Here is a 51,972-nt window from a genome sequence, read left to right as displayed (position 1 = left end):
ACGCAGACCGCGCACCGGCGTTTCGAACGTCTGCTTGGCGATCCTCCTGCCAGTCAGAGCATCGTATTTCGCCACACCCTCCGTCCCCGCGAAGACATAAACGAAGCGCCCGTTGGGGGAGAAGACGAAGTTGTGCGATCCTTTGTCCAGCGGGAAAGTGCGCAGCAGCCGACGGCTACCGGCGTCATAAACGAGCATCGTATCGCCACCGGCTTCTGCGTTGACGAACAACTCGTCAGTGGAAGGGCGCAGTTTGACGCCGTGTGGCGCCCGCAAGGCTGAGGGTAACCTGTAGCGTCCCGTCTCCCGGGCTGACGCTAAGTCTATCCGGCTGACATGGTCACCCGGCGTTCCGATGCGGCTATCATAGTCCGTGATCCCAAACTGCGAAACGTAAGCAGTTCGACCATCCGGGCTCACCTCTACTTCGTGCGGCCAGGAACCAACCTCGACCCGCGCCAAAAGCTGCCCGTCCGGCTTCACGATGGCCAGTCCCGTCCCTTGCTCTTCAGCGGAGAGGATGCAGAAGTTCGTTGGCGATACCGCCGCAAACGCCGCAGCGATCAAGGACACCAGCATGTCAGGGTCTCCCAAGCGCGAAACCAGATCATAACTAACACGGCCGCCACGCCTGCCCAACCGATGCCTGTAGTGGCAGGAATGGGTCGGAAACTGCAGCTAGTTCAGAGCGGCGGGAATGGAAGGAAAGCGGACATCAGGTTTCGACGTCCGGCGCGGCGGTCGGCGAGTACCGCGCGATAAAGAACAGGACGGTGCCGGCGGAGAGGAACGCAGCAATAAGAGTCCACTGTTCACGGCTCGACTGGAAAGCTGCCCAGATGCAAAGGGAGAGGGCGACCCCGGCGGCGGCCCCAAGCCGCAGCGTAAATGCCTCAAGTCCTGCCAGGATGCGCAGGCGGGGGAGGGCGCCGATTGACGCGATATACCCGAGAAGCCGGGCGAGCGTGGCGCTGATCGCCAAAGCGACGAAAGTGCCGGTGAGCGCGAACAGGAGCGCTCCCAATCCGAAGAAGACGATCGAGTTCGCCGGCGTCCGCCAACGTGAAACGTGCCCGAACCACTGGGGGATGAGGCGGTCTTCGGACAAGGCAGCCGTAATCCGGCTAGCGACGGTGTGACCCGCTACGGAGTTGCCTAGCACCGACACGATGACGGTCGCCCCGATGAGGAGCGCGCCGACGTCTCCCGCATAATGGCCGGCGAGGGCAGCAAGTGGAGTCTCGGAGCCCGTGCCAGCTACCGGTGAATTGGAGTAAGCAAATTGTAGCCCGAAATAGACCATGCCGACGATTGCTAGGCTAATGAGGAGGGCACGCGGAACCGACCTTATCGGATTCTTCGTTTCACCCGCCGCGATGGTCGCATTTTCACAGCCTATGAAAGCATAGAGCGCCGCTAACGCCACGCCTTGGACAGCTGTGAATTGAGGCAAGGCGACCGGCTCCATCGAGGGGTTCGCGACCAGCACCAGGCCAGCGAGCAACACAAGCGGTGCAAGTTTGAACAGCGTCAGGGCGCCTAAGACCGACACGGCGCGCTTCATTCCAACCACATTCAGCACGGTCACTACGCCGATGATGACGACGATCGCGCACGACCGCGCCAAGCCTACGCCGAGAACAGGCCAAAAGGCAGCGGCGTAGGAAACCAAGACTGTAACGTTCGCCGCGTGCGCGACCATCCGTCCGAAATAGAAGAGCCAGCCGACTTGAAACCCAGGGAAACGACCGAAGGCATCTGTAACGAACCGCTGCGGACCGCCCGAACGGTCGGTCAATCTGGCTAGACTAGCAAAGCAGAAAAACACGCTGGCCATCAACATAGCGCCCAAGAGCATTAGCCAGGGAGCGAACGTCCCGACTGCCCGGTGGAGAACTTCTGGCAAAGCAAAAATGCCAGATCCGATCAGACCATTAACTACTAGGAAGACCACCCCGACCGTTCCAACGTCGCGGCGATATTCCTGGGAATGTTCAGTGATACGTCGCGCCTGCGATGCCACGCCCCCCCCCGAGCAGCCTCATCAGCGGCATACCAGAAGCTTCTTTGAATGTCCGCAATGGGTCGAAAGCGGACATCAGCGCGCAGCCCAGTCGAATGACCGAAGGAACTCCTCTGGTGTCGTCACCGAGGAGAATGAAATTGTCTGACAAAGTAGAGTCCAATGACCACTTCGGCGTGCCCGAGCAGCTCATCATCGACCTCATCAAGGGCAACGCCCGAGCCGGTCTGATGCAAGATGGGTGCTACGTTCCAACTAGACACGAAGTCGCGACGCAGAAACCGTTCTGGCTCACATTGATACTGTTGGGCTGGTGGTGGGAAAGCCCGGCGGAGTTGGTCCCGACCGATGAGCAAGTTGCTGAGGTTATCGCAATCCTCCGAAGTCGGCCCGATGCTGGCAGCTGGACCATTCAACAGCTCATTGCGCAAGCGCCGCCGCCGGGGCGCAGCAATTCCTGATCTGCCGCTCTAGATTGGCACGATAACAGGTATCGTATGACACCGTTCAGTGCGTGCCCCCGCACGTGACCTACCCGTCCGCAATTCCTCTTTGCACCCGTTCAGCCCGCAACCGGCTTAACCCAGAAGCAGACCTTCGTTCAGCATCGGATAAAGTCGGTACTTGGTGGAAAGCGGAACGACTGCTTTTGGGTGAGCACTGCCGGAGAGCCGACGCTCGTGGCTTCGGAGCAGGTGCTGGCTTGCCGCGCCTGTCTGTTACGCTGCGGATCGCTCGTCAGGCGGCTACCCAGATTGCCGCATGGAGCCATCAATCATCTTGAAGGCGCTCGACCAACAGGTCCACCAAGGCTCGGAGTCGGGGCAGCCGCTTGAGATCCCTGTGGAAGCCAAGCCAGTTGTCGCGGCTCGGGGATCCGAGCCGAGATCCACCACTTCGATCCCGGCCGTCGCTTCGCCAAGCGCTTTGGGGAGGACAGCGAGCCCCGCGCCAAGCGCACATAGCTGCGCCTGCATGTCGCGACTATTGCTGCGCATGGCGACATGCGCGTTCGGCAGGATCCGCGTCAGCCAGGAGACGTCCGGCATTCCTCCAAAGGCGGTGTCCATCACGATCAATGGGCAGCCTTGGCCATCGCCCGGGACTGGCGCCCACTGCCCGCGCCTTGCGTAGACAGCATAGGGCACGGTGATCAGCCTTCGCGCGATCACTTCCGGCTCGTCGAAGGCGGCGATGCGGATGACGAGGTCGGCCTCGCGGCGGGCGAGGCTGTAGATCCGGGCGTCGGTGAGCGTCTCCACGATCACGGCGGGGTGAAGATGCGCGAATTCCGCCAGGATCGGCGCCACCATGATCCGTCCGAACCAGTCTGAGCAGGTCAGGCGCAGCATACCTTCGAGCGCTCCGCTCCGGCCCGTGAGTTCGCGCGCCAAGGCCAGCGCTTCCGCCTCCATGCCCTCGGCATGACGGAGCAGGATCTCCCCTTCGTCGGTCAGAACATGTCCTGCCGCGGAGCGCTGGAACAGCGTCGCGCCGACCGCGTCCTCCAGCGCCCGCAAGCGCCGCCCCATCGTCGGCTGCGACTGCTTCAGCCGACGGCCGGCACCGCCGAGGGTTCCCTCCCGCGCGATCGCGAGAAAGACCCTCAGATCACTCCATTCGATCGGTGGGTCAGACACCATCGATCCATTCAAAAGTGAATGGACTCGGTGCGACTTTCGCGAGTTCATGTCAAACCAGAATGGGCCCATCTCCTGTCCCATCAGGAGTTCAAGCCATGCTGACAACATCGATGATCGCCGCCGTAGTCGAGGAGGAGAATGGCCCCTTCATGCTGCGCGAGCGGGCCCGCCCCGAGCCTGCGCCAGGTCAGGTCCTCGTCCGGATCGAGGCGAGCGGGACGAACCCCTTGGACACGAAGATCAGGTCAGGACAGGCCCCTCACGCGCGGCAACCCCTGCCGGCGACCCTCGGCATGGACCTGGCCGGAACCGTCGTCGCCCTTGGGGCCGGCATCGACCGCTTCCAGGTCGGCGACACCGTCTACGGCTTCGCCGGAGGCGTCGGCGGGCTGCAGGGATCGCACGCGCAATATGGTGCCTTCGATGCGCGGCTGCTCGCCAGGAAGCCCGCGTCGCTGTCGATGCAGGCAGCCTCGGTGCTTCCGCTGGTGGTGATCACTGCGTGGGAGGGCTTGGTCGACCGCGCGCAGGTGAAGGCGGGGCAGACCGTGCTTATCCAGGGCGGCGCGGGGGCGTCGGGCAGGTCGCCGTGCAGATCGCCCTCGCTCGCGGAGCGAAGGTCTTTGCGACCGACTTCGGCGACGACCTCGATTACGTCCGCGCAATGGGCGCGGTCGCCATCGACGCGAAGAGGGACGTCGCGAGCTATGTCGCAGAGCACACCGACGGGCAGGGCTTCGACCTCGTCTATGACACGGTCGGCGGTCCCGTGCTGGATGCCTCGTTCGAGGCCGTCCGCCGCTTCGGGCATGTCGTGAGCTGCCTCGGCTGGGGGACGCACAAGCTCGCGCCCCTGTCGTTCAAGCAGGCCACCTACTCGGGCGTCTTCACTCTGCAACCGCTCATCGCGGACGAGGGCCGGGAACATTTCGGCGACATCCTCGACGAAGCGCGAAAGCTCGTTGAGACGGGCAAGCTTTCGCCTCGCCTCGATCCCCGAGCCTTCGCGCTCGAAGACCTCGGGCTCGCCTACGACGCCGTGCTCGGCACCAACGGCGCCCCCGGCAGCGGGGAAAGATTGCCATCAAGATTTGGTGAAGGTCGACGCCGGCCGATCAGGCGCGGCCTTCGTCGAGTGACGCGTGAGAATAGCCGGGTTCCCATCCGCTTGCCGGCACCCGTCTGGCGGCCACAGGAGAAACATCATGAGCAAGAAGTTCGGAGCAACCTCCACGACTGACGATGTCCTCGCGGGCAGGGACCTTGCCGGTAAGCGGGTCCTGGTGACGGGCGTGTCGGCCGGCCTCGGCCTCGAGACCGCCCGCGCCCTCGTCGCCCATGGAGCCGAAGTCGTCGGCACAGCGCGAGACATGACCAAGGCGCGCAACGCTCTCACCCGGATCGGCATGAGCGACTCCGCCCTCGAGCTTGTCGAGCTCGATCTTGCCGACTTGGCGGATGTGCGGCGGGCCGCGGAGGCACTGCGCAGCGATGGCAAGCCGCTCGACCTGGTCATTGCCAACGCTGGGGTCATGGCGACGCCCTTCGGTCTCACGGCCGACGGCTTCGAGACCCAGTTCGGGACCAACCACCTCGGTCACTTCGCCTTCGTGAACGGCATCGCACCTCTCATGCGTCGCGGTTCGCGCCTAGTGGTGCTCGCGTCCTCAGGCCATCGCTTTTCCACCGTCAGCCTCGACGATCCGAACTTCGAACGCAGCGCCTATGAGCCGTTCCTCGCCTACGGCCGCTCGAAGACCGCCAACATTCTCTTCGCGGTCGAGTTCGATCGCCGGTACCGCTCGCTCGGCCTGCGCGCGACAGCGGTTCACCCAGGCGGAATCCGGACCGAGCTTTCGCGCCACATGGGCAGTGACCGCCTTCAGCAGCTCATGGACGGCATCAATGCCGATCTCGCCCGGGAGGGAAAGCCTGCGTACGAGTGGAAAACGCCCCGGGAGGGCGCTGCCACGACGCTTTGGGCCGGACTTGTCGCCGAGGCCGATCAAGTTGGCGGACGATATTGCGAGGACTGCCAGGTCTCCCCGGTAATCACCGACGAGATCATTGGTTTCGGAAGCCCGGGCGTCCGGCCTTACGCGCTTGATCCGGACCTCGCGCGGGCCCTCTGGGCCAAGAGCGAGGAGATGGTCGGCGAGGTCTTCGACCTCAGGACCGCCCGCCCGACCAACGGGATCGAGCCCCTCGCAACGGCGTGAGAGATCGCCGCGGAATTCGCACCTTCAGCACCCGCTGACGCGCGCCGCAGCCGGGGCAGCTCCTTATCCGGCGCCAGACGGAGACCTTCCATGACCACGATCACCATGCGGGACGGCACCGAGCTCTTCTACAAGGACTGGGGGTCCAAGGATGCCCCGGTCATCGTCTTCCATCACGGCTGGCCGCTCAGCGCCGACGAGTGGGACAACCAGATGATGTTTTTCCTGGGACGGGGTTTCCGGGTGATTGCCCACGACCGGCGCGGACACGGTCGCTCCACCCAGACCGATACGGGCAACGACATGGACACCTACGCGGCTGATGTGATCGAGCTCGCGCGTGCGCTTGATCTCAAGCGCGCGATCCATATCGGCCATTCGACGGGCGGCGGCGAAGTGGCGCGCTACGTGGCACGGGCAGAACCGGGCCGCGTTGCGATGGCCGTGCTGATCAACGCCATCACCCCCGTCATGATCCGCAAGGACAGCAATCCGGGCGGCCTGCCGATCGAAGTGTTCGACGGATACCGCAAAGCCGTGTCGGCCAATCGCGCACAGACGTATCTCGAGATCGCATCCGGGCCATTCTACGGCTTCAACCGCCCCGACGCGAAGCCGAGCGAGGGCGCCATTCGCAACTGGTGGCGACAGGGCATGATGGGAGGGATCAAAGCACATCACGATTGCATTCGGGTCTTCTCCGAAACGGACCTTACGGAGGACCTGAGGGCAATCGACGTTCCTGTTCTGGTCATGCATAGCGAGGACGATCAGGTCGTCCCCTACACCGCTTCGGCCCTCTTGCGGTCAAGCTCCTGAAGGATAGCACACTCAAGACCTACAATGGCCTGCCGCATGGGATGCCGACGAGCCATCCCGACATCATCAACGCGGATATTCTCGCCTTCATCGAAGGCGATTCCGCCTAGAACAGGCTCGTTGCGAGGCCAGCCAGCCAGGTAATCTAAAAACTCCCTTACGACACAGGAGACTTACGTGATCACAGCTGAAGACGCTGTCTTGGTCGAGGAAACCGGCGCCGGCCGATTTCAGGTTCGCGCCAGTTCGGGCGATCATCAGATGATAATCGACGAGCCTTTGCAATTCGGTGGCCTGGGCTCTGGCCCGAACCCCTTCGACCTTCTCTGCGCGGCGCTTGGCTCGTGCACATTGATCACCATGCGCTTCTATGCCGAAAAAAAGGGCTGGTGCCTCGGACCGTTCAGTGTTCGCATCAGTCACCGCAAGGGGTCTGCCGAAGCACGCGATCGCTTCGAGCGCGTGCTTCAGCTCGGGTCGGTGACGCCGGAGCAAGCTGAGCGGCTGCTGGCAATAGCCAACAAATGTCCTGTGCATCTCCTGCTCGAGCGCGGATCTGACGTAGTGACGTCGCTTGCAGTCTCGAGCCTTCCCGACGGGCGCACGGAGGGTCTGCACCCGCAGGTTGTCGATCAGCTTTGTAGGGAAGCCCTTAACTCATCATGCTGCTCTTGGTCGAAGCAGACATCCCAGCCGACTTACTGCCGCGTCGCGGTGCCTCCCCCGGCTACGTTCCACCACCAGCCCTGGACGATGCAGCCGTTGCTGCCAGCTTCGCTGGTCACTTCCTTGAAGCGGGTGGTTGTGGAGGTTCCGGCGCCTAGTGTCGCGCTCTTGCGAGCGGCGTCACAATCAGGCGCCCAGAAGCCGCGGTACACTGCGTTCGGCACGCCCACAGGTTTGGCCACTTGCTTCTGGTATTCGAGTTGCTGGTTACGGACCGTCCGGGCATGCGCCTCCAACTGACGCTGATAATCCGCCGCCGCTTGCTCTGCCGCCGCCTTCTGCTCCTGCTTCTTGCGTGCAACTTCCTCTTGCGCCCGCTTGTATTCCTCGACCTGCTTCTCTTGTGCGACCAACTGCTTCTCGTATTCGGCTTGCGCAATCGCAAATTCAGAATCTGCCTGAGCATTAGTCTTCTTCGGCTTGGCCAACTGGCCATGCGGAACTGAGGCGCTGTTCGTCGTCTTGAGCGCCGACCCTCGGCTCCGAGAGGTGGCACTTGAACTTGCCTGACCCGGATCCGGCGGGAAATTCGTGAGGAACGTTACTGACTTCCCGCTTTGCGCTAGGTTGCCAAGATATTCCGAGCGCATTCGCTCAGCCTCTTCCCTCGTCTCAAATCCGTCGCACCGTGAATCCCAAGGGGTCTTACCTACGCGGTCTTCGACAAATCTTTCATAACGAAGGTGAACGGAGACGTATTCGGTGTTCTCCGGCAATTCTATGACTTCAGTGAAGTAATAAGCTGACCCGACGGCCGCGTGACAATACCCGACCAAACCAGCAGCTTGTGCCGATCCACTCCAGGTGAGCAGACCCGCGGCGACACCCAACCATTTAATACGCAATACACCCCCCTGAACGCTACCTAGGACGATGATCCTACACTGCGGACTAATGTCCGCAATGGGTCGAAAGCCGCCGCTACCTCAGGGGCAGGAATGATGACTTTCGTTGACGAAAGTAAGGGGCCGAGCCGTGAGCCACCGCCCCTTAAATCATTGGTCGTATCATCCGATGCGTTTGAAATAGGTGGTCACCATCCGCGGCGTGACATTGCCTGCCCAAATGATGGTTTCCTTCATCGATTTCCGATTCTCTTCGATCGTGTAGACTCGGGTCGAAACAGGATCGCCGTTTTTGGTGAACGTCAGCACCAGAGTGTTCGGCGCCGGCTGGCGCATCGAAACTTTGTCGGCGAAGGTCATGTTGCCGGTGACCGGCACGGGGGTGCCATCTGCCGGCCCGGTTGCTTCGGCGTGCTGGCGGGAGCCGTCAGCGGCTACAATTTCGCTCTGACCTGTCCATTGATCCGCTGAGAGACGAAAATCGAGCGTAACGCTGCGTGGCCGCTCGTCGGCGGGTATACGCGAGACATCCAACGACCACTTCCCGACCAGCGGCAGCTGGTCCGGCGCGTTTGCCTGGGCGATCTCCGAGCGTTGCTCATTTTGCGGAGAATTGGCGACGGCCATCGCGATTGCGGCGATGGCTATTGGTACTACGATCATGATCAATCCTTTCGACGTTGTCCGACTGCGGTCGTCGGGCTGCGCCGGATCGTCGGTCGACGTACGTGAGCGGGATAGATCAGTATTTTTGTCCCAGATTTTCTGGTCATCCACGATGCGGGCGAGTTCACGGCTGCTACCGACTCCCGTTTTCCGCCGAGCGTCGCGCAGACGCTCGTTTATCGAAGCTTCTGATTGACCCAAGCGAGCGGCAATCGACTTCCCTGTATGGCCCATCGCCAGCAAGTGCAGGACTTCCAATTCTTTGTCGGAAAGGGAGGCGATTGCGCTGGGTGGCACATGCGAAGCGGGCATGGTTCGGGATCACCACACGCACGATCCGGCGTCTACCCAAATTTCTTGGCTTGCGCCGCGGCGCCCCAACTCCCCAGACGATCTAGCGGCTAGTGGCTAGTGGCAGCTTTGGGTCGAAAGCAGAATCGCGGGTCGAGGGGCGCGCAAGTTCCCTTGCACGCCCGCTCATTATTGATGTCGAATTCAAGCTGTGGTCCGGCTGCCTGCCTGATCAGTTCTCGACATTAGTAGGCCCAGGACAAGCGCGACTAGAAGAAGCGCTGGAACATCGCCAAAAAGGTGCCCACCCTGCATCGGCGTGCGCATCGCCTCGTACGCCATCACGCCTGCGTGGACGACGCTTGACCACACCGTGAACCAGATAAGCGACGCATTCGCGGCCGGATCTCTCGCCGCTCGCATGAGGAACACGCCAAGCGTCGCGTATATTCCCACAATCATCAGGAAATAGTCGTTCGTAGCGGGGCTGCCTTCGTGCCACGCCCACCCACTGGGCCAAACCATCGCCAATGGATAGACGAGGCAAAAGATCGCCCCGAATGCGATCAAAGCCCAAGACAAGAGTCGTTGATTGGCCATTGCAGATTTCCCCCTCGATGCGAACTTTGAAACGCTCGCGCAACGACGCTAGCACTACTTGGCGCAAAACGGCGAATGTCTGCTTTGGGTCGAAAGCGGACGCTGCTGCCTCGCAGACAATTTATCTGCGTCGGCGTAAGACCGCGATCAGGACAATGCCAACCAGCGAGAGGACAGCGCCGCGTGTAACCCAGGGGCGCTGATCGATCATGAAGCTGGAGGCGGGCCAGTTCACTAGCCCAGTGCCTTGCCCGATCCAGAGCAATCCCATGAGCACTGCGAAAATTCCGAGGACGAGGAGGACGGCTTTCATTGACATCTTATTCAGCAATCCGATGAGCGTCCGCAATGGGTCGAAAGCGGACCCTCGGCTCGTGCCCCGGAACGGCAGGAAAGCCGGCGTTAAGCCGCGATCCGGCTTCGGGCTGATCGCTTATTTCGATACATGTCCTGGTCAGCCGCCTCGAGCAGTTCGCTTGAGCGGGTGGAGCCGTCGGTTGCAAAGGCGATGCCAATACTGGCCGAGGGTTTCAACACCTCGCCCCTAAATTCGACGACGCGGCCGATCTGCTCCCAAAGTTGCAATGCAATACCTCTGGCCGTGAATTCGTGCGCGTCGTTGCCCCTGAGGATCAGAGCGAACTCGTCACCACCCAGTCGTGCACAATCATTAATGGCAGGGGCCACCGATCTGATCCGGCGGCCAACTTCGCCCAGAAGCGCATCGCCAGCTGCGTGCCCGAGCGTATCGTTGACCTTTTTGAAGTGATCGAGATCGATCAGCAAGACAGCGCAAGCTATCCCTGCGCGACGGTCCGCTAGGGCTTCCGACAGTCTCTCATCGAACAATCGGCGATTTGGAAGACTGGTCAGAGGGTCGAGATACGCCACACGCTCCACTGTCGATCTTGTGCGGCGCTCGCTCAGCGCGAAGCGACCGCCGAAACATGCAAGCGCCGCGAGCAATAGTGAGAAGATCCCGCTCAGTGTCAAAAGCTCTTCGAGCTCGAGTCTCTGGGTCCGGTTGTCGCTGGGGCCAGATGCGGCGACCAGGTCGAACTCCGCGCCGATCACCAGCGAACTCAAGAATCCAAGGAAGACGACGGCGAGAATGAGCCCGCGAACGCCGGCAATAGTATTGAACATGAAAGGGTCCTGTGAGGTGAGCCCGAGGGCGATAGACGCGAGGAGTTGGGGACCGGTGAACCTAGACTCCAAATCGGAGGAAACCCCCGAAATGCTGAACCGAGAAACTGACCGGTTTGGGTGGAAAACTGCCATTAGCTGATCGTGCCGACCCAAGCCTCTAGTCCCTCCAGATTTTCGAACGGATTGTCGTAAGTCGGGTCTTGGTCCTTAGTCTCCGCGGCTGTTGCCTTGGCCCGTGCAACAGCATCATCCACGTCAAAGGCGGGCATGATAAACGTGCCAGCGTCCTCGCCGTCGCGAGTCAGCCGCACTCGGTGCATTTTCATGCCAGGTTCGAACATCGCAGCCCCTCATGAGAGTGTGCCTGTCACGTCCAAAGTTGGCAATGGGTGGAAAGCGGACGCTTGTTAACTCGCATCCCATTCATGAACCGCAACCTTCGAGCAGTTTCGTAGCGCCAGCGGATCTTGTTTTGCTAAGCTTTGCGCTTCCTCGAGACTACCAGCGTGGAGGACGTACGCCCCTCCGCTTCTGTCAGTGAACGGCCCGGCTTGCTCCAGAAGAGACCGATCGCGCAGATCGTCCAAGAACCGGTAATGCGCGGGAATGATCTGCGGATCGAACTCAGGCAATCGCATCGTCAGTACTAGGTATTTCATCGCATGCTGGTAGCAGTGCGCCTCATGTCTGCAATGGTGGAAAACGGACTTGAGAAGGCGGCCGGCGTTTACTCGGCGTTCGGTACCTTATGCCGAGCCATATGCGGTAAGAAATCCATCTTGCCCACGCCCAACCCCGCATTGCGCAGCAGCGCGTATGCCATTGTCACGTGGAAATAGAAGTTCGGCATGATCCAGTCTTGGATGTCATCTTCCGACGACATCAAAAAGCGGACGCCGTTCGGCAATGTCAGATCGACGACAGCATCTGGTTCCGCCCATTCCGTGGGGTCGACCTGATCGACCTTCGAGCGAACCGCGGCAATCCGTTCGCGAACCTCCCGAGCGACTGGTATGGGACCTCTTCGAGCGGAACTGTTTTTCCAGCGACTTGATTAAGTGCCAACAGCACCTGATTGAGTGCGACGCGAAACTGCAACTCCAGGGGAAACATGTCCTCGGTAAGTTTCTGCGCGAGCACATCATGCGCCATCCCCGCTTCTTCGGCCTTGCCGACTAGGTGATCCAGAGTGCCGAGCATGTTGGCGAAGACTATCCGAGCTGAATGGGCGTAAGACATCGCAGACCTTTGGCAGGGAGTTTCAGCTCGGGCAAAACTTACGGCAGCTGACGTCCGGATTGGGTGGAAAGCAGACCTTCGATGCTTAAGATGCGGAAATGAGCACGCTTCCAAGAGTCGAACGGTACCTTTAGCCCTGCTCGATGCGAGCAGGCAGCGTCAGGTCTAACGCCATGAATAACGTGCCTGCCGGTGTAGGTCTGTAATAGGCATTAACTCGTCGGAACCCTAAGCGACGGTACAGATTTGCTGCTGTTTCCATCGTTGGCAGCGTGTCCAGAACCAGCTCTGAATAGCCGCGGGATCGCGCCACTGTGATAATCGCTTCAGTAAGCGTTTTGCCAAGTCCCAACGAACGCGCTTCGGGGACGACGTAAAGCCGCTTCATCTCGCATCGGTTGGTGTAATCCAGCGGCCGCATTCCAATGCATCCCACGGGGCGATCACGATCGTCCCAAGCGACCAGCAACTCCCCTCGGGTGGCACATATTTTCCTGGCAGGTTCGCCAGCTCGCTGCTGAAGTCCTGATAATGAAGATCAGTCGGCAAGGCTGCCGCATAGCCTGCAAAGAGCTCGGTTGCTGCTTCAATCTCTTCCCTTGTTCGCGCTGGACTAATCCGAAACGGCGGGTTCACTGACAGCCCTTCGTTCTCTGTCCCCGTCTGGGCGCGGGCGGGCCGGTGTCTTCGATCGTTCGAAAACAGAAAGCCGAACTTCCGCATCAGACGAGAACTCCATTCTACTTACAGAGCAGCTTGGGAACCCATGCGGACATCCCGTCTGTCCATGGCTGATCCGTTGGGTGGATCACCAAGATCAGCGAGCGACTCACTGCCTGCCCGCTACTTTGGAGCTGCATTGGCGTGTCTTGTGGAATCACGAGCCATTCATCACCGACCATTCTACGCGCCCCTTGCGGCGTTTCAACGCAAGCCGAGCCCACCAGTTGGAAGATTGCCTTTGGACCGGAAGGCGCATGAGGGGAGATCATGGCGGGAGTCGAAGTAGTTGCTTCCATCAGCCGGGCGGTCAGATCCGGCCCGCCGGATACAGTTAGAGGTCCGACGGTGCCGAGATGTTCGCCCGTGGTGGGCCTCCAGCTCGGGTTGTCGTTGATCGTCTGGAGCAAGACTAGATTACCAATGGTGACCGTGACGCTACCTTGCAGCGTTCTTGCGGCCTCGGCGCCTTCAACATCAGAGAAGCGGTCGATGTGCCAATAAACCTGACTTGGCATGGGCCCCAGATTGATCGAGGTATCCCAGTAGCAACCGTCTGCCCGCACTCGGTTACGCGCGGGTTCCTCGCATTGGCCAAGTTGGTCGACCGATTTGTCCGCAAACCTGAAAGAGCGCTTGCTGCGAAGGCTGGGAGGCGCATCCGGCGACAACTGCGGCAAGAATGAAAGCGCTCCGGGTCGGCATTACAACAGTCTCCGGAGGCCCCAATAACCGCGAATGAACGAGGCGGCTAATAGTCGTGATTGCCGGACGGGGACGCGCTTCTGCCTTCAACGACCAAACGTTGGCGGCACCCTGCCAGCGATGGTGAGCGCGCGCTCGAAGTTGGTATCGCACTGGTATCGCAAACCGCCATATTCGGCCCAATTTGGGCAATTTCCAGCTTCAGAAAACCACAGTTTTGCGCCATTCTCTCACGGGAGCCACGCAATCGCACTGCAGAGGTCAGGGGTTCGATTCCCCTCAGCTCCGCCAGCCTAAGCATCTGGATTCTCTTAAACTTTCTGATGGCGCCAGCCACGGACCGCGTTACATGTGCCGGTCCGGGACTGCCTGGCAGCGCATGCTTCGCCCATCGTGCAAAGGAAGCTATGCTGGCATTCCGAGGGGAAGGGTTTCAGCGGCCTGATGAAGATCGCGGGTATCGAGTTGCCGAAAGACATGGCGGAGGCCGCGGAGGCCTGCCGCCCTCATTTCGTCGCAGGCGCAATTTTCAGCCTGTTCATCAACCTACTGTTCCTCGCGCCCGCCATCTACATGCTGCAGGTCTATGACCGGGTCGTCGCGACCGGCGGCAAGATGACCTTGCTCTTCATCACCATTGCGCTCGCGATCGGGCTCATGGCACTCGCCGCGCTCGACGCGATCCGGAATCGGCTGCTGGTCCGGGCAAGCATGCGCCTCGACACCTTGCTCGCGCCGAAGATCCTGAAGCGAATGATGGCGCGCAATTCCAGCGCGGCCGTTCAGGCGATGCGGGATTTCGACACGATCCGCCAGGCGATCGGAAGCCCGGTCGCGGGCGCACTGTTTGACGTGCCGTGGTTCCCGCTCTTCCTGCTGGTCGCCTTCCTGCTGCATTTCTGGATCGGCGTGCTCGCGACGATTGCGTCGATCGTGCTGTTCTTCGTCGCCTGGCGCAACCAGCGGGCCACCGCCGAGACGATGCAGGTTGCGACGCAGGCCATGGCCTCGTCCCAGGCCGCCGCGCAGACCGTCGCTCTCAACAACGACACGGTCCGGGCGCTCGGAATGGTCGGATCGATGGTCCATCGGCAGCTAGAACAGCGGGCCTTCGGGCTTACGCGACTTGCCGACGCCCAGTTCACCGGCGGCCGCTATTCGGCGACGAGCCGTTTCCTTCGGCTGTTCGTTCAGTCGGCGGCGCTTGGCCTTGGCGCACTGCTCGCGATCGCCGGCTATATTTCTTCGGGCGCGATCGTCGCTGCGTCGATCCTGCTGAGCCGCGCCCTCCAGCCGGTCGAGGCGGTGATCAGCGGATGGCCGACATTGACCAGCGCGCACGCGGCCCTGAGGCGGCTTGCGGATGTGATGGCGGGTGTGCCCGCGGAGCGAATCTACACGCGGCTTCCGGAACCCGCCGGACGGGTGGAGATCGACCAGGTCGGACTGCGTGGCCCGGACGGTCGGCCGATCCTTTTCGGAGTCTCGTTCGATGTTTCGCCCGGCGAGATGCTTGGAATCATCGGACCGAGCGGCGCCGGAAAGACGACGCTTGCGAAGATACTCGCGGGGGCGATTCCCGCCGAAGCTGGAACCGTGCGTCTCGACGGTGCCCAATATGCCGATTGGGAGCCGGACGCCCTTGCCCGGCATATCGGATATCTGCCGCAGGAACCGAGCCTGTTCGAAGGCACGATCAAGCAGAACATTTCCCGCTTCGCCGACGGCTCGGATGGCGAGGACGTCGATACGTTGGCGGTCGCGGCTGCAAAATCGGCCGGTGTCCACGATCTGATCCTGAAGCTTCCCAAGGGCTATGACACGCCGCTCGGCCCACTCGGCAATGGCCTGTCTTCGGGGCAGGCCCAGCGCGTGGCGCTGGCGCGGGCGCTCTATGGTAATCCGGTGCTGCTGATATTCGATGAGCCCAATGCCTTTCTCGATTCCGACGGCGAGGCCGCGCTTCTGCGATCGCTTGCCGGAGCGTTGAACCGCGGTGCGGCGGTCGTGATGATCGCGCATCGCCGGTCGATCCTGGCGGGTGCGAAGCGGCTGCTGGTCCTCGAAGGCGGGCGGCCCAAGCTTCTCGGTCCGTCGCAGGAAGTCGCCGCGCGCCTGTCGCAAGTCGGTGAAGGCGGCGCGTCATGAACCTGCCGGCAAGGCTCATCGCCCCGATCGTGGAGGCCTACCAGCCCGACCTTCCGGCCGACGATCCGCGCCGTGACATCCGGATCGGTGCAGCGATCGTCATCTTCTTCTTCGTCATCCTGCTCGGCTGGGCAGCTTTCGCCCCGCTCGATGCCGCAGTTCCCGCACAGGGTGTGATCGCCATTTCGGGCAATCGCCAGACGGTCCAGCACCGCGAGGGCGGCGTCGTCACCGCGATCAACATCCGGGAAGGCCAGCGAGTGAACGCGGGCGACGTCCTCATCGAAATGGCCGCGCCGGACCTCAAAGCGCAGGAACGGGCGCTGACCAGCGACTATCTGACCAATCTCGCTCAGCGCGCGCGCCTGATGGCCGAGCGTGCGGGCAGCGAAATTTCGCCCCGCCGGTCGAGTTCGCCGGCCTGTCTCCCGAAGACCAGGTGCTCGCGGCTCAGGCGCTCGCCCTGCAACGTGCCCAGCTAAACGCGCGGCTCGCGTCGATCTCCGCGCAGCAGTCCGTCCTTGGACAACGGTCGCTCCAGCTCGGCGAGCAGCAAGGCGGCTATTCGGAGCAGATCGCCTCGCTTCGCGAGCAGCAGCGGCTGCTTGCCGACGAGCTCGCCGGAATGCGCGAGATTGAGAAGAAGGGATTCGCGTCGGTCAACCGCATCCGTGCGCTGGAACGTGCGCTTGCCGATCTCAAGGGCCGCGAGGCGGCGATGCGCTCGGAAATCGCGCGCGCTGGCGAAGGCAAAGGCGAAACGCGAATGCAGTCCGTGTCGATTGAGACCAACGCGCTCGAGCAGGTTGCGACCGAGCTTCGCGACACGCAGGCGCGGCTTTCCGACGTTTTTCCAAAATTGATCGCAGTTCGAGAGCAGCTTCAGCGCGCCCGCGTCCGAGCGCCTGTCTCGGGGCAGGTCGTCGGCCTTTCCGTGTTCACGATTGGCGGCGTGGTCGCCCCGGGCCAGACCCTGATGGAAATCGTTCCTGATCGTCGTACGCTCGTCATTCAGGCGCAGGTCGCTCCGAACGATGCGGATGATGTCTACCAGGGCCAGGAAGCGCAGGTTCGTTTCGTCAGCGTGCACGACCGGACCCTTCCGCTGCTGACCGGGAAGGTGCGGACGATATCCGCCGATAGCTTCACGGATGAGAAGAGTGGTCGCTCTTTCTTCCGCGCCGAGATCGAGGTGACGCCCGAGCAGCTGCGAAAGGTCGGAGGGACGCTTGGCCACGGCCAGCTTCGGCCCGGCCTTCCCGTCGAAGTGCTGCTTAACGTCCGCAAGCGAACTGCGCTTCAGTACATCCTCGAACCGCTTACCCGGAACCTGTGGGGCTCCCTGCGAGAGCAATAATAGCCGCTTCGCGGGTGAGATTTGCACGCGCGGCTGGACGCTCATCGCGCTCTGGGGCAAAGGGGCGCCACCCACTTCGAACAGCACAGGCAGTCATGAAAGCGCGCGTCTTCGTCACCCTGAAGCCCGGAGTTCTCGACCCGCAGGGCAAGGCTATCCATCACGCGCTGGAAGGCCTCGGCTTTTCCGGCGTGCAGGACGTCCGAGCCGGCAAGCTGATCGAGCTCGAGCTGGCGGACGGCACCTCCGATATCGCCATCGAGGATATGTGCCGCAAGCTCCTGGCCAACACGGTCATCGAGAATTTCCGGATCGAGCGTTTGGAGACCGCGGCTTGAGAAGCGCGGTCATCGTCTTTCCCGGCTCCAATTGCGACCGCGACCTCGCCGTCGCGATCGAGCAGGTGACGGGCCGCGCTCCCGCGATGGTCTGGCACCGCGAAAGCGAGCTTCCGGACGGTACCGACTTCATCGCCCTTCCCGGCGGCTTCTCCTACGGCGACTATCTGCGGTCAGGCGCGATGGCCGCGCGCTCGCCGATCATGCGGGCGGTGTCCGACGCGGCCAGCCGCGGCGTTCCGGTGCTCGGCATCTGCAACGGCTTCCAGGTCCTGACGGAAACCGGACTCCTGCCCGGCGCGCTGATGCGCAACGCCGGCCTCAATTTCGTCTGCCGTCCCGTCGGGTTAAAGGTCGAGAACAGCCAAAGCCTGTTCACCTCGCAATATGATGCAGGCGAGAACATCATCATCCCGGTCGCCCACCACGACGGCAACTTCCAGGCCGATGCGTCGACGCTCGATCGGCTCGAGGGCGAGGGCCGCGTGGCCTTCCGCTACACCGAGCAGGTCAACGGCTCGTCGCGGAACATCGCGGGCATCCTCAACGATGCCGGTAACGTGCTCGGAATGATGCCGCACCCGGAACGCGCGCTCGAGCCTGCGCACGGCAACACCGACGGCAGGCGCCTGTTCGAAGGCCTGTTGGAGACGGTCGCGGCCTAATTGCGCCGTGTTACGGGAATTTGATGGCAGCCCGCCTCGCCAGGCGGAAGCATGCACAGGAACAGCCGGTCGGGCCCAGCCTGATCGACCACGATCATCCGCCGCTCGAGCGTTTCGGGACTGGTAAACACGACGACCGTTGCCGCGCGGCCCGGCTGGGCGGCGAGAAGCGCGCCTGAAACCCCAACGACGGAAACCAACGCCACACGCATTGCTTGCCCCTTTTCCCCGTCTCCGCATTGGCCGCCGCGATTGAACGCGAAATGAATGCGAAAAACTGGCGCGCCCGGTAGGATTCGAACCTACGACCTCAAGCTTAGAAGGCTCGTGCTCTATCCAACTGAGCTACGGGCGCGCGATGCGACAGTCCCTACCTGCATTGCCGCGTTTGAAAAACTACTAGTGCGAACCGTCGCGTTGCGCTTAGCTGCCGACGAACCAGCGGGGGAGCTCGAATGACGAAGAAATTGATGGCCGGCGCAGCAGTTCTCGCTGCCTTGCTCCCCGCCGCATCACAGGCGCAGGAGCAGCCGTCGACCGAGCTCGTCCTATATCCGAAGGGCCATTACAAAGGCGCAGGTTATTCGATCGCCGGCGCGTCACAATCGATGCGCGTCTTCACCGTTCGCAGCGTGAAGATCCCGGAAGGCATGGCGTGGGAGCTGTGCAGCGGCAATACCTTCACCGGCTGCACGGAATTCTCCGCGTCCGACCCGGCGATGATCATGAATGTTCGCTCGGTCCGCCCGGTCGCCGCCAAGATCACCACCGTCGGCGCAGCGGTCGGCACCGTCGTCACCGGTCCCAATCCCTCTCTCCACGGTCTTGCAAGCGAATATTTCGTCGCCCCCGCCGTCACCAATGGCGGCGCCCGCGTCGAAGTCACGCCAGGCACGTCCGAAGCCATGTCGCAGAAGGCGCGCGACTTCTGCCGAAGCCACGGCTGGCGGCAGTCGGTCTATGCGCGGCTCCAGACGATCGAGGGCAGATCGTTCCTTGCCGACGTCCTCTGCGCCGACGAATAGACGGCGCTCGATTCCAACCTTTAGTCCCAGGAGTATCCGATGTCCCTGTTGATTGCGTTGCTTGTTGCCGCCAGTCCCGCCGCCGCTCCGGAAGCAGTGGAAAAGAAGCCCGCCTCAAGTGCGAATGGATCCACGAGGTCGGCACCTCCCGCCCGCGCCGCGTCTGCGAGAAGCGCGTCGAGCCGAAGCCGGCCGAGCAGGCGAAGGAGGAACCGCAGCAGCAACTGCCAAAGTCGGAGCCGCTTAAGACGGAGTAGAGCAGATCGCTCTTCCCGCACTCTTTGTTAAATTTTTGTTAGGAGCGACTCGACGCTCTGTGTTTCCCCCGTGTCGACGTCGCTCGTCCGTCAATCAGGGGGAAGTTCATGAAGACCATGGTTCTGGCCGCGCTCGGCGCGGCTTCGATTGCGTTCGCGTCCGCACCGGCGACCGCGAAGCAGTACGTCGATTACACTCCGCAGAAGGGCTATTGGGACGTCAACGCGGTCGAGGTCGATCCCAACCACGTCGACGATTACCTCACCGGCCTCAGCAAGTCGCTCATCCCGACCTACGAGACGCTGAAGAAGCGCGGCCTGATCGACGATTACAAGTTCATGGTTCGCAGCGGCTACGTGAAGGGCTCGCCGAACGTCCTGCTGATGACCCACTCGAAATCCTATGGCGTGCTCGACGCGGACCAGGCCCGCGACCAGGCGATCGACAAGGAGATCGAGGCACTCTTCACCAAGGAGCAGAACGACGCCGCCATCGCGGGCTACGAGAAGTACCGCACCTTCATCGACAACGCACAGTGGACCGACATCGTCATGAAGAAGTGACGCGTTGAGTGGGAGCGAGCGGCCGGCAGGTCGCTCGCCTGCCCCGCCCTTCGCGTTCTACGGCGGGCCACGCGCTGCTTCCCGATGCTGCGAATTCGCTCAACTGCGCTCGGCTACTCCTTCATTTCCGATTCTTCCGCGCCGCATAGCGGGCATCACGTGCGGCCTTCGCCTCGGCCTCGGTCGGGGGAGCGGAGGCAGCCGCTTTGGCTGCATCGTCCGCCGCTTTCGCTTCTGCTTCGGCCTTCTTCGTGGCCGCCTTCTCGGCCTTGGCCTCTTCCCGCCGCTGGCCGGCCGCCTTGCGCTCGGCGGCCAGCTTCTCGTCGACTGGCGGCCTGGAACGAAATTGCTCCAGCGCCTTCTGCTTCGCCTGCGCGGACTGGCCGGCGCGGTCCTGGTATGTGCTGTTGTAGGTCATGATTGAAATGGTCTCCTGATCGGGCAGCATGCCTTTTCGCCGCGCAGGGCGGTGGGGTTCAGTGTCGACAACGCCGGACAGGCCTGGTCGGGCCGATCCGCCGGCCCGTCACGAAACGGGGCGCGGTCGCCCGCGCCCCCCTTACATGCTTCAATCGAAACGTACGAAGTCTATTCGCCGGCGCCCGTCGGGTTGCAATTCGCCCCCGGGAAACCGCCCCGCTGGCCCTCGCGGGCTGCGGGATCGCTGGGGTTGGGAAGGAAGCCCATGCTCATGAACGAACCGTAGGACTGGGTGTGGCCGCCCGGATCGACCTGAACCAGCGATCCGCCAGGCCCGATCGGAAGCCACAGGCCGTCAGGCGTGTCGTTGAGACCGGAAAAGGCACATGCCGAATTGCCGTTGATCGGCAGGTCCTTGCCACTACCGGTGATCTCGCCGGCGTACGCGGGAGTAGCCGCCAGCATGGCAGCCGTCATCGCTCCGAGAACTGCGCTCTTCATCATCACGAATTCCTTTGTGCGGAGTCTGCGACAGCTGAGTTGGTCGCAAAGGCTCAGGCGGCCGCCACCTTAACATATTTTAATCTCGCCGTCCTATAAATCGGCGTGAGTTGACCGGTGGGGTGCGGTTACTCTTCCCCCATCCGGAGCGCGGCGATGAAAGCCTCCTGCGGGATCGAGACATTGCCATATTCCCGCATTTTGGCTTTGCCCTTCTTTTGCTTCTCGAGCAGCTTGCGTTTGCGGGTCGCGTCGCCGCCGTAGCATTTTGCGGTGACGTCCTTGCGCATGGCGCTGATCGTTTCGCGGGCGATGACCTTGCCGCCGATCGCGGCCTGGATCGGGATCTTGAACAGATGGCGCGGGATGAGCTCCTTCAACCGCTCGCACATGCCGCGGCCACGCTGTTCGGCAGTGCCGCGGTGGGTGATCATGCTCAGCGCGTCGACCGGCTCCTCGTTGACCAGGATGCTCATCTTGACGAGGTCGCCCTCGCGGTGGCCGATCTGCTCGTAATCGAAACTGGCGTAGCCGCGGCTGATCGACTTCAACCGGTCGTAGAAGTCGAACACTACTTCGTTCAGCGGAAGCTCGTATTTGATCTGGGCACGCTGGTGGGCGCCGCTACCGACATAGGTCAGCCCCTTCTGGATACCGCGGCGGTCCTGACACAATTTGAGGATCGCCCCGAGATATTCGTCGGGGTGTAGATGGTCGCCTCGATCCAGGGCTCCTCGATGCTCTCGATGCGGTTGGGGTCGGGCATGTCGGCCGGGTTGTGCAGTTCGATCGTCTGCGCCGCCTCGTTCTTCGAATGGGTGAGATGCATCTTGTACACCACGCTGGGCGCGGTGGTGATGAGGTCCAGGTCATATTCGCGGGTCAGCCGCTCCTGGATAATTTCGAGGTGGAGGAGGCCGAGGAAGCCGCAGCGGAAGCCGAAGCCGAGCGCCGCGCTGCTTTCGGTTTCGAAGCTGAACGACGCGTCGTTGAGGCGCAGCTTGTAAAGGCTGTCGCGGAGCTTTTCGAAGTCCGCGGCGTCGACCGGAAACAGGCCGCAGAAAACGACCGGCTGCACTTCCTTGAATCCCGGCAGCGCCTGCGCGGTGGGGCGCTTGGCGTCCGTGATCGTGTCGCCGACGCGGGTTTCGGCGACTTCCTTGATCTGCGCGGTGATGAAGCCGATCTCGCCCGCGGCCAGCTCCTGCAGCTGCTCGATCTTCGGGCGCATGCAGCCGACGCGGTCGACCAAATGAGTCGTGCCGGCGGCCATGAACTTGATCTGCTGGCCCTTCTTGAGGACGCCGTCCATCACGCGGACGAGAATGACGACGCCAAGGTAAGGGTCGTACCAGCTGTCGACGAGCATCGCCTTCAGCGGCGCGTCGCGGTCGCCCTTGGGAGGGGGGATCTTGTCGATGATCGCCTGCAGCACCTCGTCGATCCCGATGCCGCTCTTCGCCGACGCCAAGACGGCCTCGGAGGCATCTAGCCCAATGATCTCCTCAATCTCCTGCCGCACGCCCTCCGGGTCGGCGGCAGGAAGGTCGATCTTGTTGATGACGGGAACTATTTCATGATCGTGTTCAATGCTTTGGTAGACGTTAGCTAACGTCTGGGCCTCGACGCCCTGGGCGGCGTCCACGACCAGGAGCGCGCCTTCGCAGGCGGCAAGCGACCGCGACACTTCGTATGCGAAGTCGACGTGGCCGGGGGTGTCCATCAGGTTGAGCTCGTAGCCGTTCCATTCGAGACGCACGGTCTGCGCCTTGATGGTGATCCCGCGCTCCTGCTCGATTTCCATGTTGTCGAGGATCTGGCCGTGCGTCATCTCGCGCTCGGTCAGCCCGCCGGTCCGCTGGATCAGCCGATCGGCGAGCGTGCTCTTCCCGTGATCAATGTGCGCAATGATCGAGAAATTCCGGATCTTCGTGATGTCTTTCATTTGGGTGGGGCCGCTAGCAGGGGATTGAAGCGAGCGCGAGAGCGTTGGATAAGCGCCGCTCACAAGGGGCTTGTCGATGAAGCGATTCAGCATCCTGGTTGCAGGTATGTGTGCGGCTACATGCGGTGCGGCGGTTTATGCCGCGGCGCCCGCGAAGGGCCCGCCCCCGCCTCCGCCGATTGCCAATTATTATATGGATGCGGCCACCGTCGGCGGCTTCGGCGGCATGATGGGCGGCGAGGGCCGGCCGAGCATGGCGCAGATGATGGGCATGATGTCGGGCAATGCGCCTGCATATTCGCACACGCTCGAACTGAGACTTGCGTCACGGACCAAGGCGCCTGCGGCGCCGGAGGCGAACCACTTGATCCCGCCGGGACTGCAGATGGGGCCGAGCCTTCCGCTGATCGCTCCGGCCAGTCCGAAGCCCGCAACGCAGACCTATCCCTATCAGCAGCCGAAGGGCCGGATGGTCATCTACTGGGGTTGCGGCGAGCATGTCGGCGCTGGACAGCCGACCGTCATCGACTTCGCCAAGGTTGCCGCGGGACAAATGCCGCCGGGGATGGCGAACATGGCCAATTATGCGCGCATGGCGAACATCCCGCACAGCGCCCCAGGCTATGGTGAATGGCCGAACAAGCAGGACCGGCGGCCGTTGCCGGTGAACGGCTCGCTTGTTGGAGCGCACAAGGTGGAGGGCAATTACTCACCACCGATCGCCTTCACGCTCGGTCAGGACTTCATGCCGGCATTGAACCTGCGGGAGCTAGGCTCGCTTCCGTCGGGCGCGGCCCAGCTCGGCTGGACTCCGGCCGCGAGCGCGACCGGCTATGCGCTCGCGATGTTCGGCTCGGCCCAGAATGGCGACGTGCTGATGTGGAGTTCGTCGAAGAGCGCGGCGATGGCCACGATGCTGGACTATATCTCGCCGTCCGAAGTGAAGCGCCTGATCGGCACAGGCCACGTCCTCAGCCCGCAGACGACGCAGTGCACGCTTCCGTCGGAAGTCGTCAAGGCGTCCCCCGCCGGGATGATCATGATGATCGGCTATGGACCCCAGGCCTATTTCGCCGAGGCTCCCAAGGCACCGAAATGGACGGCCACGGCCCGCTTCAAGACGGTTTCGTCGATCATGCTGGGAATGCCGCAGATGGGCGGCCAAGACGGCGCGGCGTCGGGGCAGCCGCAGCCCAAGAAAAAGAAGAAGTTCGGCATCGGCGACGTGCTGAAGGGCGCCATTCCGGGCCAGTAATATCCGTTCATCGACCTAGGCCGCCCGTCCGTCGAAGCGCCTTGCGCTCGCGAGGCGGCCCCGTACAGCTGTCGGCCCAAGTCCGAGGGGAGCCAAGAGTCTCATGAACAACAACAATCGTCTCGCCGTCCTGCTTGCGGGCGTGTCGTTGCTCGCAGCCTGCGCGACCGCACCGCGCACCGCCGAGATGCTGCCGCCGGCAGCGACCGAGGCGGTTGCACCGCTCGCTCCCGCGGAGCCCGCTCCTCTTTCGAGCCTGGTCAGCGAAGTCCAGCTCCCGCACGAATCCTTCAAGCTCGACAACGGCCTGACGGTGCTGGTGCACGAGGACCACAAGGCGCCCGTCGTCGCGTTCGGGGTCTGGTACAACGTCGGGTCGAAGGACGAGCCGAAGGGCAATACCGGCTTCGCCCATCTGTTCGAGCATTTGATGTTCTACGGATCGGACAACGTCCGCGAAGGCATCCTGCCGTTCCTTCAGAAGATCGGCGCCTCAGACGCCAACGGCACAACCTGGTTCGACCGCACGAACTATTACGAGACGGTGCCCAAGCCGAACCTCGAGCGGGCGCTGTTCATGGAATCCGACCGCATGGGCTATCTGCTCGCGGCGATCGACCAGAAGCGGCTCGATACGCAGCGCGGCGTCGTCCAGAATGAGAAGCGCGAAGGCGACAACCAACCGAAGGGCCTGGTCGAGTATGAGCAACTCGGGAACCTGTTCCCGAGGGGCATCCCTACCATCACTCCACCATCGGCTCGATGGCCGACCTCGACGGCGCAAGCCTTGCCGACGTGAAGCGCTGGTTCATCGACAAGTACGGTCCGAACAACGCAATCGTCTCGCTGTCGGGCGACATCACTGTCACCGAGGCCAAGACGCTGATGCAAAAATATTTCGGCGCCATCCCGCGCGGCCCGGTCAACAATCCGGCGGCGGCCGACGTGCCGACCCTGGCCGCACCGAAGACGATCGTGATGAAGGACCGGGTGCCGGCCGTAGAGCTGCAGCGCCATTGGGCGGTTCCGGGACTCCAGTCTCCGCAGCTCGAAGCGCTTGATCTCGGCGCGTCCGTTCTCGGCGGGCTCGCCAGCTCGCGGCTCGACCGGATCCTGGTCCGTGAAGAGAAGATCGCGACCTCGGTGTCGGCGAACATGCAGCCGTTCCATCGCATCGGCCTCATGGAAATCGATGCGACGGTGAAGCCGGGCGTCGACCCGGCGCTAGTCGACAAGAGGCTCGACGAGATCATCGCGGATTATCTCGCCAATGGCCCGACCGAGGACGAGCTTCGCCGCGCCGCGACGAAGATCGTGGGCTCATATATTCGCGGCATCGAGAATGTCTCGACCCAGAACGAGGCGCTTGCGGAAGGTCTTCTCTACAACGGCGACAGCAACTTCTACGCGCGCAACCTCCAGCGCTATGCGTCGGTCACGCCCGCAGAAGTGAAGGCGGCGATGCAGCAATGGCTCGGTCGGCCCGTGCTGAAGATCAACATCGAGCCCGGTGAGCGCCCCCCTATGTCGAGGCAACGGGGAAGAAGCCCAAGAAAGGCGCCGACATCAAGGTCGCTTCGGTCAAGCGCGACATGCCGCCGCAAGGCGCGTCGGAGCCGCTCGACTTCCCGGACGTGACGCACGTCACTTTGTCGAATGGAATCAAGCTGGCCTACGCGCAGCGCACCGCGGCGCCGCTGACGCAGATCGCACTGGCCTTCGACGCCGGCTACTCGGCCGATGCGCCCGGTCGCCGCGGCCTCCAGAACATGGTCGTCCAGATGCTCGACGAGGGCACACCGACGCGCTCGGCCCAGCAGATTGCCGAGGAGAAGGAGCGTCTCGGCGCGATCCTCGGCGCCGCCGGGAGTGCGGACCGGACGACCGTGACCTTGTCAGCGTTGAGCGCCAATCTGACGCCAAGCCTCGCACTGATGTCGGACATCGTGCGCAATCCCGCATTCGATCCGGCCGAGGTCGAGCGTGTCCGAACCCAGCTTGTGACCGCGGTTCGGCAGGCCAAGTCGAACCCGAACAACATGGCCCAGCGTGAATATATGCGGCAGATTTTCGGCGCGTCGCACCCATACGGAACGACTCCGATCGGCGACGAAGAAGCCATCAAGGTCTTCAGCCGCGACGACCTCCTCGCCTTCCAGGAGCAGTGGCTTCGACCCGACAAGGCGGAGTTCTTCGTCGTTTCCGATCGCCCGCTGGCGGAAGTGCAGGCAGCGCTCGAGAACGTGTTCGGGAGCTGGAAGGCTCCAGCGACGGCCGCCGGCGTGAAGGCATTCGGCCCTGTTCCGGCACGCGCGAAGTCACCGCGCATCGTCTTCGTCAACCGGCCGGGCTCGCCGCAGTCGGTGATCTTCGGTGGTGAGATGACCCCGCTCGATCCGCGTTCCGATCTGACTCCTAGCCTGGCGGGAAGCGATGTCTTCGGCTCCGGAACCTTCTCGCGGATTTGGAACGAGCTTCGCGAGACCAAGGGCTGGGCCTACTCGCCGTACAGCATCCCGGTGATGCGCCAGAACGCGGTTCCGTACCTGATCCAGGCATCGGTCCAGGCCGATCGTACCGGCGATTCCATCGCGACGATAACGGGCCTCCTGCAGGAGCTGCTCGGCCCGAAAAAGGTCAGGCCTGAAGAGCTTGCGATCTCGGTCGCGAGCGCCACCGGCGAGCTTCCCGGCCAGTTCCAGACCAGCGATGCCGTCCTCGCGGGGATGACGTCGAACGCGCTCTACGGCCGTCCCGACAATTATTACGAGACGCTGGCCGACAAGTATCGCGCGCTGACCCCGGCGACGGTGGATCAGGCGCTGGCCAACATGCTCGACCCGAATGCGCTCGTGTTCGTGGTCGTCGGTGATGCGGGAACGGTGAAGCCGCAGCTGGCAAAGCTCGGTCTGCCGGTCGAGGAGGTTCAGCCAAGATAAGCCTGTAGCACCGAGCATAAGGGAGCCATCGCATCGCGATGCTTCCTTACGCGAGAGATGCGGAAGGCCGGCCAGTCTGCGCCAAGCGACAGGGGTCTGACGTCACGGGATTTACTCCCGTGGCGGCTGCGCCGCTGATGTCCGGAATCGGCGGAAAGCGGACGTTCGGGAAATCCCCTATTTGAGAATGACTCGCTCGCATGAGACTACTGGCCCGGACGATAAGGGGCGCGCACGGGGGAGCCGTTGAACTTAACAGCCCTGTCAGGAAGAACAGGAGGAGCCGTGGAAAATGATGCAATCGAGATACTCGACTCCCACCGCATTATGGCCGTCTCGACCCTGCGGCAGGACGGGTGGCCTCAGACTACGATTGTCGGATATGCGAATGAGGGGCTGACCCTCTATTTTCTAATCTTTCGATCGAGCCAGAAGCTGGCCAACATTCGCAACGACCGGCGTGTGTCCTTTGCGATCGGCGGAGACGCCAGCGATCTTCGCCACGCGACCGCTGTCTATGCAGCGGCTCATGCAGTGGAAATCACCGATGCTAAGGAGCGCGCCCACGGCTGGGAAGTGCTAGTTTCGCGGCACCCTAACCTCGAGGATTTCAATCTGCCGGACAGGAGCAGGGCCGCCATGATCAAGGCTGAATGCAAGCATATGTCGGTCGTCGACTATCGGAAGGGCTTGGGCACATAGTGGAAATTTCGGTCGGCAATGACGAGACGGCTAAAACTGTCGAGACTCGAACTGAAGAATGGGGCGCGACTGCTGTAAAGCCCGGACTGCTCGGCGGAAAAAAGGGCCGCGGCTAGCGCCACGCAGATCCGGCGGATGTCCGCTTTGGGTCGAGAGCGGACATTAGCAGCGAGTGATGTTCCGCCACCTAGGCAATCTGCGCGACATTCGCCAGCGCGCAAGGTGCCGCATGATCGGCCGAGCCGTCGGAGTTAGCCGACTAGACCGACCAGGCACGTGGCGATAAGGCGTTCAGCGGCCGGGGGTCGAGAGGTTTCAATGGCCAGCGTACCAGACGTTTCGACCGAACCCGGGCTCGACCTTGGCGATTTCTTCGAGAACGGCACGATCGGGTTGCACTTGGTCGGTCCCGACGGAACGATTCTGAAAGCCAACAAGGCAGATTACGAGCCGCTCGGCTACAGCGCCGAGGAATATATTGGCCAGCCGATCATGCGCTTTCATGCCGATGACGACACGATCAGCGACATCCTAGCTCGTTTGTCCGCTGGCGAGAAGCTGGACAAATATCCCGCGCGGCTGCGTGCGAAGGACGGTTCGATCCGCCATGTCCTGATCTCATCGAGCGTTTGCTTCCGCGACGGTGAGTTCGTGAACACTCGCTGCTTCACGGTCGACGTCACCGAAAAGGTCCGGACCGAGAAGGCGCTTCGCGAAGCGCAGGAGCGGCTGGCGGCGACCTACGACAATGTCCTCGCCGGAATCGCCGAATGCGATGCGGAGGGTCGCTTCCTGCGTGTCAACGACGCCTTCGAGACGATCAGCGGCTATCCCAAGGCCAATCTACTTTCGAAGACATTGTTCGACATCACGCATCCCGACGACGTTGCTGATGAGCGCTCGCAGTTCGCGCGCCAGGTGTCGGGGGAAATCGACCATTATTCGACAACCAAGCGGTACATCCGGCAGGATGGCCGGGTCATCTGGGTTGAGGTGACCAGCTCAACCGTCGGCAATGACGACGGCTCGTTCGGCTACGGCGTGCGGATGGTCCAGGACATCACCGAGCGCAAACTCGCCGACGAGCAGAAAAAGCTTTTGCTGGCCGAGCTCAACCACCGGGTCAAGAATACGCTCGCGACCGTCCAGGCGCTGGCCGCGCACACCGCCCGGAACGCGACTTCTCCTGAGGATTTCCGCAAGCGCTTCGAGCCGCGGCTGCTCGCACTCAGCGCTGCGCACGACCGGCTGACACGCAACGACTGGCGCGGCGCGAACCTTGCCGACATCGTCGCCGGCGAGTTGACCGCCCACGACGTGCCCGGGGCAATCTCGTGCGAGGGGCCGGACATCATCCTGCCGCCGCGCGTCAGCCTGTCGCTCAGCATGGCGCTTCACGAGCTTTCGACCAATGCGCTGAAATACGGCGCGCTGTCCGTCCCGAGCGGCAAGGTCCATGTCGAATGGCGCGTCGCGCGCGATCCGTCCTCACCGTACCCGACCGGTGTCGAGCTACGCTGGAGCGAGAGCGGCGGCCCCAGGGCCACGGCGCCGGACGGCGAGGGTTTGGCAGCCGCCTGCTGCGCGTCACCGCCGCCGAGCTGAAGGGAAAACTCGACACCGACTGGGCCGCAGACGGCCTCCAATGGCGCCTGTCGTTCCCGCTCCAATCCGGTGATTTCGATTTGGGCGAGAAACAAGCGACGGCATGGATTTGATCGGCAAGCGCGTGCTGGTCGTAGAGGACGAGGCGATCCTTGCGATGTCCGTCGAGGACATGATCCACGAGCTTGGCTGCGTTGTCGTCGGCCCGGCTCTTTCGGCGGCTGACGGCGAGCAGCTGGCGCGGACGCAGGCGCTCGATGCCGCGGTGCTCGACATCAACATGGGCGAAAGCTCGAGCTTTGCGATCGCCACCGCATTGCACGAGCGGGCGATCCCGTTTGGCTTCGCGACCGGCTACGGTCGCACCGGCGTACCGGCGGAATTCGCCAGCGTGCCGGTGCTTGCTAAGCCCTATACCGGCGAGGCCCTGGGCGAGATGCTAAGGCGACTGTTCGCGGTCGGCCGCGCATGAGCCGGGAACCGATTCCTAAGTGCTCTCGTCGAGAACGAAGTGCGCCAGGCAACGCAAGCGGACCTAAGCCGCGAATATCTAAATAGGTCAAAAAGCGGCTCTCTTCGACCATGTCACTCAGAATCTCACAACTGCGCTGATCGTTCGTTGCTTTCGCCAAGCGGCGGCGATGCTCCGCCTTCGTCGGCGTGATCCTTTAGTGAGATCGGAGCGGTGCGCCTGCTGTCCAATCAGGCAGCACGAAGACGATCATTTCGATGATTATCGAATTGTAGTTGACTAATTGCTCCGCGCCTGTCATTTCGAGTTTTATCGAAAGGACAGGCTATGCGCTTGATCGCTGATATCTTTGCTCGATTGCTCGCGGTTCTGACCGAGCCTCCTCCCGCGCCTTGCTGCGCTGCCGCTATCCGCTGGTCGAACTTCCGCTAATGAAGAGCGACAATGCCGTAGGGCGCTTGCCGCCCTCGCTCAGGAAAATCGGCTCAAGTTGTTCCGCCTGCTCGTTCAAGCAGGAGACAAGGGCCTCGCGGCTGGCGCGATTGCCGACGCGCTCGGCGTTCCCAACAGTTCGCTGTCTTTCCACCTCGCGCAGCTGCGCAACGCAGGCCTGATTCTGCAAGAACGGCAACACCGGTCTCTCATCTATCGTGCCAACTATCCCGCAATGAATGCGCTCGTCGCTTACCTCATGGAAAATTGCTGTACCGGAATCGACTGCGGCTCCGAGACGGCCTGCGAAACGCCCGCTCAAGAAAGGAAATCCGCATGAAGCGTCTGCACGTCCACGTCGGTGTCGAAGACCTCAGTCACTCGATCCGCTTCTATTCCACTCTCTTTGGCGCGGAGCCGACCGTCACCAAGCCCGACTATGCAAAGTGGATGCTTGACGATCCGCGTGTGAACTTCGCGATCTCGCAAGGTAATCATGCTCGCAAGGGTATCGAGCACCTCGGCATCCAGGTCGATAATGCTGCCGAACTTTCGGAGGTCTATGGGCGCTTGAAGGAGGCCGATCGTCCCGTGCTCGAGGAGGGTCAGACGACTTGCTGCTACGCAAAGTCTGAGAAGAGCTGGATATCCGACCCGGACGGAATCATCTGGGAGGCGTTCTTCACGAACGGCAAAGCTACGTCTTACGGCGATAGCCCTGCGCTCGATACGCTGGCCAGCAGCGACTCCCAATGCTGTGCGCCGAGAGTGGCATGACAAGGACCTACAACGTCCTGTTTCTTTGCGCGGGGAACTCGGCTCGATCGATTTTTGCCGAAGCGATTTTGAACAAGGATGGCGCAGGGCGTTTCCGAGCCTACTCGGCCGAGCCAAGTCTGCAGACACCGCTTCGCGAGATTGGCCGAAGCGCCGACCAGAACGCCGGCTGACATGCCGCCTCTTGGCAGCAGGCTGGGCGCAGAAGGCGTCGGCTCGTTCTTCCTGTTCGCCTGCGTGATCGGCTCGGGCATCATGGCTGAGAATCTGTCAGGCGGGAACTACGCCGTTGCTCTACTTGGCAACTCCATCGCGACCGGTGCGATCCTCTTTGTTCTAATCACGATGCTTGGGCCAATCTCCGGAGCGCATATGAATCCGGCGGTCAGTCTCGTTGCGGCCTCGCGCCGCGAATTGCCGTGGACGGATGCCGCAGCCTACATCGCCGCCCAGCTATCGTTCGGAATATCCGGCGTTTGGGCGGCGCATCTAATGTTTGACCTTCCGGCGCTCCAGCTTTCCGGAAAAGCTCGAACCGGACCGGGTCAATGGACCGGCGAAGTAATCGCAACGTTCGGACTGGTCCTGACCATCCTGGGAACTGTGAAACACCGTCGCGAATGGGTGCCCGTCTCCGTCGCGCTGTACATCACGGCTGCCTATTGGTTCACTTCTTCCACCAGCTTCGCCAATCCGGCCATCACCATTGCGCGAAGCTTGTCGGACACGTTCGCCGGCATTTCTCCGCATGATGTTCCGCTCTTCATCGTCGCCCAGTTGACGGGCGCAGCACTCGCTTCACTTGCAGCCAGATGGCTATTCCCGACCGAAGCCTGATATCCGTTTCAGGTGGAAAGCGGACGTCAGTTCTCCCGCGCATCTCGCGAGATAGCGAATGTCGGCCGCGCCGGCAGTTTTGTAATGTTTGTGGCAGTGCGGTCTAAAATTCTGCCCCTGCAGTAACTACCTGTAGAGTTGCGCAGCGAAAGCCGCCTCCCCTCCCAATGAGGAGAAGAAAATGACGAGCCGCCCCGAAGAGCCGATGCGCCCTTTTAGCCCATTTCGGTCGGCCGCTGAGGAATCGGATATGAAAAGGGAAGCGCAACGCCGGGACGACGAAGGCGGCCATATGAGCTGCACCGGCGGCAGGATTGTGCGTAATGTGGGCGCGCGCATGCCCTATACGGTTGTCCTCACTCTGCCAGGCGGCGAGACAAGACAGCGTGATTTCCCGACGATGCAGGAGGCCGAAGCCTTCGTCCGGCGCAATACGCCTCTGCCGGCTTCCAGATCGACACTGCACGACCACGGCGAGGAAGGTGCGTGATGTGGGGATCCACCATGGATGAAGAAACCGCACATGTTATCCTAGACGCGCAGGCCGACATCATCGCGTTGCGTGCGGCAATGAAAATGCTGCTGCGCCAGACGTATGGAATTGGCGATCAGGCACTGGGCGTAATTCGCGAAGAGGCATTGGCTGGCGTTGAGAATGGTCTCGATGGTGACGAACCGGACGAGCGTGAGCGATATTTCCAAGAAGCCCTGCGCGAAGCGATGACAGATCTTCTGACACCGATGAGGGCCTGACGACTGCCCTTTTTGGAAGCGAGTGCAGATAAGCGACAGCGGACTTGCACATCGGCAGCAGCCTGATTTGATGCAGAGGCTTCCAGGGATACTTTGAGAGTGACGGGGTCCTAGCGGATAGTGCGCTTTCAGACCGTTTCTGGTGACCTCATCACGGACGCCCGCGCGGCCGCCTGGCGACCTCGAGCTCCAAATCGACGACGAGGCGTCTCAGCTCGTCAGAGGGCAAGGCGGCACAGGATGCGAGCTGGTTTTGGGCGTGCTTAATGAGGTCAGACCAGAACTTCACCGTATCGGTGTGCACCGGACGATCACGCAAACGATTTGCGCTGCGAATGGCCGAAATCAAATTGCCTTCGGTGCTACCGTGCAACTGCATCCTAGCTCCTAACTCCTTGCGACGAAGCCCCAACCGGGACCATGCCGCTCGCGCGCTGCATTGTCCTTCATCAGGTTCTTCGTCAGCTTTCGCCGCATCGTGTCGGCCCCCTCGACGCTCATGCATACGAGCCTCGTTCCCCCGCAGGGAAGCGACTTGATCGCCGAAATCCCGACCTTGGCTTCAAGACACTGAGCTACCACGAACCCTTCGCTCACATTGAGGTACATCGCCCGGCTCATTCGGCCGCCCCGCGCTTCGCCGCAGCGATTGCGTCATGGGCATTCGTGTAGCGATATCCGCCCCATTCGTAGGACGTGAGTGGAACGGCGGTTATGCCATATTGCGCAAGAAGATCGGATTGAACTTTATTGGCCGGACTTGCTGCTACTGCTTGAGGCTCTTTGCCCATGCGCGGGAAGGCTGGCTTCTCGGGTTCGCTGGCAGATCGTTCGGGAAACGCAGGCATTCTCTTCTCCATTCGAAACAGTTCCGAAGCTCTAGTCATCCAAAGCTCCCATGCCCGGCGCCGCGCGTGGCCTCATGCGAGGCCACAACTGGTCCTGGCGGGCCAGGGCTGCTCGCAGGCGTCCCGGCGCATCATCTCCGTCATCCGGGTCCGTTCGAGCTTCCCGCTCCAGCCTAAAGGCATCGACCTCGAATTGGCTTGCCACCGTCAGAAGCGCAGCCGAGCCGAGTTCGGTCCGGGAATTCCTCGCGAGCCGGCGGCAGCACGTCGCCTGTTCGCGCAACTGGTCCGCTGCCTCGTCGGGTGAGGGCATCGCGATCACCAGGCGCGGGCCCGGACGCTGTTCTTCGCGACGGCGATGAGCGCGGTGTAGGCATCGGCCATCGACTGATGCGCGCGGCGCGACTTGTCGCATGCCGCATTGTCAGCGTGAAATAATGAGACCTGTTGTCGTGTATAGAGATAATTGAGATCCATCTTTCACTCCCAAAACGTAAGCGGGAGCGCAGTCGGTCTCTCAGTCGCGCAAGCCTACCGTACAAAAATCGGCGCGATACGCATTTGTAACATAGTTCGGCTCTCAAGCCTAATAGACAGAATGATTTTCCGCTCGACTTACAATTCTAACCCAGACCTGCTACATATTTTTAGCTACCAGTCGCAATCTGACGGTTTTTGGCGCTTTGCGGCTCCTTTTTCCTTCTCTCGCAGCTCTTAGCAGACGGCGCCGACGTCCGGCGCCCTATGGAAGGAAATCGATATGCCAATTGGCACCGTAAAATTTTTCAACGCATCCAAGGGTTATGGATTCATCCAGCCTGAAGGCGGCGGCAGCGACGCGTTCGTTCACATCAGCGCGGTTGAGCGTTCGGGCCTGACCGGCCTCAACGAAAACCAGCGCGTCTCCTACGATCTTGAACAGGATCGCCGCGGCAAGATGAGCGCCATCAATCTGAAGTCGCCTGAAGAGGCCAAGCCTGAACAGGCCCAGGCCGCGGACCAGGGTGACGCCGGCGAGGCCGAGCCAGAGACCGCTCAGCAGGATCCAAGCCAGCAGGACCTCGAAGAGTCCAAGGCCTGAATCGGGCGCGCTGGATGCCGAAACTGAAATCGGTATCCCGCAGCCCTCTAGAAAGCGGCCTGGCAGCCAATCTGCCGGGCCGCTTTTTACTTTGAAAGAAGAGATCAAATTGGAAGAAGAGGTCAAAGTCGTGCGGAAGTTGAGGGAAAAGCTGACGGACGAGGGTCGACGGGAGCGCGAGAAGCAGGACGCCCGGAAGGCCGCAGAGGGCGAAGACAGGCTGGACGCGATGATCCGGCGAAGCATCGAGCTCCACGGTCCCTGATCGATCGCCTGTTTCCACAAAGCCTCCTTCAATTTGAAAGCTCCGTCATGGCTTCCGCTCACAGCAACATTCACCGGCTTCGCCCGCGGCTGCGGCTGGTGATCGACAATGCCGATCGCAGGCCTTCGCTCGAGGGCCGGGAAGGGCGCCCCGGCCATGACGATCCCACTCCTCATCCGGTCGGAGTTTAGGCCTTGGCGAAAGAAGAGCTGCTGACGATCGAGGGCATCATCGACGAGGTCCTGCCCGACGGCCGGTTCGGAGTGACGCTGGACAACGAGGTCCGGATCATCGCCTACACGGCCGGAAAGATGCGGCGCTACCGCATCCGGTCCATCGTCGGCGACCGCGTCCATGTCGAAATGACGCCCTACGACTTGTCCAAGGGCAGGATCGTCTTCCGGGAAAAGATCGCCGGCCAATCCGGCGCCCCCCGCCGCCGCCACTTCCGCCGATAAATAGAATATTCGGCATACCAAGGCTGCAGTCGGGCTCGCGATCCGCACTGCGTCGGAAGCAAGCATAGCGGTCGGGACGCGCCATTTCGTTAACCTGATCAGGACATAACCTCGACCGGCCCCGCTAGGCGGTGGCAATTCCATCCGCAAAGCGAAGGCTGAGGCGGGACTACCCGCAGGAGCCTTCATGCACCCTTATCGTCTCTTTGCTCATGACGGCCTGGGCAACTTCAACCTTATCCAGGAATTCAGCGCGCAGAACGATGAGGCCGCCGGGAAGTTCGTGGCCCGCTGGAGCGCCCGCCCGCTGGAGCTCTGGCAATCCTCTCGCAAAGTGAGGTGCTGGCCGACGCAAGACCTAAATAGTGTAGGCATAGAAACTTAAGTAATTTAAGTTCGTTAGTATCGGATCGCGGGCTTCTTGTGTGAGCAGTCTGCGCCTGAGAGACCTCGCGTGCTCCCGCTCGAAAGGGGGACGCGATGCTTAACTCCATGACGATCCTCATCTTTGACGGGAGCGGCTATTCAGGTCTGGACCTGTCTGAGGCTATCGAAGAGTCGGACGGCCGTGTGGCGGGTCCGGTAGCGACGCTTTCCGAAGCCCTCACCATCCTGGATTCCGTCGACGTTGGCGGCGCAATCGTCGATTGCGAGCTTCCAGGCGCGTCCGAAGTCGTCTTGCTCCTCGCCGAGCGCGACGTTCCGCTTGTCATTCAAACGAGCGTCGCGCTGCCGCAGTCACTGGGAGACCTGGGCGAAAGGGCGAGTGTACTGACGCGGCCCGTCGATCCACGGACTCTCCTCGAGACCTTGCTGATCGAGGTCGCCAGATCGGAGCTGCGAGCCTCGAATATGTTAGGGAAGGTCTAGACTGAGGGTCGATTCGATCCTGACGGAACGAGTTCACCCTCGATCATTCTCGCGAACACTATCCCTCGCTCTCCTGTGCCGGACTGCGGATCGATCCCCGTCCTATTGTTCGCATTGGCCGAGCGTGCGCAAGTTGTGGCAAAGGTCGGCAAGCATGCCGTGAATCGAGCGGCTGTCGCTGGTTGCAGCGATTGGGAGCGCTTACGCTCCTCGTTTCCCCGCCGAGAGTAATTTTGCCTGTCTGTCTCCTGCATTTGCGACGATCCGGATGAGTCGATCACCGCCGCGCAAAATTCGATTCCAGGAAATCTATTCCAGACCCAAACCAAGCCATCGGGGGGACAAGAATGTGGCGCAATCGGAGTTCCGAATGGGGTAGAAGGCGGACATTGCGTCGAGATCAGCCCAAGCTAAGCTGACGTGGTGCCGTTGTTCATTGGAATTGTCCTCGCAGGGGTCGTCGCGGTGTTTGCTCACGCCGTTGGACTCGACCGCGACAAAGCTTTCTACCCGACAGTCCTGATCATCGTCGGAGCCTTTTACGTGCTGTTCGCGGTCATGGCGGGTCGCGGGCCGGGTCTAGTGCCCGAGTTGATCGGCTTCGCGATTTTCGCGGGCTGGCCGTGGTCGGGTTCCGGACGAGCCTGTGGGTCGCCGCCGCCGGGCTTGCGGCGCACGGGGTGTTCGACTTCGTTCGGTACAACTGGTTTCCGGGACCAGGAGCGCCGGAGTGGTGGCCGGGCTTCTGCGGCGGATATGACGTTGCAGCGGCGATCGCACTCGCTGCGATCCTGCTCAAAGCCAACAAGCCAGCGGACGCCCGCTAAAGGCGCATCATGCCTTTCCGCGGGTCGGGAGCCCGAGCGATTCCGCGGTCAGCGGCGCTCCGGCATCCAGCAGGGCTTGCCGGCGGCCCCTGATGTCGACTCTGCGCTGGATGTCCTCGAACGGCAGAGTGGAGGCGAAGGCATCGTGCGCAAGCGCTCGCTCGACGAAACTCGCGACACGCGGCCAGCGGGCGGCGTCCGGCCTGAAGTCCGCGTAGGCGGCGTTGCGGAAGAAGCTGGCGATGGCGATGTCCGCCAGACTGAAGTCGCCGAACAGCCAGCCGCGCTCCGGTAGCTCGCCTTCGAGATAGTCGAGCGTCGCGGGAGCGTCCTCGGCCAGCACCTTGGCGATGCGCTGCTGGTCGCCCGGCTCGCTCCAGACCATCGGGTGGACGATCTTCTGGTAGAACAGGCCCCAGATGAAGACGTCGCCGAGGCGCGTGTCGGAATATTCCTCAAGCCAGCGCGCGCGGGCGCGGTCCTTCGGGTCTGCGGGAAGCAGTGGATAGCCGGGACACGCTTCGTCGAGATAGGCGCAGATCACCGAGGAATCGCTTGCGCTGAAGTCGCCGTCGATCAGGACCGGGATGCGACACAGCGGGCTCAGGCGGCGGAACTCGTCATTGCCGAAGAAGGGCGTGATCGGATCGATCTCATAGTCGAGACCCTTGAGGTGCATGCAGGCAAGCACCTTGCGGACGTAGGGGCTGACGAAGCTTCCGATGATCTTCATTTCAGCGTCAACCTGGTGACGTGGCCCATCTTCCGGCCGGGGCGAGCGGCGCCCTTACCATAAATGTGCACGTGGGCGCGCGGGTCGGACAGAAGAGCCTGCCAGCCGTCGATCTCGTCGCCAATGAGGTTGGCCATGACCACCGACGAGGCCGCGAGCGCGGTCGATCCGGGCGGAAGATCGCAGATGGCGCGGATGTGCTGCTCGAACTGCGAAGTGAAGGCGCCCTCGATCGTCCAGTGGCCGCTGTTGTGAACGCGCGGCGCGATCTCGTTGACGACGGGGCCGTCGGCGCTGGCAAAGAATTCGACGGTGAGGACTCCGACATGGTCGAGCGCCTCGGCGATCCCGGCGGCCGCAGCGCGGGCTTCCTCGACCTGATCCGCGATCACGGCGGGAGCGGGAACGGTCGACGTGCGGAGGATGCCTTCGCGGTGGACGTTGTCCGGGCTGTCCCAGAAGGTTGTGCGGCCGTCCGCCCATCGCGCGACGATGACCGAAAATTCGGCGGCGAAGTTGACACCGGCCTCGGCGACCGCGGGCTCCCCGCGGATTGCCTCCCATGCCCCTCCGCGTCGCCCGAAGAGCGAATCCAGGCTTGGCCCTTGCCATCATAGCCGTAGCGGCGGGTCTTCAGGACGATGGGGACGCCCAGCTCCGCAACTGCGCGCGCCACGTCGTCGAGGCTGGTAACGGAGCGCCACGGGGCGACGCGGGCTCCGGTGCCTTCGATGAACGACTTTTCTTCGGCGCGGTCCTGAGCGACCGCGAGCGACTTTACGCCGGGATGAAGCTTGTCCGCGAGAACGCCCAGCGGACCGACCGGAAGGTTTTCGAATTCGTACGTCGCGACGTCGACCCTTGCTCCGAAAGCTTCCAACGCCGAGCGATCATCGTACGCAGCGCGCGTAAACTCCGCGGCGACATCCGCAGCGCACGGCCGGTCGTGCGGGTCGAGGATGTGGCACCTGTAGCCTAGCTGGGCCGAGGCCATCGCGAGCATCCGGCCGAGCTGGCCGCCGCCGACGATACCGATGGTCGACCCGGGCGGAATCATTCCGGCGTTTCAGCCACCGATTGGGTTTGCTCTTCGCGATAGCGCTCGACGCGAGCAGAGAGCTGGTCGTCAGTGATCGCGAGGATCGACGCTGCGAGAAGGCCTGCATTGACCGCGCCTGCCCGGCCTATAGCAAGGGTGCCGACGGGAACTCCGGCCGGCATCTGGACGATCGACAGCAGGCTATCCATGCCCTTCAGCGCCTGGCTTTCGACCGGCACACCGAGGACCGGGAGGCTGGTCATCGAGGCCGCCATACCCGGAAGATGCGCGGCGCCACCGGCACCGGCGATGATGATCTTGAGGCCCCGCTCCTTCGCCGACGAGGCATAGTCGTAGAGCCGCTTGGGCGTGCGATGGGCGGAGACGACCTTGGTTTCGTGCGCGACCCCGAGCTTGTCGAGCGTCTCGGCGGCGTGGCGCATCGTCTCCCAGTCGGAGCTGCTCCCCATGATGATCCCGACCAGCGGCTGCGCCATCGTACCCATTTAATCCAGCCCAAGGAGTTGTGCCGTTTAGGAACAAGGCAGGGCACGCGCAACGTCTTGGCGTGGCTTAAGTATTTTCCCCGTCACAGATTCAAGTTATGTATCGGTCAGCGAAGGGGAATCTCAGATTGCCATGGACGACGTGGTCATCGACATGACCGATCCTGACACGTTGCTGGCCGAAGTCAGGCGCCTCAAGGCTGAGATTTCTCAGCTTCATGAGCGCGTGGAACTGCTCGACCGCCTCGCCCATCAGGACGTCCTGATCGACCTTCCGAATCGCCGCGGATTCATGCGTCAGCTCGAAGCAGCGATCGACCGCGTCAGCCGCTATGATGACAGCGCCGCGATGCTGTTCGTCGACATCGACGGGCTGAAGATGATCAACGATACCTTCGGTCACCAGGCCGGCGACCATGCCCTGATCCAGGTCGCCGACATGCTTTCGCAAGGCGTTCGCAAGAGCGATTGCGTCGCGCGGCTCGGCGGGGACGAATTCGGGATCCTTCTCGAACGGGCAGACGAACACAGCGCCATCGATACGGCCGGCCGGCTCGCGTCGATGATCGCCGGCCGCGAGTTCTGCTTCCAGGGAACCTGCCTACCGCTGAGCGTAGCGATCGGCATTTCAGTGATCGAGCCGCACGACCAGCCGGACGCCGTCATGGCCCGCGCCGATCTGGCGATGTATCGGGACAAGGCCGCGGCCTAAGCCGCGCGTTCACTCAAATAGAATGAGTCGCGGACGCTGAGGTCGTCGTTCAGCTCGTAGACGAGCGGCTGCCCGGTCGGGATCTCGACGCCGACGATCTCGTCATCACCGATGCTCGACAAATGCTTGATGATGCCGCGGATCGAGTTGCCATGCGCAGCGACGAGGATTCGTTCGCCGTGCTTCAGGGCCGGAGCGATCTCCGCCTCGTAATAAGGAAGCGCCCGCGCGATCGTATCCTTGAGACTTTCCGTATTTGGAACCGGAATGCCGGCGTAGCGCCGGTCGTGGCTGACGTCGTACTCGCTGTCTTCGGGAAGCGGCGGCGGCGGGATGTCGTAGGATCGGCGCCAGATCTTGACCTGCTCAGCCCCGACCTTGTCGATCATCTCCTGCTTGTTGAGGCCCGTAAGCCCGCCATAGTGGCGCTCATTGAGGTGCCAGTCCTTGGCTACCGGAAGCCACAGGCTGTCGAGCTCGTGCAGGACGAGATGAAGCGTGCGGATCGCGCGCGTCAGGACGCTGGTGAAGCAGCGGTCGAACGCATACCCGCGCTCACGGAGCAAAGCTCCTGCCCCGCGCGCCTCGGCGACGCCCTGCTCGCTCAAATCGACGTCCCACCAGCCGGTGAACCGGTTCTCCAGGTTCCACTGCGACTGGCCGTGGCGGAGCAGGACGAGCGTCGGCATCAGGCGTCGACCTTGGCCTTAGCCGCATTCTGGGCTTTGGCTTTCGTCAGTTCCGGTAAGATCGCGTGCAGAGCGTCGAGGCAGGCGAAGGCGAGGAATTTCGATCGCTCGGGCTCCAGCCGTACAACGGGTCCGGCAGGTCAAAATTGTCCTTGAACGGCATTTCCAGGGTCATGGACACGCAGCCGTAGCGCTCGGCGAGCTGGGTCGTGGACATGGACATGTTGGCCTGGCCGGGAGCCGCAAGCTCATAGCCCTGGCTAGTCTGGAAGTCGGGCGAGATGCGCTCGAGATTTTCGGAAAAGAGCTTGAACAGGCGGGTCTGCCGATCGGTGATCGACGGAATGCCCTCGAATCCCGCAAGGAAGTTGGCGGGGATCGCCTCATCGCCGTGAACGTCCATCGCGAAGTCAACGCCCGTCTCGTCCATCGCATTACGGACATAAAGAACCTCGGGACTCTTCTCGGCCGAAGGCGCGTGCCACTCGCGATTAAGGTTGATGCCGGCGGCGTTGGTGCGCAGGTGGCCGCGGCGCGATCCGTCCGGGTTCATGTTCGGAACAATGTGGAAAGTGCAGTCGCGCAGGAGCACGCGGGCGACTGGATCATCGCCGTCAGTCAGCTTTTCGAGTGCGCCCTCCATCCACCACTCGGCCATGCTCTCGCCCGGATGTTGGCGGGCATAGAGCCAGACGTTGAGGTCGCCGTCGCCGATTGTCAGGCAATCGATGTCCTGGCCGTCGAGCGACTTGCCGAGCGATTCATATCCCACGAACGGAAGCGATGCGTAGGTCGCGACGAGGTCGTGGTGACGCTCCATCGAATAAGGCGCGAAATAAGCGAGCCAGACACAGTCGGTTTCCGGCGTGAAACGGATGGTGAGGACGCCGTCGGCGTAGCTCGTCCCGTCGATACGCAGCCATTCCTCACGATCGCTCGACGCCACGGCTTTGTAGTCAGGCCAGCCGTTGGGATAGGCCGAGCCGGCGCAATTGACGATGTTCAACGTGACTTCACGGCCCCCTGCGCCCGCGACGCGGAAATAGAACCACTGGTAAAAGTCGGACAGATGGTCCTTGACGATCTCCAGGTCGGCGGAAAAACCGTCCTGCTTCACGACGCGGATGTTGCCTGCGTCGAACGCGCTCGAAATCGTCAGTGCCATAGGACCTTCTTTGGCAGTTTTCTGGAATTGCGCCGCTGATAGTGCGGGGGCGCGGATCAGGCAAACGGTCCGCGTTGGTCGCCCCTGTCGAAAGACTACGGTGACAGGTTCAAAGCGCCGCAGCTCGATCGGCTTCTAGTGTCAGCGGCTTGCGGCGACCGGCCATCGCGGCGCGGAACATCATCAGCGCGGCATAAAGAACAACGAAGATGACCATCCATCGGAGCACCTCGAGCGGCATGCTCTTCACGATGAATGCAGCGATGAAGACGGCCGGGATGCCTCCAATAACGATGCCCAGCGCGATCCGTAGATCGACATAGCCACGCAGCACGTGACGCGTGCCTGCGCCCGCTATCGTTAAGGCCCCTCCCGTCGCCATAACCGGGAAAGCGAGCCTTGGATCGAGGCCCATTAGGCTAAGCATGACCAGGCTGGGGCGTAGTGACCAATCCCGAAGTTAAGCAAGATTCCGAGGCCGAAATTCGCAAAGATCGCAACGACGGTCAGATTGACTGGGAGACTGCTTGCCGTGCCGCCGGCCGGCATCAGGTTAAGGTTGCTCATGGTATAGAGCGCTGCCGCGATCACCAAAGCAACCGCGACGATCACTTGTATCAGCCACACCTTTGCCCGAGCCACCAACGGCGCCCCGATCAAGCCGCCCAGCATAAGGGCAACGCCGCAACCGACGATGAGGACCGGATCGACGAGCAAGCCAAGAAGGATCAGGAATATAAAGGCCTGCAAGATCGAGGGCAGCGAATGGCCGACCAGCATCGTAGAGGGAATTATCCGGTCAGGAACCAAATTGCGGAATTTGAACCAGGCCATCGTGGGCGCGAATGAGCCAATGCCGAGTGTGTCAAAGAAATTGGTGATCGCGCCGAGAGCCGTCGCTTCAAGACTTGGCACGGTTCGGTCTGTAATCGCCGATCGAAGCAAGACGATCGTGAAGACGAGGCTCGCCAAAGCCAGTGGAACGAGCAAGGCAATCAACATAGCGCCCCTGCAATCGGCGGCATCGACTCCGAAATCATAACTGAAACAAGAGCATCCGTCTTGTACTTGACCAGACGATAGACGGCTCTGGCGCGACAGAGCCGCCTCCGCTAGCCATCACTCGCATGTCCAGTATCCCAGTGCTCGTAACCGGCGGGGCCGGCTATATCGGCAGCCACGCAGTCCTCGCCCTTCGCGACGCGGGCTGGCCAGTCTCCGTCATCGACGATCTTTCAACGGGCAGCCGCTATCTGCTCCCGGACGACGTCCCGTTCTACGAGGGCAATGTCGCCGACCGCGCGCTGGTCGAACGCATCTTCGCCGAGCAAGACATCGGCGCGATCATGCATTTCGCGGGATCGATCGTCGTCCCCGAAAGCGTGGAGAAACCGCTCGACTATTATCGCAACAATACGGTCGCGAGCCATTCGCTGATCTCGACAGCGGTGGATGCGGGCATCTGCCATGTCGTCTTCTCGTCGACCGCCGCGGTATACGGCGAGCCGGAGCGCGTGCCCGTCGACGAGGCCGTCGCGAAACTGCCGATCAATCCGTACGGCGCGTCGAAGCTGATGACCGAGCGGATGCTCGAGGATTCGGCGGCCGCCTACCCGCTCAACTTTGCGGCGCTGCGATATTTCAATGTCTCGGGCGCTGACCCGGCAGGCCGTTCCGGCCAGGTCGGCAAGGGCTCGACCCATCTCATCAAGGTCGCGGTCGAGGCCGCGGTCGGGAAGCGCGACCATGTCGACGTGTTCGGGACCGACTATCAGACGCCCGACGGAAGCTGCGTGCGCGACTACATTCACGTCTCCGACCTCGTGGATGCGCATTTGAAGGCGCTCGAACGGCTGATCGAGCGGCCGGAAGAGAACCTCGTGCTCAACCTGGGCTATGGGCGAGGTCTGTCGGTGCTCGAGGTGCTGGACGCGTTGGACAAGGTGCTCGGCCAGCCGATTCGCCGCGAAATGAAGGGCCGGCGCGCGGGCGATCCGCCGCTGCTCATCTCCTCGAACAAGGCGCTGCTGGAAACGCTCGATTGGAATGCTCGCTACGCGGACATCGAGACGATCCTGACCCACGCACTCGATTGGGAGCGCAAGCTGCAATCGCGGAACTGGGCTTGAGATTGAAGCGCATTTCGCTCGCGTTCCTTGCGGCGCTGCTGATCGGGGCGGCGCCGGCAAGGCCCTCCGAAGATCTTCTCGCCGCGGACCGCATCCGCGGCCATGTCGAATTCCTTGCCAGCGACATCCTCGAAGGACGCGATACGGGTTCGCACGGACATCTGATCGCCGCCAATTACGTGGCTTCGGAATTCCGCAAGCTTGGCCTCAAACCCGGCGGCGCCAACGGAAGCTATTTTCTGGACGTGCCTTTCCGGCGCGCGACCCTGGCTAACCCGCCCGCGATATCGATGACCATCAACGGGCGCACGACGAAGCTGGTCGTGGGCAAGGATGCGGCGGTCCGGCCGAACGTGACGCGTCGCGAGATAGCGCTCAACGTTCCGCTGGTTTTCGTCGGACACGGCGTCCGCGACGCGCGGCTCGGCATCGACGATTATTCGGGCCTCGACGTGCGGGGGAAGATCGTCGTTGCGCTGGCGGATTCGGTGCCTGGCGTTCCCTCTGAAATCTCCGCGCACCTGCGGTCGATGCAGGTCGAGACCGCCGGCGCGCAGGGCGCGATCGGCCTCATCGAGATCAACGACGCGGTTACTGCCATCAGCCAGGTCCAGCGCTTCGGGTCGAGGCCGGTGGTCGACTGGATCGACGCCGGCGGCCGGACCAGTCGCGGCGGGGCGGCGCAGGCGCTCGTGGCGCTATCGTCGGAATGGACGGAACGACTGTTCGAGCGCGCGCCGCGACAATTGAAGGCGATCCGCGCCGACGTCGCGGCCGGCAAAAAGGTGCGCGGCTTCCAGCTGCCCGCGACTTTGTCGATCGCAGCGACGAGCAACTGGCAGGACTTCACGAGTCCGGAAGTGCTGGCCGTGCTTCCGGGATCAGACCCACAGCTGGCGCGAGAACATGTCGTGCTGATGGGCCACCTCGACCATCTTGGGCTATATCCGGATGCGAAGCCCGGACAGGACGCCATCTACAATGGCGCGCTCGACAATGCCGCCGGGGTCGCGACGATGATCGAGGCGGCCCGCGATTTCGTCGCTTCGGGGAAGCCCCCTCGGCGCTCTGTCCTGTTCATCGCCAATACGGGCGAGGAATACGGCCTGCTCGGCGCCGGATATTTCGCTTCGCATCCGACCATCCCGGCCCAGCAAATCGTCGGGCTGGTCGATCTCGATATGCCGCTTCTGCTCTACGACTTCACGGACGTCGTGGCGTTCGGAGCCGATCATTCGACGACCGGCCGTGCGGTCGCGGCGGCCGGCTCGAGCATGCACATCGGGCTCTCTCCGGACCCAATGCCGCAGGAGACCTTGTTCGTCCGCTCGGACCATTATCCGTTCGTGCAGGCGGGAGTGCCGGCGGTATTCCTGATGACCGGGCAGGCGAACGGCGGCGCGCAAGCGTGGCAGAAATTCCTGGCCGAGACCTATCACACGGTGAAGGACGACCTGGCGCAGCCGATTCGCTGGCAGGCGGGGCCAAATTCGCGGAGCTCAACTATCGGATTGCGCGCAACATGGCGGACGCCGATCAGCGGCCGCTCTGGTATGCGGGCGACTATTTCGGGGAGACCTACGCGCCTTCGCAGCCCAAGGCTCAAAGGAAGCCGGTACGCTGAACCTTGACGGGGAAAGGGATTTTCGCCTAAGCGCCCCCGAGCGGCTGCCCCGTCGGGCGGCCTTCCTTATTTTTACAGAACGAGACGAAGAGACAGGCGCGCGCCATGAAGATTCGCAACAGCTTGAAGTCGCTCAAGTCGCGCCACCGCGATTGCCGCGTGATCCGCCGTCGCGGGCGCACCTACGTCATCAACAAGACGAACCGGCGCTTCAAGGCTCGCCAGGGCTAAGTCCCGGGGTCAAACCCTCAAATTCACGGATTTCGTACCCATCTGCGTCAACTCGGCGCGGATTTCCCGCGCTCATCTTTCACCCATCGTTCACATGGGTGAATATAGAAAGCGGGCCAAGGAGTCGTGTGATGAAACGGGTTTCGAAGGGTGCGTTGCTGATTGCGGTCGCCGTTACGGCGGGCCTTGGCTTCGCCGGGGCAGCCCTGGCGCAGCAGACCGCAAGTGGCGCCTCCCAGGCCACGCCGAAGGGCTGGAACTACGAAATCAAGGACGGCAAGCGCGTCCCGAAGAGCGGCAACCGCGTGACCAATGCGGACGGCAGCTGGCGCGAGGAGACGCGTCAGGGCTCGTGCGTGACGGTCAAGGAAAAGACCGCCGCCGGCGAATATAAGGAATCCCGCCGCTGCGATTAGCCCGCGGCGGGCTTCTTTTCCGGCTCGCGGATCGTGCAGGCCGGAAGCTTCAACTGCTCCGTTTCCTTGCAATCCCTGACCTGGACTGATCCGTCAGGACCCACGAAGATCGCGAAGCTGCGGTCGCCGGCGCAGCTTGCTGTCCACATCGACAGGTTCCCATATTCCTGGACGTAGCCGGCCTTGGTGATCGTGTTGCACTTCTTGCCGCTGTCATAGATCGCTCGCCTGAGCGCGACCTTCAGGGTCGGCTCGCTCAGCTTGTGCAGGGCATTCTGCTGTTCGCTACGGACCGAAATCGACTTCGTCGGCTGTTCGGGCTGCGGCTTTCCGCAACCCGCGACGATCACTGCGAGAACCATCACTGTCAGGAGCTGTGCGCGCATGGCCTGTCCCTTTCGCTTGGCGGACTGAAAACTACGATCCCGCGGTTCGGTTCTACCGGGAATAGCGAATCTTTACCGAAGCTGCCGCCGCCTTGGCGGTCTCGATGGCCTCTGCGGCATCCTTTCCGCCGGCCAGCGCGACACCCATGCGCCGATTCTTCAATGTGCTCGGCTTGCTGAAGATACGAAGATCGACCGGAGCGCCGGGACGTCCGCGCTGCAGCGCCTCGGCAATGCCTTCGAAACCAAACTCGTCACTCTCGCGATCCGCGAGAATGACCGCCGATCCGCCAGGGCGCGTCAGCTCGATCGCGGGGATCGGGAGCTTGAGCACCGCTCGCAGGTGAAGCTCGAACTCATTCGGAAACTGGGTGATCAAGGTGACCATGCCCGTATCGTGCGGTCGGGGCGACAGCTCCGAAAAGATCGCCTGGTCGCCTTTGACGAAGAATTCGACGCCGAAGATGCCATAGCCGCCGAGCGCCTCGACGACCTTCCGTGCCTGCCTCCGGGCGGAGAGTAAGGCGCCATCCGAAATACCGGCCGGCTGCCAGCTCTCACGATAGTCGCCGGCCTCCTGGCGATGCCCGATCGGCGAGCAGAACAGGATGCCGGCCTCGGTAGCGACGGTCAGCAAGGTGATCTCGCTGTCGAACTCAATGAATTCCTCGACGATCACGCGTGGACGATCGCCGCGCATGTTGGCGACCGCATAGTCGTAGGCGGCGCCGACCTCTTCCGCCGACTTTACGGTGGTCTGCCCCTTGCCGGAGCTCGACATCACCGGCTTCACCACGCAGGGCAGACCGACTTCCGCGACCGCGGCGATCGCTTCGTCGCGCGATTCGGCGAATTTGTAGCGTGAGGTAATGAGAGCCAGCTCGCGCGCAGCGAACTCGCGGATACCGTCGCGGTTCATCGTCAGCTGGACCGCCTTGGCGGACGGAGCAACGCGCCAGCCTTCACTCTCGAGCTGGGCCAAGGTCTCCGTGTCGATTGCCTCGATCTCCGGGACAATCACATCGGGCTTGTGGGTCTCCACCGCGGCTCGAAGGGCCTTGCCGTCGAGCATCGGGAAAACCTCGAACGCGTCGGCGACCTGCATGGCCGGAGCATTCTCGTAGCGGTCGCAGGCAATGACCCGGCAGCCGAGCCGTTTCGCAGCGATCGCGAACTCGCGGCCGAGCTCGCCCGATCCCAGAAGCATCAAAGTGGCGGTGTGCATCTGCGGGCGATAGCGGCGCCCGCATTCGTCGGCTAGACCACGGCGGTTCGCTTAGGTGGGGTTAGGATGCGTTCACTGCTTCTGGTTTCGGCAGCTCTTCTGGTTGCGGCTGCACCCCCGGCGAAACTCAAGGCACCCTCCGAAATCGTGGCCGAGGCCCCGGCAAGCGCGTGGCGCGACATCAACCCCGACAACCTCGTGGTGATGGATCTAAGGAATGGCGCTCGGGTCGTAATCCAGCTCGCGCCGGAGTTCGCTCCGGTCCATGTCGCCAACATCCGTGCCCTCGCGAAAGGCAACTGGTGGAGCGGCGCCGCGATCTACCGCGTGCAGGACAATTATGTCGTCCAGTGGGGCAATAACGAAAGCACCAGGCCGCTGCCCCCAGGCGTGATCGCGAAGCCGCCGGCTGAATATCATCGCTCGCTGAAGGGGCTCTCCGTCCGGCCGCTTGGTTATGCGGACGATTATGCGCCGAGCGCCGGCTTCGCGGGTGGCTGGCCGATCGGCTACGATCCCAAGACGGGCACGGCGAACCTTACCCACTGTTACGGTTATGTCGGCGTAGGTCGCGATCTTTCACCCGACACGGGGACCGGCGGCGAGCTTTACGCGGTGATCGGGCACGCGCCGCGCCACCTCGACCGCAACATTGCCGTCGTCGGCCGGGTCATTGAGGGAATCGACCGGCTGAGCTCGCTGCCGCGCGGAACAGAAGCGCTCGGCTTCTACAAGGACGAGAGCATGCAAGTGCCAATTTCGGCCGTGCGGCTGGCAAGCGAGATTCCGGCCACCGAGCGCCCGGCTTATCAATTCATGGATACGGGAAGCGCAACCTTCGGAGCCTATGTGAAGGCGCGCGCGAACCGGAAGGACGACTTCTTCATCCGTCCGGCCGGCGGCGTCGATCTGTGCAACGCAGCCGTGCCGGTCCGGAAAAAATCCGCCTGATCAGGCCGCCCAGGCGGCGTCGTGGTTGTAGCGGTTCTTGTGCTGGATGATCGCTGGGCCGGTGTGCGAGCGCATGCTGGCTTCGGCCAGCGGAAGTGCGGTCGTGCAAAAAGCGCATTCGGCAGACATCCTGCCGATCAGCCAGTGCGTGCGGCCACAGCCTGGGCAATGGTTGACTTCATGCTCGCGATAAACCGCGTGGTAGCCTCTGCCTGTCAGCTGTCTGACCGTTTCGGTGGTCGGCATCGTCGATCTTCCTTTCGACAGCGCTCAACGACGCGAGCGCCGCACCGGTTTCATCGGCGGCAACCAATTTGAGACAGTCCAAGGGGTATCCAGAGAGCGCTTAACGCCAAAAAGTGCGCAGGAAGCGGTGGGCCGCGCCTAGAAATCCTGACCCGTCCGCAAACCTTCGAGCGATTGCGGCGTGGCGAATTCGGCGCCAATCTTGTCGCCGGCCACCCACTTGACGACGGCGTTGGCACGGTCGCGACCGGGGAGCATCAGCCAGATCCTCGACCCGACCTCGAAAGTCGCGTGGGATTCGGCCATGAAGCCGCTCTCGGAGATGTTGAGGATCCGAGCCTCGATGCCGTTGGCGCCTAGCTCACGCACGCGCGCATCGATTTCGACCGGGAAGCGCGACATGCGCCGCCGCTCCTTCGAGTCCGGCGTCTCGCCAATGCGCGCCCTGATCATCGAAAAACTCATCTCCACGCGCGGCTACTCCAAAGCCGCCGTAAAAGTCACTCCAACCCGGCTGTCGCGCACCCAGCAAATATGCCCGCACACTCGGCCCCGGTCGGAAAGGTGCAGCGCAACCTCCTCGCCGATATGCGGCATCGCCCGAAAAATTACCATAGCACCTGAAGGAGATAGGTTGAGTAGGCGCACTACGTGCTTGCGTCCGCGAAGCTCCAGGACCGCGGTCTGCGAGACCATTTCATCGCGCGGTTCCGAGCGCTCGTCGAACATTCGGCGCACGCTGCGCGGTATCATCGAGCCATTAAGCATTCCTAACCCCACCCATCGGCGAGACCCAAGCTAAGGTGCCGGGACTTAAGGATTGGTTTGTTTCGGATTGATGATTCGAACGGCAGTGTGGCGCGCACGTCACTGGCGAGCGCCGTTCAGCCTGTGTATGGATGCAATTGCACATCATTGGGTGTCGATGGCGAGGCTAGCTGCCTCGGAACACGGGATTTTCAGGGGATGAGCGTGCAGTTCAAAGGCTTGCTGATTTTCACGGCACTGACGGCTCCGGCCGGAATGGCGCTAGCCCAGGCCGGTGCGCCGGCGGTGAAGCCCGCCGCGGCCACCGCTCAGCCGAAACCCGTTGCCGCTCAACCCGCCTCGCCGCAGCAGGGCACGTCACAACAGGCGATGCCGCAGCCGGTCCCGCAGACGGCGACCCCGGAAGCGGCGCCCGCTTTGCCGCCACCGCCGCCTCCGCCGGTCTGGACGATGGCGGACGCCAATCAGCTCCTGCTGTCAATCCTCACGTCTGCGAAGGAAGGCCTCGACCCCCGGGACTATGATTCCGCCGGTCTCATCTCCGCGATGCGGAGTAATGATCTGAACCTGATCTCGGCCGCTTCGACGGAACGGTTCAACAAGCTTTCGTCTGACATGGCTCTCGGTCACGTGCGTGGCGCCGACCGGCAGAACTGGCACATCCCGGATCCCGATCTGGATGCCGCGAAGCAGGATTCTCTGCTTCGTGCAGCACTTGCGCAACATCGCGTTGGCGAGGCGCTCGCAGGACTGCTTCCGTCGCACCCGCAATATGCGGCGCTGAAGAAGGCGCTCGAGATCACTCCGAAGACGGAAACGATGAAGGTCGACCGGATCCGGTTGAACATGGACCGCTGGCGCTGGCTGCCCCGCGACCTCGGCGAACGCTACATCATCGTGAACGTGCCGGCCTACACGGCTGCGCTGGTCGAGGACGGCGTCACCGTTTCTCGGCATCGGGCAGTCGCAGGAGCAATCAAGACTCAGACGCCGCAGCTGATGGCGATCGCCACGGGCGTTATTCTCAACCCTTGGTGGGAAGTGCCGCCGAGCATCAGCAAGGAGGTCGCCGGCAAGCCGGGCTACGTCGCGCTCAAGGGCGCCGACGGGAAGATCCAACGCTGGCGTCAGCCTCCGGGCCGCGCAACGCGCTGGGACAGATCAAGTTCGTGATGTACAATCCCCACAACATCTACCTGCACGACACGACCGCCAAGACGTTGTTCGATGCCAAGGCGCGGGCCTACAGCCATGGCTGCATTCGGACCGAGCACGTCCTGCTCCTGGCTGAAAGGCTGTTGGGCGAGGGCACCTACCCGCCCGCAGCCGATGGCACCGTGCCGGCCGCGTGGACTCCCGAGCGGGTCAAGGAAACCGTCGCCAGCAAGAAGACGGTCCAGGCCAACTTCCCCAAGCCGCTTCCGGTCTACATCGTCTACATGTCGTCCGCCGCGCTCCAAGACGGGTCGATCAAGGACTATGCCGACATCTACAAGAAGGACGGCAAGGTCATTGCGGCGCTGAACAATGTCGCCACGCCGGCGCCGTCAGCCAAGCCCGAGGACAAGGTTGCTTCGCGCTAGAGACGAAGCCGCTGCCTAGCCGCTGATCCAGCGAGCGACCGCGTCCAGAACCTCGGCCTCGGCATCAGCATTGGTGCGGCCGCTTTTGGCAACAACCTTGAAGGAATGGTCGGCCTGATCGACGAGGTGGATCTTGGCATAGCTGCCGAGACTGGCGACTACCGGCCGCAGCAAGTCCAGCTCCGCAAGCGCATCGCGGGTGCCGGAAACGAACAGCATCGGGACGCGCACATTCGCCAGATGGTCCGCGCGCTCAATCCCGGGCTTCCCCGCTGGGTGCAGCGGAAAGCCGAGGAAGATCAGGCCGCGAACGCCGGGCAACGGATCGCCGGCCTGTGCCTGCGATGTCATCCGTCCGCCGAACGAGCGGCCGCCGGCGAACAGGGCTAGTTCCGGCGCAAGCTCCACGGCTTTGGATGCCGCCGCTCGCACTGCCGCATGGGCCACTTTCGGGGAGTCGGGCCGCTTCGAGCCTTTCTCCATATAGGGGAAATTGTAGCGCAACGTCGCGATTCCTCGCTTGGCTAGCCCCTCTGCATTCCCGGACATCGCCTTGTGCGTCATTCCGGCGCCGGCTCCGTGG

At 62.4% G+C, this 51,972-nt stretch carries 70 protein-coding genes, 1 tRNA gene and 8 pseudogenes (2 of these 79 running past the window's edge); 41 read left to right on the top strand and 38 right to left on the bottom strand.

Annotated features, from left to right (window positions below):
- Both H9L14_RS14810 and H9L14_RS14805 read right to left on the bottom strand, forming a co-directional pair.
- On the bottom strand, positions 1-567 hold the 5' portion of the coding sequence (locus H9L14_RS14810; RefSeq protein ID WP_187708705.1) for a YncE family protein. The gene continues 402 nt to the left of window position 1, outside the view; 567 of the gene's 969 nt are visible here — the first part of the coding sequence; it begins with the start codon at positions 565-567; its stop codon lies off the left edge, out of view.
- Positions 568-715: 148 nt separating this feature from the next.
- Positions 716-1,954, bottom strand: coding sequence for an APC family permease (locus H9L14_RS14805; RefSeq protein WP_246444661.1), 1,239 nt, complete (start codon positions 1,952-1,954; stop codon positions 716-718).
- A 209-nt stretch (positions 1,955-2,163) separates the two neighbouring features.
- Here H9L14_RS14805 and H9L14_RS14800 point away from each other — a divergent pair, with 209 nt between their 5' ends.
- The gene (locus H9L14_RS14800; protein ID WP_222949863.1) at positions 2,164-2,484 is read left to right on the top strand and encodes a hypothetical protein; all 321 of its coding nucleotides are present in this window, start codon (positions 2,164-2,166) and stop codon (positions 2,482-2,484) included.
- 285 nt (positions 2,485-2,769) lie between these two features.
- Here the strand turns inward: H9L14_RS14800 and H9L14_RS14795 are convergent, their stop codons facing one another.
- Positions 2,770-3,666 carry a LysR family transcriptional regulator gene (locus H9L14_RS14795; protein ID WP_246444257.1) on the bottom strand — a complete coding sequence of 299 codons (897 nt, stop codon included), beginning with the start codon at positions 3,664-3,666 and terminating at the stop codon, positions 2,770-2,772.
- 59 nt (positions 3,667-3,725) lie between these two features.
- Between H9L14_RS14795 and H9L14_RS17200 the strand changes: the two are divergent.
- The 5 genes and pseudogenes from H9L14_RS17200 to H9L14_RS17560 all read left to right on the top strand — a co-directional run.
- Positions 3,726-4,055, top strand: a pseudogene (locus tag H9L14_RS17200) (alcohol dehydrogenase catalytic domain-containing protein); the annotation flags it as partial.
- 113 nt (positions 4,056-4,168) lie between these two features.
- Positions 4,169-4,906: a zinc-binding dehydrogenase gene (locus H9L14_RS15260; protein WP_246444254.1), complete on the top strand. Its 738-nt coding sequence runs from the start codon at positions 4,169-4,171 to the stop codon at positions 4,904-4,906.
- The gene (locus H9L14_RS14785) at positions 4,872-5,885 is read left to right on the top strand and encodes an SDR family NAD(P)-dependent oxidoreductase (RefSeq protein ID WP_187708704.1); all 1,014 of its coding nucleotides are present in this window, start codon (positions 4,872-4,874) and stop codon (positions 5,883-5,885) included. Before H9L14_RS15260 ends, H9L14_RS14785 begins: the two co-directional genes overlap by 35 nt.
- A 90-nt stretch (positions 5,886-5,975) precedes the next feature.
- Positions 5,976-6,814, top strand: a pseudogene (locus H9L14_RS14780) (alpha/beta fold hydrolase).
- 151 nt (positions 6,815-6,965) lie between these two features.
- Positions 6,966-7,259, top strand: a pseudogene (locus H9L14_RS17560) (OsmC family protein); the annotation flags it as partial.
- A 143-nt stretch (positions 7,260-7,402) separates the two neighbouring features.
- Here H9L14_RS17560 and H9L14_RS16335 read toward each other — a convergent pair.
- From H9L14_RS16335 to H9L14_RS14730, 12 genes are all read right to left on the bottom strand, one after another.
- Positions 7,403-7,858, bottom strand: a complete 456-nt coding sequence (locus tag H9L14_RS16335) for a hypothetical protein (RefSeq protein WP_246444252.1) — start codon at positions 7,856-7,858, stop codon at positions 7,403-7,405.
- Positions 7,859-8,437: 579 nt separating this feature from the next.
- A complete protein-coding gene (locus tag H9L14_RS14770) occupies positions 8,438-9,253 on the bottom strand; it encodes a helix-turn-helix transcriptional regulator (protein WP_187708702.1) in 816 nt (271 codons plus the stop codon).
- A 183-nt stretch (positions 9,254-9,436) separates the two neighbouring features.
- Positions 9,437-9,832, bottom strand: a complete 396-nt coding sequence (locus H9L14_RS14765; RefSeq protein ID WP_187708701.1) for a DUF6632 domain-containing protein — start codon at positions 9,830-9,832, stop codon at positions 9,437-9,439.
- Between the two features lie 121 nt (positions 9,833-9,953).
- Positions 9,954-10,145 (bottom strand): hypothetical protein, encoded by a 192-nt coding sequence (locus tag H9L14_RS14760; protein WP_187708700.1) that lies wholly within the window; start codon positions 10,143-10,145, stop codon positions 9,954-9,956.
- A gap of 89 nt (positions 10,146-10,234) precedes the next feature.
- Positions 10,235-10,918, bottom strand: coding sequence for a GGDEF domain-containing protein (locus H9L14_RS14755; protein WP_187708699.1), 684 nt, complete (start codon positions 10,916-10,918; stop codon positions 10,235-10,237).
- A 194-nt stretch (positions 10,919-11,112) separates the two neighbouring features.
- Positions 11,113-11,322 carry a hypothetical protein gene (locus H9L14_RS14750; RefSeq protein WP_187708698.1) on the bottom strand — a complete coding sequence of 70 codons (210 nt, stop codon included), beginning with the start codon at positions 11,320-11,322 and terminating at the stop codon, positions 11,113-11,115.
- 66 nt (positions 11,323-11,388) lie between these two features.
- Positions 11,389-11,640, bottom strand: coding sequence for a YciI family protein (locus tag H9L14_RS14745; RefSeq protein ID WP_187708697.1), 252 nt, complete (start codon positions 11,638-11,640; stop codon positions 11,389-11,391).
- A 68-nt stretch (positions 11,641-11,708) separates the two neighbouring features.
- Complete coding sequence (locus tag H9L14_RS16835; protein WP_281389468.1) at positions 11,709-11,966, bottom strand: DUF1993 family protein; 258 nt, start codon at positions 11,964-11,966, stop codon at positions 11,709-11,711.
- Positions 11,891-12,220 (bottom strand): DUF1993 family protein, encoded by a 330-nt coding sequence (locus tag H9L14_RS16830; protein WP_281389392.1) that lies wholly within the window; start codon positions 12,218-12,220, stop codon positions 11,891-11,893. The genes H9L14_RS16835 and H9L14_RS16830 overlap by 76 nt, the downstream gene beginning before the upstream one ends.
- Positions 12,221-12,350: 130 nt before the next feature.
- Positions 12,351-12,656, bottom strand: coding sequence for a GNAT family N-acetyltransferase (locus H9L14_RS15255; protein WP_425506915.1), 306 nt, complete (start codon positions 12,654-12,656; stop codon positions 12,351-12,353).
- Positions 12,605-12,943: a hypothetical protein gene (locus H9L14_RS15250; RefSeq protein ID WP_222950000.1), complete on the bottom strand. Its 339-nt coding sequence runs from the start codon at positions 12,941-12,943 to the stop codon at positions 12,605-12,607. The genes H9L14_RS15255 and H9L14_RS15250 overlap by 52 nt, the downstream gene beginning before the upstream one ends.
- A gap of 17 nt (positions 12,944-12,960) precedes the next feature.
- Positions 12,961-13,458 carry a hypothetical protein gene (locus H9L14_RS14730; RefSeq protein ID WP_187708696.1) on the bottom strand — a complete coding sequence of 166 codons (498 nt, stop codon included), beginning with the start codon at positions 13,456-13,458 and terminating at the stop codon, positions 12,961-12,963.
- A gap of 631 nt (positions 13,459-14,089) precedes the next feature.
- On the opposite strand from H9L14_RS14730, the gene H9L14_RS14725 reads away from it, so the two are divergent.
- From H9L14_RS14725 to purQ, 5 genes are all read left to right on the top strand, one after another.
- Positions 14,090-15,793: a type I secretion system permease/ATPase gene (locus H9L14_RS14725; protein WP_187708695.1), complete on the top strand. Its 1,704-nt coding sequence runs from the start codon at positions 14,090-14,092 to the stop codon at positions 15,791-15,793.
- Positions 15,790-16,275, top strand: coding sequence for a putative HlyD family type I secretion protein (locus tag H9L14_RS14720; RefSeq protein ID WP_187708694.1), 486 nt, complete (start codon positions 15,790-15,792; stop codon positions 16,273-16,275). Before H9L14_RS14725 ends, H9L14_RS14720 begins: the two co-directional genes overlap by 4 nt.
- Positions 16,233-17,150, top strand: coding sequence for an HlyD family type I secretion periplasmic adaptor subunit (locus H9L14_RS14715; RefSeq protein ID WP_187708693.1), 918 nt, complete (start codon positions 16,233-16,235; stop codon positions 17,148-17,150). The genes H9L14_RS14720 and H9L14_RS14715 overlap by 43 nt, the downstream gene beginning before the upstream one ends.
- A 95-nt stretch (positions 17,151-17,245) precedes the next feature.
- On the top strand, positions 17,246-17,488 hold the full coding sequence (gene purS, locus H9L14_RS14710) for a phosphoribosylformylglycinamidine synthase subunit PurS (RefSeq protein WP_187708692.1): 243 nt from the start codon (positions 17,246-17,248) through the stop codon (positions 17,486-17,488).
- Positions 17,485-18,153: a phosphoribosylformylglycinamidine synthase subunit PurQ gene (gene purQ, locus H9L14_RS14705; protein WP_187708691.1), complete on the top strand. Its 669-nt coding sequence runs from the start codon at positions 17,485-17,487 to the stop codon at positions 18,151-18,153. The genes purS and purQ overlap by 4 nt, the downstream gene beginning before the upstream one ends.
- On the opposite strand, the gene H9L14_RS14700 is transcribed toward purQ, so the two are convergent.
- Both H9L14_RS14700 and H9L14_RS14695 read right to left on the bottom strand, forming a co-directional pair.
- Positions 18,150-18,365 (bottom strand): hypothetical protein, encoded by a 216-nt coding sequence (locus H9L14_RS14700; RefSeq protein ID WP_187708690.1) that lies wholly within the window; start codon positions 18,363-18,365, stop codon positions 18,150-18,152. The genes purQ and H9L14_RS14700 overlap by 4 nt on opposite strands.
- Before the next feature lie 66 nt (positions 18,366-18,431).
- Positions 18,432-18,508: transfer RNA gene (locus tag H9L14_RS14695), tRNA-Arg, on the bottom strand.
- A 100-nt stretch (positions 18,509-18,608) separates the two neighbouring features.
- On the opposite strand from H9L14_RS14695, the gene H9L14_RS14690 reads away from it, so the two are divergent.
- Positions 18,609-19,178, top strand: a complete 570-nt coding sequence (locus tag H9L14_RS14690) for a hypothetical protein (RefSeq protein ID WP_187708689.1) — start codon at positions 18,609-18,611, stop codon at positions 19,176-19,178.
- Between the two features lie 20 nt (positions 19,179-19,198).
- On the opposite strand, the gene H9L14_RS14685 is transcribed toward H9L14_RS14690, so the two are convergent.
- The gene (locus tag H9L14_RS14685; RefSeq protein ID WP_187708688.1) at positions 19,199-19,402 is read right to left on the bottom strand and encodes a hypothetical protein; all 204 of its coding nucleotides are present in this window, start codon (positions 19,400-19,402) and stop codon (positions 19,199-19,201) included.
- 141 nt (positions 19,403-19,543) lie between these two features.
- Between H9L14_RS14685 and H9L14_RS14680 the strand changes: the two genes are divergently transcribed.
- On the top strand, positions 19,544-19,999 hold the full coding sequence (locus tag H9L14_RS14680; RefSeq protein ID WP_187708687.1) for a hypothetical protein: 456 nt from the start codon (positions 19,544-19,546) through the stop codon (positions 19,997-19,999).
- Positions 20,000-20,120: 121 nt separating this feature from the next.
- On the opposite strand, the gene H9L14_RS14675 is transcribed toward H9L14_RS14680, so the two are convergent.
- From H9L14_RS14675 to lepA, 3 genes and pseudogenes are all read right to left on the bottom strand, one after another.
- Positions 20,121-20,447 carry a DUF6481 family protein gene (locus H9L14_RS14675; RefSeq protein WP_246444245.1) on the bottom strand — a complete coding sequence of 109 codons (327 nt, stop codon included), beginning with the start codon at positions 20,445-20,447 and terminating at the stop codon, positions 20,121-20,123.
- A gap of 140 nt (positions 20,448-20,587) precedes the next feature.
- A complete protein-coding gene (locus H9L14_RS14670; RefSeq protein WP_187708686.1) occupies positions 20,588-20,923 on the bottom strand; it encodes a hypothetical protein in 336 nt (111 codons plus the stop codon).
- Positions 20,924-21,048: 125 nt separating this feature from the next.
- Positions 21,049-22,865: pseudogene (gene lepA, locus H9L14_RS14665) on the bottom strand (translation elongation factor 4).
- Between the two features lie 76 nt (positions 22,866-22,941).
- Between lepA and H9L14_RS14660 the strand changes: the two are divergent.
- From H9L14_RS14660 to H9L14_RS14615, 13 genes and pseudogenes are all read left to right on the top strand, one after another.
- Positions 22,942-24,120, top strand: a complete 1,179-nt coding sequence (locus tag H9L14_RS14660; RefSeq protein ID WP_187708685.1) for a hypothetical protein — start codon at positions 22,942-22,944, stop codon at positions 24,118-24,120.
- A gap of 103 nt (positions 24,121-24,223) precedes the next feature.
- On the top strand, positions 24,224-24,919 hold the full coding sequence (locus H9L14_RS16330; protein WP_246444243.1) for an insulinase family protein: 696 nt from the start codon (positions 24,224-24,226) through the stop codon (positions 24,917-24,919).
- Positions 24,883-25,758 (top strand): M16 family metallopeptidase, encoded by an 876-nt coding sequence (locus tag H9L14_RS16325; protein WP_246444240.1) that lies wholly within the window; start codon positions 24,883-24,885, stop codon positions 25,756-25,758. Before H9L14_RS16330 ends, H9L14_RS16325 begins: the two co-directional genes overlap by 37 nt.
- The gene (locus H9L14_RS16320) at positions 25,713-27,059 is read left to right on the top strand and encodes a M16 family metallopeptidase (protein WP_246444238.1); all 1,347 of its coding nucleotides are present in this window, start codon (positions 25,713-25,715) and stop codon (positions 27,057-27,059) included. Before H9L14_RS16325 ends, H9L14_RS16320 begins: the two co-directional genes overlap by 46 nt.
- 285 nt (positions 27,060-27,344) lie before the next feature.
- Complete coding sequence (locus tag H9L14_RS14650; RefSeq protein ID WP_222949860.1) at positions 27,345-27,761, top strand: pyridoxamine 5'-phosphate oxidase family protein; 417 nt, start codon at positions 27,345-27,347, stop codon at positions 27,759-27,761.
- Positions 27,762-28,079: 318 nt separating this feature from the next.
- Positions 28,080-29,366: a PAS domain S-box protein gene (locus H9L14_RS14645; RefSeq protein WP_187708684.1), complete on the top strand. Its 1,287-nt coding sequence runs from the start codon at positions 28,080-28,082 to the stop codon at positions 29,364-29,366.
- A 103-nt stretch (positions 29,367-29,469) separates the two neighbouring features.
- Positions 29,470-29,838, top strand: coding sequence for a response regulator (locus H9L14_RS14640; RefSeq protein ID WP_187708683.1), 369 nt, complete (start codon positions 29,470-29,472; stop codon positions 29,836-29,838).
- Positions 29,839-30,238: 400 nt separating this feature from the next.
- A complete protein-coding gene (locus H9L14_RS14635) occupies positions 30,239-30,610 on the top strand; it encodes an ArsR/SmtB family transcription factor (RefSeq protein WP_187710004.1) in 372 nt (123 codons plus the stop codon).
- Positions 30,607-31,047 carry an ArsI/CadI family heavy metal resistance metalloenzyme gene (locus tag H9L14_RS14630; RefSeq protein WP_187708682.1) on the top strand — a complete coding sequence of 147 codons (441 nt, stop codon included), beginning with the start codon at positions 30,607-30,609 and terminating at the stop codon, positions 31,045-31,047. The genes H9L14_RS14635 and H9L14_RS14630 overlap by 4 nt, the downstream gene beginning before the upstream one ends.
- Positions 31,044-31,157: pseudogene (locus H9L14_RS16315) on the top strand (arsenate reductase/protein-tyrosine-phosphatase family protein); the annotation flags it as partial. The gene H9L14_RS14630 and the pseudogene H9L14_RS16315, both read left to right, overlap by 4 nt.
- 64 nt (positions 31,158-31,221) lie before the next feature.
- Positions 31,222-31,884, top strand: a complete 663-nt coding sequence (locus H9L14_RS14625) for an aquaporin (RefSeq protein ID WP_187708681.1) — start codon at positions 31,222-31,224, stop codon at positions 31,882-31,884.
- A gap of 250 nt (positions 31,885-32,134) precedes the next feature.
- Complete coding sequence (locus H9L14_RS14620; RefSeq protein ID WP_187708680.1) at positions 32,135-32,374, top strand: hypothetical protein; 240 nt, start codon at positions 32,135-32,137, stop codon at positions 32,372-32,374.
- A gap of 14 nt (positions 32,375-32,388) precedes the next feature.
- Complete coding sequence (locus H9L14_RS14615; RefSeq protein ID WP_187708679.1) at positions 32,389-32,637, top strand: hypothetical protein; 249 nt, start codon at positions 32,389-32,391, stop codon at positions 32,635-32,637.
- A gap of 151 nt (positions 32,638-32,788) precedes the next feature.
- On the opposite strand, the gene H9L14_RS14610 is transcribed toward H9L14_RS14615, so the two are convergent.
- From H9L14_RS14610 to H9L14_RS14600, 3 genes are read right to left on the bottom strand one after another with little or no spacing between them, the layout of a single operon-like run.
- Entirely contained in the window at positions 32,789-33,016 is a 228-nt protein-coding gene (locus H9L14_RS14610) for a hypothetical protein (protein ID WP_187708678.1), read from the bottom strand.
- Between the two features lie 8 nt (positions 33,017-33,024).
- Positions 33,025-33,258 (bottom strand): hypothetical protein, encoded by a 234-nt coding sequence (locus H9L14_RS14605; protein ID WP_187708677.1) that lies wholly within the window; start codon positions 33,256-33,258, stop codon positions 33,025-33,027.
- On the bottom strand, positions 33,255-33,428 hold the full coding sequence (locus tag H9L14_RS14600; RefSeq protein WP_187708676.1) for a hypothetical protein: 174 nt from the start codon (positions 33,426-33,428) through the stop codon (positions 33,255-33,257). The genes H9L14_RS14605 and H9L14_RS14600 overlap by 4 nt, the downstream gene beginning before the upstream one ends.
- Here H9L14_RS14600 and H9L14_RS14595 point away from each other — a divergent pair.
- Entirely contained in the window at positions 33,427-33,792 is a 366-nt protein-coding gene (locus H9L14_RS14595) for a hypothetical protein (RefSeq protein WP_187708675.1), read from the top strand. The two genes, H9L14_RS14600 and H9L14_RS14595, sit on opposite strands and share 2 nt — an antisense overlap.
- Before the next feature lie 11 nt (positions 33,793-33,803).
- Here the strand turns inward: H9L14_RS14595 and H9L14_RS14590 are convergent, their stop codons facing one another.
- Positions 33,804-33,962 (bottom strand): hypothetical protein, encoded by a 159-nt coding sequence (locus tag H9L14_RS14590; protein ID WP_187708674.1) that lies wholly within the window; start codon positions 33,960-33,962, stop codon positions 33,804-33,806.
- 283 nt (positions 33,963-34,245) lie between these two features.
- Here H9L14_RS14590 and H9L14_RS16310 point away from each other — a divergent pair.
- From H9L14_RS16310 to H9L14_RS14560, 6 genes and pseudogenes are all read left to right on the top strand, one after another.
- Positions 34,246-34,443: pseudogene (locus H9L14_RS16310) on the top strand (cold-shock protein); the annotation flags it as partial.
- Positions 34,444-34,675: 232 nt separating this feature from the next.
- Entirely contained in the window at positions 34,676-34,831 is a 156-nt protein-coding gene (locus H9L14_RS14580) for a hypothetical protein (RefSeq protein ID WP_187708672.1), read from the top strand.
- 47 nt (positions 34,832-34,878) lie between these two features.
- Complete coding sequence (locus H9L14_RS14575) at positions 34,879-35,022, top strand: hypothetical protein (protein ID WP_187708671.1); 144 nt, start codon at positions 34,879-34,881, stop codon at positions 35,020-35,022.
- A 3-nt stretch (positions 35,023-35,025) separates the two neighbouring features.
- Complete coding sequence (gene infA / locus H9L14_RS14570; protein ID WP_187708670.1) at positions 35,026-35,289, top strand: translation initiation factor IF-1; 264 nt, start codon at positions 35,026-35,028, stop codon at positions 35,287-35,289.
- A 480-nt stretch (positions 35,290-35,769) separates the two neighbouring features.
- Positions 35,770-36,159: an ANTAR domain-containing protein gene (locus H9L14_RS14565; RefSeq protein ID WP_187708669.1), complete on the top strand. Its 390-nt coding sequence runs from the start codon at positions 35,770-35,772 to the stop codon at positions 36,157-36,159.
- Between the two features lie 623 nt (positions 36,160-36,782).
- Positions 36,783-36,986, top strand: a complete 204-nt coding sequence (locus H9L14_RS14560) for a hypothetical protein (protein WP_187708668.1) — start codon at positions 36,783-36,785, stop codon at positions 36,984-36,986.
- 7 nt (positions 36,987-36,993) lie between these two features.
- Here H9L14_RS14560 and H9L14_RS14555 read toward each other — a convergent pair whose 3' ends face one another.
- The 3 genes and pseudogenes from H9L14_RS14555 to purE form a co-directional block, all read right to left on the bottom strand.
- Complete coding sequence (locus H9L14_RS14555; RefSeq protein ID WP_187708667.1) at positions 36,994-37,719, bottom strand: glutathione S-transferase family protein; 726 nt, start codon at positions 37,717-37,719, stop codon at positions 36,994-36,996.
- Positions 37,716-38,776: pseudogene (locus H9L14_RS14550) on the bottom strand (5-(carboxyamino)imidazole ribonucleotide synthase). The gene H9L14_RS14555 and the pseudogene H9L14_RS14550 overlap by 4 nt, the downstream one beginning before the upstream one ends.
- Positions 38,773-39,255, bottom strand: coding sequence for a 5-(carboxyamino)imidazole ribonucleotide mutase (gene purE, locus H9L14_RS14545; protein WP_187710003.1), 483 nt, complete (start codon positions 39,253-39,255; stop codon positions 38,773-38,775). Before purE ends, H9L14_RS14550 begins: the two are co-directional and overlap by 4 nt.
- A 142-nt stretch (positions 39,256-39,397) precedes the next feature.
- Here purE and H9L14_RS14540 point away from each other — a divergent pair, with 142 nt between their 5' ends.
- Positions 39,398-39,976: a GGDEF domain-containing protein gene (locus H9L14_RS14540; RefSeq protein WP_187708666.1), complete on the top strand. Its 579-nt coding sequence runs from the start codon at positions 39,398-39,400 to the stop codon at positions 39,974-39,976.
- Here the strand turns inward: H9L14_RS14540 and gpmA are convergent.
- The 4 genes and pseudogenes from gpmA to H9L14_RS14520 all read right to left on the bottom strand — a co-directional run bounded on the left by gpmA (position 39,973) and on the right by H9L14_RS14520 (position 42,775).
- Complete coding sequence (gene gpmA / locus H9L14_RS14535) at positions 39,973-40,665, bottom strand: 2,3-diphosphoglycerate-dependent phosphoglycerate mutase (protein ID WP_187708665.1); 693 nt, start codon at positions 40,663-40,665, stop codon at positions 39,973-39,975. The genes H9L14_RS14540 and gpmA overlap by 4 nt on opposite strands.
- Positions 40,665-41,830 (bottom strand): annotated as a pseudogene (locus H9L14_RS14530) (M14 family metallopeptidase). The gene gpmA and the pseudogene H9L14_RS14530 overlap by 1 nt, the downstream one beginning before the upstream one ends.
- 109 nt (positions 41,831-41,939) lie before the next feature.
- Entirely contained in the window at positions 41,940-42,245 is a 306-nt protein-coding gene (locus H9L14_RS14525) for a TSUP family transporter (RefSeq protein ID WP_187708663.1), read from the bottom strand.
- Positions 42,245-42,775 carry a hypothetical protein gene (locus tag H9L14_RS14520; RefSeq protein WP_187708662.1) on the bottom strand — a complete coding sequence of 177 codons (531 nt, stop codon included), beginning with the start codon at positions 42,773-42,775 and terminating at the stop codon, positions 42,245-42,247. The genes H9L14_RS14525 and H9L14_RS14520 overlap by 1 nt, the downstream gene beginning before the upstream one ends.
- A 182-nt stretch (positions 42,776-42,957) precedes the next feature.
- On the opposite strand from H9L14_RS14520, the gene galE reads away from it, so the two are divergent.
- The 4 genes from galE to H9L14_RS14500 all read left to right on the top strand — a co-directional run bounded on the left by galE (position 42,958) and on the right by H9L14_RS14500 (position 46,230).
- Positions 42,958-43,959: a UDP-glucose 4-epimerase GalE gene (gene galE / locus H9L14_RS14515; protein ID WP_187708661.1), complete on the top strand. Its 1,002-nt coding sequence runs from the start codon at positions 42,958-42,960 to the stop codon at positions 43,957-43,959.
- 2 nt (positions 43,960-43,961) lie between these two features.
- Positions 43,962-45,590, top strand: a complete 1,629-nt coding sequence (locus tag H9L14_RS14510; protein ID WP_246444237.1) for a M20/M25/M40 family metallo-hydrolase — start codon at positions 43,962-43,964, stop codon at positions 45,588-45,590.
- A gap of 98 nt (positions 45,591-45,688) precedes the next feature.
- Positions 45,689-45,814, top strand: coding sequence for a type B 50S ribosomal protein L36 (gene ykgO / locus H9L14_RS14505; RefSeq protein WP_006833921.1), 126 nt, complete (start codon positions 45,689-45,691; stop codon positions 45,812-45,814).
- 131 nt (positions 45,815-45,945) lie between these two features.
- A complete protein-coding gene (locus tag H9L14_RS14500) occupies positions 45,946-46,230 on the top strand; it encodes a hypothetical protein (protein WP_187708660.1) in 285 nt (94 codons plus the stop codon).
- Here H9L14_RS14500 and H9L14_RS14495 read toward each other — a convergent pair.
- Together H9L14_RS14495 and purT are read right to left on the bottom strand one after the other, a co-directional pair.
- A complete protein-coding gene (locus tag H9L14_RS14495) occupies positions 46,227-46,616 on the bottom strand; it encodes a hypothetical protein (RefSeq protein WP_187708659.1) in 390 nt (129 codons plus the stop codon). The genes H9L14_RS14500 and H9L14_RS14495 overlap by 4 nt on opposite strands.
- A 52-nt stretch (positions 46,617-46,668) precedes the next feature.
- Positions 46,669-47,841 (bottom strand): formate-dependent phosphoribosylglycinamide formyltransferase, encoded by a 1,173-nt coding sequence (purT, locus tag H9L14_RS14490; RefSeq protein WP_187708658.1) that lies wholly within the window; start codon positions 47,839-47,841, stop codon positions 46,669-46,671.
- A gap of 66 nt (positions 47,842-47,907) precedes the next feature.
- On the opposite strand from purT, the gene H9L14_RS14485 reads away from it, so the two are divergent.
- Positions 47,908-48,792: a peptidylprolyl isomerase gene (locus H9L14_RS14485; RefSeq protein ID WP_187708657.1), complete on the top strand. Its 885-nt coding sequence runs from the start codon at positions 47,908-47,910 to the stop codon at positions 48,790-48,792.
- Here H9L14_RS14485 and H9L14_RS14480 read toward each other — a convergent pair whose 3' ends face one another.
- From H9L14_RS14480 to H9L14_RS17555, 3 genes are all read right to left on the bottom strand, one after another.
- On the bottom strand, positions 48,793-49,038 hold the full coding sequence (locus H9L14_RS14480) for a hypothetical protein (RefSeq protein WP_187708656.1): 246 nt from the start codon (positions 49,036-49,038) through the stop codon (positions 48,793-48,795). It lies immediately after the preceding gene.
- 138 nt (positions 49,039-49,176) lie between these two features.
- Positions 49,177-49,491, bottom strand: a complete 315-nt coding sequence (locus tag H9L14_RS14475; protein ID WP_187708655.1) for a PilZ domain-containing protein — start codon at positions 49,489-49,491, stop codon at positions 49,177-49,179.
- 24 nt (positions 49,492-49,515) lie between these two features.
- Positions 49,516-49,767 (bottom strand): PilZ domain-containing protein, encoded by a 252-nt coding sequence (locus tag H9L14_RS17555; RefSeq protein WP_187708654.1) that lies wholly within the window; start codon positions 49,765-49,767, stop codon positions 49,516-49,518.
- A 243-nt stretch (positions 49,768-50,010) separates the two neighbouring features.
- On the opposite strand from H9L14_RS17555, the gene H9L14_RS17195 reads away from it, so the two are divergent.
- The gene (locus H9L14_RS17195; RefSeq protein WP_222949859.1) at positions 50,011-50,979 is read left to right on the top strand and encodes a L,D-transpeptidase scaffold domain-containing protein; all 969 of its coding nucleotides are present in this window, start codon (positions 50,011-50,013) and stop codon (positions 50,977-50,979) included.
- Positions 50,928-51,389: a L,D-transpeptidase family protein gene (locus H9L14_RS14465; RefSeq protein ID WP_343070268.1), complete on the top strand. Its 462-nt coding sequence runs from the start codon at positions 50,928-50,930 to the stop codon at positions 51,387-51,389. Before H9L14_RS17195 ends, H9L14_RS14465 begins: the two co-directional genes overlap by 52 nt.
- Positions 51,390-51,404: 15 nt before the next feature.
- On the opposite strand, the gene H9L14_RS14460 is transcribed toward H9L14_RS14465, so the two are convergent.
- On the bottom strand, positions 51,405-51,972 hold the 3' portion of the coding sequence (locus tag H9L14_RS14460; RefSeq protein WP_187708652.1) for an alpha/beta hydrolase family protein. 95 nt of this gene lie beyond the right edge of the window; only the last 568 of its 663 coding nucleotides appear in the window; its start codon lies beyond the right edge, outside the window; it ends in the stop codon at positions 51,405-51,407.

The sequence above is a fragment of the Sphingomonas sediminicola genome (assembly GCF_014489515.1).
Lineage (GTDB): Bacteria > Pseudomonadota > Alphaproteobacteria > Sphingomonadales > Sphingomonadaceae > Sphingomicrobium > Sphingomicrobium sediminicola.
Note: the sequence above shows the minus strand (reverse complement) of the source record. Positions and strands in the feature narration are given on the sequence as shown.

Coding starts and splice junctions, on each gene's coding strand:
- H9L14_RS14640 (WP_187708683.1), top strand. CDS start 29,470: ATGGATTTGATCGGCAAGCGCGTGCTGGTCGTAGAGGACGAGGCGATC.
- H9L14_RS14730 (WP_187708696.1), bottom strand. CDS start 13,458: ATGCCAAGTCAGGTTTATTGGCACATCGACCGCTTCTCTGATGTTGAA.
- H9L14_RS14675 (WP_246444245.1), bottom strand. CDS start 20,447: ATGCTGCCCGATCAGGAGACCATTTCAATCATGACCTACAACAGCACA.
- galE (WP_187708661.1), top strand. CDS start 42,958: ATGTCCAGTATCCCAGTGCTCGTAACCGGCGGGGCCGGCTATATCGGC.
- H9L14_RS14600 (WP_187708676.1), bottom strand. CDS start 33,428: ATGGGCAAAGAGCCTCAAGCAGTAGCAGCAAGTCCGGCCAATAAAGTT.
- purS (WP_187708692.1), top strand. CDS start 17,246: ATGAAAGCGCGCGTCTTCGTCACCCTGAAGCCCGGAGTTCTCGACCCG.
- H9L14_RS14660 (WP_187708685.1), top strand. CDS start 22,942: ATGAAGCGATTCAGCATCCTGGTTGCAGGTATGTGTGCGGCTACATGC.
- H9L14_RS14525 (WP_187708663.1), bottom strand. CDS start 42,245: ATGGGCCTCGATCCAAGGCTCGCTTTCCCGGTTATGGCGACGGGAGGG.
- H9L14_RS14765 (WP_187708701.1), bottom strand. CDS start 9,832: ATGGCCAATCAACGACTCTTGTCTTGGGCTTTGATCGCATTCGGGGCG.
- H9L14_RS14680 (WP_187708687.1), top strand. CDS start 19,544: ATGAAGACCATGGTTCTGGCCGCGCTCGGCGCGGCTTCGATTGCGTTC.
- H9L14_RS14690 (WP_187708689.1), top strand. CDS start 18,609: ATGACGAAGAAATTGATGGCCGGCGCAGCAGTTCTCGCTGCCTTGCTC.
- H9L14_RS15250 (WP_222950000.1), bottom strand. CDS start 12,943: ATGCGGAAGTTCGGCTTTCTGTTTTCGAACGATCGAAGACACCGGCCC.
- H9L14_RS14480 (WP_187708656.1), bottom strand. CDS start 49,038: ATGCCGACCACCGAAACGGTCAGACAGCTGACAGGCAGAGGCTACCAC.
- H9L14_RS14605 (WP_187708677.1), bottom strand. CDS start 33,258: ATGAGCCGGGCGATGTACCTCAATGTGAGCGAAGGGTTCGTGGTAGCT.
- H9L14_RS14555 (WP_187708667.1), bottom strand. CDS start 37,719: ATGAAGATCATCGGAAGCTTCGTCAGCCCCTACGTCCGCAAGGTGCTT.
- purE (WP_187710003.1), bottom strand. CDS start 39,255: ATGGCGCAGCCGCTGGTCGGGATCATCATGGGGAGCAGCTCCGACTGG.
- H9L14_RS14720 (WP_187708694.1), top strand. CDS start 15,790: ATGAACCTGCCGGCAAGGCTCATCGCCCCGATCGTGGAGGCCTACCAG.
- H9L14_RS16325 (WP_246444240.1), top strand. CDS start 24,883: ATGGCCGACCTCGACGGCGCAAGCCTTGCCGACGTGAAGCGCTGGTTC.
- H9L14_RS14750 (WP_187708698.1), bottom strand. CDS start 11,322: ATGTTCGAACCTGGCATGAAAATGCACCGAGTGCGGCTGACTCGCGAC.
- H9L14_RS14485 (WP_187708657.1), top strand. CDS start 47,908: ATGCGTTCACTGCTTCTGGTTTCGGCAGCTCTTCTGGTTGCGGCTGCA.
- H9L14_RS14795 (WP_246444257.1), bottom strand. CDS start 3,666: ATGGTGTCTGACCCACCGATCGAATGGAGTGATCTGAGGGTCTTTCTC.
- H9L14_RS14620 (WP_187708680.1), top strand. CDS start 32,135: ATGAAAAGGGAAGCGCAACGCCGGGACGACGAAGGCGGCCATATGAGC.
- H9L14_RS16320 (WP_246444238.1), top strand. CDS start 25,713: ATGCCGCCGCAAGGCGCGTCGGAGCCGCTCGACTTCCCGGACGTGACG.
- H9L14_RS14625 (WP_187708681.1), top strand. CDS start 31,222: ATGCCGCCTCTTGGCAGCAGGCTGGGCGCAGAAGGCGTCGGCTCGTTC.
- purT (WP_187708658.1), bottom strand. CDS start 47,841: ATGCACACCGCCACTTTGATGCTTCTGGGATCGGGCGAGCTCGGCCGC.
- H9L14_RS14475 (WP_187708655.1), bottom strand. CDS start 49,491: ATGATCAGGGCGCGCATTGGCGAGACGCCGGACTCGAAGGAGCGGCGG.
- H9L14_RS14645 (WP_187708684.1), top strand. CDS start 28,080: ATGGCCAGCGTACCAGACGTTTCGACCGAACCCGGGCTCGACCTTGGC.
- H9L14_RS14495 (WP_187708659.1), bottom strand. CDS start 46,616: ATGCGCGCACAGCTCCTGACAGTGATGGTTCTCGCAGTGATCGTCGCG.
- H9L14_RS14590 (WP_187708674.1), bottom strand. CDS start 33,962: ATGGATCTCAATTATCTCTATACACGACAACAGGTCTCATTATTTCAC.
- H9L14_RS14565 (WP_187708669.1), top strand. CDS start 35,770: ATGCTTAACTCCATGACGATCCTCATCTTTGACGGGAGCGGCTATTCA.
- H9L14_RS16830 (WP_281389392.1), bottom strand. CDS start 12,220: ATGTCTTACGCCCATTCAGCTCGGATAGTCTTCGCCAACATGCTCGGC.
- H9L14_RS14770 (WP_187708702.1), bottom strand. CDS start 9,253: ATGCCCGCTTCGCATGTGCCACCCAGCGCAATCGCCTCCCTTTCCGAC.
- gpmA (WP_187708665.1), bottom strand. CDS start 40,665: ATGCCGACGCTCGTCCTGCTCCGCCACGGCCAGTCGCAGTGGAACCTG.
- H9L14_RS14500 (WP_187708660.1), top strand. CDS start 45,946: ATGAAACGGGTTTCGAAGGGTGCGTTGCTGATTGCGGTCGCCGTTACG.
- H9L14_RS14745 (WP_187708697.1), bottom strand. CDS start 11,640: ATGAAATACCTAGTACTGACGATGCGATTGCCTGAGTTCGATCCGCAG.
- H9L14_RS16330 (WP_246444243.1), top strand. CDS start 24,224: ATGAACAACAACAATCGTCTCGCCGTCCTGCTTGCGGGCGTGTCGTTG.
- H9L14_RS14700 (WP_187708690.1), bottom strand. CDS start 18,365: ATGCGTGTGGCGTTGGTTTCCGTCGTTGGGGTTTCAGGCGCGCTTCTC.
- H9L14_RS14540 (WP_187708666.1), top strand. CDS start 39,398: ATGGACGACGTGGTCATCGACATGACCGATCCTGACACGTTGCTGGCC.
- H9L14_RS14785 (WP_187708704.1), top strand. CDS start 4,872: ATGAGCAAGAAGTTCGGAGCAACCTCCACGACTGACGATGTCCTCGCG.
- H9L14_RS14615 (WP_187708679.1), top strand. CDS start 32,389: ATGGATGAAGAAACCGCACATGTTATCCTAGACGCGCAGGCCGACATC.
- H9L14_RS17555 (WP_187708654.1), bottom strand. CDS start 49,767: ATGTTCGACGAGCGCTCGGAACCGCGCGATGAAATGGTCTCGCAGACC.
- H9L14_RS14760 (WP_187708700.1), bottom strand. CDS start 10,145: ATGAAAGCCGTCCTCCTCGTCCTCGGAATTTTCGCAGTGCTCATGGGA.
- H9L14_RS14610 (WP_187708678.1), bottom strand. CDS start 33,016: ATGCAGTTGCACGGTAGCACCGAAGGCAATTTGATTTCGGCCATTCGC.
- H9L14_RS14575 (WP_187708671.1), top strand. CDS start 34,879: ATGGCTTCCGCTCACAGCAACATTCACCGGCTTCGCCCGCGGCTGCGG.
- H9L14_RS14630 (WP_187708682.1), top strand. CDS start 30,607: ATGAAGCGTCTGCACGTCCACGTCGGTGTCGAAGACCTCAGTCACTCG.
- ykgO (WP_006833921.1), top strand. CDS start 45,689: ATGAAGATTCGCAACAGCTTGAAGTCGCTCAAGTCGCGCCACCGCGAT.
- H9L14_RS14670 (WP_187708686.1), bottom strand. CDS start 20,923: ATGATGAAGAGCGCAGTTCTCGGAGCGATGACGGCTGCCATGCTGGCG.
- H9L14_RS14725 (WP_187708695.1), top strand. CDS start 14,090: ATGAAGATCGCGGGTATCGAGTTGCCGAAAGACATGGCGGAGGCCGCG.
- H9L14_RS14595 (WP_187708675.1), top strand. CDS start 33,427: ATGCGCGGGAAGGCTGGCTTCTCGGGTTCGCTGGCAGATCGTTCGGGA.